Source organism: Aquabacterium parvum (assembly GCF_001447195.1).
Lineage (GTDB): Bacteria > Pseudomonadota > Gammaproteobacteria > Burkholderiales > Burkholderiaceae_C > Aquabacterium > Aquabacterium parvum.
In genome coordinates, this window is sequence record NZ_LFRI01000103.1 from 57672 (window position 1) to 99227 (window position 41556).

Sequence of the window (41556 nt, forward strand, 5' to 3'; positions counted from 1 at the left end):
CCCTTGTCGTTGACGTAGGTGCGCGAGAGGTTGTCGGTGTAGTAGCGCGCCAAGGAGGCCAGCACCTCGGGGTTGACGATCTGCTGAACGGCCGCAGGCTCCAGGTACCAGGCACCGAAGGACTTGGGCACCAGCTCCTCGAGTGAGGTTTCAGGCTTTTGCCCGGGTGCGTAGAGCTGCTTGGGCGTCAGGGCGATGGCGGTGGCGGCAGCCGCCACCATCACACCGGTCAGAACGAAGGCACGGATCCTCATGGGGCTCAACCTTGTTTGCTCAGGAAGTCCTGGTAGGCCAGGGCGATGCCGTCTTTCAGCGTGGTGCTGGCTCGCCAGCCCAGGCCGCTCAGGCGCGAAACGTCCATCAGCTTGCGGGGTGTGCCGTCAGGCTTGCTGGTGTCAAAGGTCAGGTCGCCAGCAAAGCCGACCACCTCGATCACGGTTTGTGCCAGCTCGCGGATGGTCACGTCGGTGCCGGTGCCGATGTTCACGAGCGGGCCGTCGTAGCCCTTTTCCATCAGGTGCACGCAGGCGTCGGCGAGGTCGTCTGCGTAGAGGAACTCGCGCATGGGCGTGCCAGTGCCCCAGACCACGAGTTCGCGGTCACCACGTTGCTTGGCTTCGTGGGCCTTGCGGATCAGGGCGGGCAGCACATGGCTGTTGTTGAGGTCGTAGTTGTCGTTGATGCCGTACAGGTTGGTGGGCATCACCGAGATGTACTGGCGACCGAACTGGTGGTTGTAGGCCTCGCAGAGCTTGATGCCAGCGATCTTGGCGATGGCATAGGGCTCGTTGGTGGGCTCCAGGGGGCCGGTCAGCAGGCAGTCTTCCTTCAGGGGCTGTGGGGCCAGCTTGGGGTAGATGCAGCTCGAGCCCAGGAACATCAGGGCTTGCGTGCCGGCCAGGTGAGCGCCATGGATCAGGTTGGCTTCGATGACCAGGTTCTGGTACAGGAAATCGGCGCGGTAGGTGTTGTTGGCGTGGATGCCGCCCACCTTGGCCGCTGCGATGAACAGGTAGTCGAACTTCTGCTCGGCCAGGAAGGCGTGCACGGCCGCCTGGTTCAGCAGGTCGAGTTCGCTGCGGCTGCGGGTGACCACCTGGGAGTAGCCGGCGGCTTGCAGGCGGCGCACGATGGCGCTGCCCACCATGCCGCGGTGGCCCGCGACGAAGATCTTGGCGTTCTTGTCCATGGCGCGCGGGCTCACTCGTGGTAGTCGTAGGCCTGGTAGCCGGCCGACTTGACCAGGCTGTCGCGCTTGGCCGAGGTGTAGTCGCTTTCGACCATTTCCTTGACCAGCTCGGGCAGGGAAATCTTGGGCGTCCAGCCCAGCTTTTCACGGGCCTTGGTCGGATCGCCCAGCAGGGTCTCGACTTCGGTCGGACGGTAGTAGCGCGGGTCGACGCGCACGATCACGTCACCGACCTTGCACTTGGCCAGCATCTCGCCATTGACCGGCTCGACCTTGGTCACGCGGCCGACTTCCTGTTCGGCTTCGCCTTCGAACGCGACGGTCACGCCCAGTTCCTTGGCCGCGAACTCGACGAATTGGCGCACGCTGAACTGCACGCCAGTGGCGATGACGAAGTCTTCGGCCTTGTCCTGCTGCAGCATCAGCCACTGCATTTCGACGTAGTCCTTGGCATGACCCCAGTCACGCAGGGCGCTCATGTTGCCCAGGTACAGGCAGTCCTGCAGACCCAGTGCAATGCGGGCGATCGCGCGGGTGATCTTGCGGGTCACGAAGGTCTCGCCACGCAGCGGGCTTTCGTGGTTGAACAGCACGCCGTTGCAGGCGTACATGCCATAAGCCTCGCGGTAGTTCACCGTGATCCAGTAGGCGTACATCTTGGCCACGGCGTACGGGCTGCGCGGGTAGAAGGGGGTGGTCTCCTTCTGGGGGATCTCTTGCACCAGGCCGTACAGCTCGGAGGTGGAAGCCTGGTAGAAGCGGGTCTTCTTTTCCAGGCCCAGGATGCGGATGGCTTCGAGCAGGCGCAGGGCGCCGATGCCGTCGCAGTTGGCCGTGTACTCGGGCTCTTCGAACGAGACGGCCACGTGCGATTGGGCCGCCAGGTTGTAGATCTCGTCAGGCTGCACCTTCTGAACGATGCGCACCAGCGAGGTGGAGTCGGTCAGGTCGCCGTAGTGCAGCACGAAGTTGCGGTTGTCGACGTGCGGGTCCTGGTAGAGGTGGTCGATGCGGTCGGTGTTGAACAGCGAGGAGCGGCGCTTGATGCCGTGCACCTCGTAGCCCTTCTTGAGCAGGAACTCGGCAAGGTAGGCGCCGTCCTGGCCGGTCACCCCTGTGATCAATGCGACTTTTTTACTCATGATGCTGCTGCTGGAAGGAATGGATCAAAACTCGTTGACGGCGACGCCAACAATGCTCACGGAAGATTTTTTGACCGACGTGATGAGCTTTTTCATGTCGTCGGTGCGGCTGGTGTCGCGACGGGCCACCACCACGGCGGCACCGCACGCGGCGGCGATCACGCGGGCGTCGGAGCCGGCCGAGGCGGCAGGGGTGTCCACGATCACGTAGTCGAATTTGTTGAGAAGCTCTTTCATGAAGAGCCCGAAAGCCGGGCGTTGGACCAGCTCGAGCGGGTTCGGCGGGGTCACGCCAACGGGCAACAGGAACAGGCTGGGCAGGTCGGGCACCGGGCGGATGACGTTGCTGGCCGATCGTCCCGAGAGGATGCCGCTGAGGCCGACCTTGCTCTTGATGTTGAAAAGCTCGTGCAGGCGAGGCGAGCGCATGTCGGCGTCGACCAGCAGCGTGCGTCCACCCAGCTGACTGAACGCCACCGCCAGGTTGGCCGCCAGGTAGGACTTTCCGTCGCCTGTGGCCGCGCTGATGATGGCTGCCGCCTTTTTCTTGCCTTCGCCAGAGAAAACGGTGGAGATGAGCTGGCTGCGCAGGTCGCGGAAGGCTTCGGCCGACTCGCTGAATGGGTGGGACGCGGCCACCAGTTCTTCGCTGATCTTCTGCTCAGCCGTGGATGGTGAATACGGATAATGAAACTGTTGCGACAGGGCCCACAGCACGTCTTCGCGCTTGACGAGGCCCAGGGCCACAGCGGCTTCGCCGAACTTGACGCCGTGTTCGCGCTGGTAGACGAGGACTTCCTCGACCTGCTCGGGGCTCAGGTTGTTGGCATCACGGATGATGTCGCCGATGGACTTCTCGGCAGGGCGTTGGGGTGCTGCGCCCGGATTGGGGGTCGGAATCATGTCGTGAACGGCCTTTAGCTGCGGGGGGCGGTCAGTTCGGGCAGGGTGCGCGATTCGGTGTCGGTGGCGGTCTTCTTGCGCCACGGCAGGGCCCGGGGTTCAGGCTTGTTGCGCGTGGGGATCGAGCCCAGCACCGGCAGCTCCAGCAGCTCCGTGACGTCAAAGTCGGTGCGCAGGCGGCGATCGCGGATTTCCAGCAACAGGCCCACGATCACGGACAGCATGCCGCCAGCCAACACGGCCAGGACCATGTTGATCATGATGCGAGGCGAGGAGGGCTCGGAGGGCGGCATGGCCTGCTTGATGACCGAGACGTTCGTCTGGTTGCTCTGGCCCTCAATGGCCACTTGGCTCAAACGTGCGTTGATGGTCTCGTAAGAACGCTGGGCGCTTTCGACATCGCGCAGCAGCACCGATGCCTCGTCGCGTTGCTCTTTGAGCTTGAGGATCTTTTCGCGCTGTTGCTCCAGGGCCTCGCGGATCTGGGCTTCACGCTGTTGGCTCACAGCGCTGTTGATGGCCACGCTGGTGTTCACGCGGCTGGCTTCGGCGGCGATGCGGTCGCGCAATTCGTTGATGCTCGCCTGTGCTTCGATGACCTGGGGGTGAGCCGATCCGAGGCGAGAGTTCAGCTCCTTCAGGCGTGCCTCCTGCCGGGACATCTCGGCTTTGAGCGTCGAGACCACGGGGTTGTTGAGCACTTCCTGGCTGCTGCTGCTGGCCTTTGCCTTGCGGCTGCTGGCTTCGGCGCTCATGGTCTGCACTGCAACGAGTTGTGAAGACAGCTCATTGAGGCGGGCGTTTTCGACGTCCAGGCGCTCGTCGGTTGCGATGAGGCCCTTTTCCTTTTGATAAGCGGACAAGCGGCCTTGGGCTGCCTCCAGGCGCTCACGCGCCAACTTGGCTTGAGATTCGAACAGCGCGCCAAACTGGCGAGCCGGCTCGATGCGCAACTCCAGCGTGGTGTTGATGTAGCTCTGCACGAAAGCGTTCGCGATCGCTGCCGCAAAGGCGGGATCTGCGGCTTCGTAGGAGAACGAAATCACGCTGGACTCGCGAGACGGGCGCACTTCCAGACCGGCCTGGAGCAAACCAGCCAACCAGGCCTCGAAGGAGCCGACCCCTGAGGTCTTCTCTTGCCACTGAGCGCGCATTTCCGTGCTCTCGGTCAGGCGCAGGGCGCGCACCGCACCTCGCGCCACCCGTTCGCTCTGGATCAGGTCCATCTGGGTGGCCATGTAGCCGGGGGTCAACATCGCAGGCAGCACCATGCCGGCGATCGGGTCGGGTGACTTGACGTCAACGAGCACCGAGGCCGAAGCCGTGTACTTCTTGGGCAGCAGCAGGACGCCGGCCAGGACGGTGAGGACCACCGCCAGGAAGACGGCCAGCATGATGCGCCAGCGGGCTTTGAAGATGATCAGGAGCTGACTAGGTGACATGTTCTGTCAATCGTTGGGTGTACAACCTCACGCCTTTTGGGCGGTGAGCTGGGCTTCTTCTTCCTTGTTGCCAGGGATGAAGCGGCCGATCAGGGTGTCCGTGGCCACGGTCAACATCGTCGCGATCATGAAAAGCATGATCCCGGCGAACCCGTGGACAAAACCCTGGCCAGCCTCGTCGCCGAAATAGTAAGTGACCAGCACCAGGGTGATGACGCGGATCACGTTGGAGGCAAAGGAAATCGGCAGGATCAGCAGCGCAATCAAGATGTTTCGCTTCGGGTTGGTGTAGCCCATCATGCTCATGTAGAACACGCCGATGGCTTCCAGGGCGAAGATCGAGTTCAGGCCGGCGCAGGCATCGGCGACCAGGAGTTGGTACTGTCCGATGCTCAGGGTTACGCCCGTGCGGCCCATGGGGTAGCCGGCGGCGTGCAGGGCGGCCTCGGCCACAACAGAGACGCCCATTTTCAGGGGCGCGGTCACCACCATGACCAGGATCTGGGGCAGGGGGATCAGGAAAATGAGGAAGAAAATGGGAAAGGCCATGATCTTGACCCCGCGCCAACCCTTGAGGCTGAGCAAGATGGCGATCACCAGGGGGATCTGGGAGGAGGCCTCAAATTCCGGAAAGTCCTGTGAGCGGCCGATGACGTAAAAAAACACCGCCACGAGCATGAACAGGCTGGCCGGAATGAATTTGTTTTGATCCGGGGCCGCCATGAGGTCTGGCCAACGCTTCCAGACCAGCCAGATGGTCAGGGCCAGCATGACGGGGCCGTGCCCCTGACCTTCCTGCGACCAGACTTGGGCGTCCAGTTTCATGTACGTCGGGACGTACATCGCCAGCAGGCCGATGGCCAGGGCGATCAGCTCCATGAGCGGGATGGCGTTGCCTGCTGGCGCGCTGGCGGGCTGCGCGGGGGCTTGGAGCGAAGACGAAGACGTACTCATGGGTGCACGGGTCGATCGACAGGAGGCTCGCCTGCTCACCCTGTTCTGCCAAACCGACGAGGGGTCGGGTTGAGGCGGTTGGGCGGTCAGGCAAGAGCTGGTTGGTTGGGGTGGCGCGGGTTGCGAGAGGTGGGTAGACTGCGTTTCCTCCCGCAAGTTCCTTGGCACACCCCCCTGACTGAGCGTTCCGCGCCCCGTTTCATGGCGGGCCAAGTGTAAAGGGACTGCGTGACAGCTTGACATGGGAAGCACCCCTGGGTACCGCTCAAGTGAGGTGGGTGCTGGTCTGGTCGGCACGCCTGTCGCACTCGGCCAAGACAGGGCGTGGTGGCATACTCCGCGCCCATGATCCTGATCACTGGCGGCGCCGGCTTCATCGGCGGAAATTTCGTCCATCACTGGCTGGCGCGCCACGGCGAACAGGCCGAGCCGGTGGTGGTGTTCGACAAGCTGACCTACGCCGGCAACCCCCACACCATCGCCAACCCATTGAAGTCTGGGCAGGCCACCTTGGTGCAGGCGGACATCGCCGACCGCGATGCCGTGCGCGCTGCCTTGGCGCAACACAAGCCGCGAGCCATCCTGCACTTTGCGGCCGAGAGCCACGTCGATCGCTCCATCCACGGCCCCGGCGAGTTCATCCACACCAACATGGTGGGCACGTTCTGCCTGCTGGAAGAGGTGCGCGCCTACTGGGGCGCCATGAACGAGGCCGACAAGGCCGCCTTCCGATTCCTGCACGTCAGCACCGACGAGGTCTACGGCTCGCTGGGTGACGCCGATCCGGCTTTCTCGGAAACCACACCCTACGCCCCCAACAGCCCGTACTCGGCCAGCAAGGCCGGCAGCGACCACCTGGTGCGGGCTTACCACCACACCTACGGCCTGCCCACGCTGACGACCAACTGCAGCAACAACTACGGGCCGTATCACTTCCCGGAAAAGCTCATCCCGCTGATGATCCTCAACGCGCTGGAGGGCAAGCCCCTGCCGGTGTACGGCGACGGGCTGAACATCCGCGACTGGCTGTACGTGCGCGACCACTGTGAGGCCATCTGCCAGGTGCTGGAAAAGGGCACGCTGGGCGAGACCTACAACGTGGGCGGCATCAACGAGATCCGCAACATCGACGTGGTGCACACGGTTTGCCGCATCCTCGACGAGCTGCGCCCGCGCGCCGATGGTTCGAAATACGAAAGCCTGATCACCTATGTGAAGGACCGCCCCGGCCACGACCGCCGTTACGCGATCGACCCGACCAAGATCCAGCGCGACATCGGCTGGCAGCCGGCCGAGACCTTCGCCTCGGGCATCCGCAAGACGGTGCAATGGTTCCTGGACAACGGCGAGTGGATCGACACCGTGCGCTCGGGTGCCTACCGCGACTGGATCGCGCAGAACTACGCGGAGCGTGCATGAAGATCCTGCTGCTGGGCTGTGGTGGCCAGGTCGGGTGGGAGCTGCGACGCTCGCTGGCGCCCTTGGGTGAGCTGGTGGCACTCGACTTCAACACCCCTGGCCCAGCCGAGGCGCCCGAGCTGAAGCCCGATTTCACCGACCCGGCACAGGTGGCCGAGATCGTGCGACGCGTGCGGCCTGATGTGATCGTCAACTCGGCGGCCCACACGGCCGTCGACAAGGCAGAGGCCGAGCCCGATGTGGCGCGCCTGATCAACGCGACGACGCCGGGCCTGGTGGCGCAAGCCGCAGCCGAGAACGGTGCCTTGCTGGTGCACTACAGCACCGACTATGTGTTCGATGGCTCGGGCGACGCGCCGCGCGACGAATCGGCACCCACCGCGCCCCTGAACGTGTATGGCCAGACCAAGCTCGAAGGCGAGCAGTTGGTGCAAGCCAGCGGCTGCCGACACCTGATTTTTCGCACCAGCTGGGTGTATGCGGCGCGCGGTGGCAATTTTGCCAAAACCATGCTCAAGCTCGCGGCCGAGCGCGACGCGCTGAAGGTGATCGCCGACCAGCATGGCGCACCCACTGGCGCAGATCTGCTGGCCGACGTCACGGCGCATGCCATCCGCAGCGTGAGCCAGCCTGGCGGCGACGCTCGCCTGGGTCTGTACCACCTGGTGGCATCGGGCGAGACCACCTGGCATGCCTATGCCAGCCACGTCATCGAATGGGCGCGTGCCAACGGCCTGCCGGTGAAGGTGGCCGCCGACGCGATCGAAGCCGTGCCGACCACGGCTTACCCCACGCCCGCGAAGCGTCCACACAACTCCCGCCTGGACACCTGCCGGATCCAGGCGGCTTTTGGCTTGAGCCTGCCGCATTGGCAGGTCGGGGTCGATCGCATGCTCACCGAGATTTCAGGGAAGTGATCTCCACCATGAAGCGCAAAGGCATCATCCTGGCCGGGGGCTCCGGCACCCGGCTGCACCCGGCCACGCTGGCCATCAGCAAGCAACTGCTGCCGGTGTACGACAAGCCGATGGTCTATTACCCGCTGAGCACGCTGATGCTGGCCGGCATCCGTGACATCCTGCTGATCAGCACCCCGCAGGACACGCCGCGCTTTCAGGCGCTGCTGGGCGACGGCAGCCAGTGGGGCGTGAACATCAGCTATTGCGTGCAACCCAGCCCGGACGGGCTGGCGCAGGCCTTCGTGCTGGGCCGCGATTTCGTGGGCAACGACCCCAGCGCGCTGGTGCTGGGCGACAACATCTATTACGGCCACAACCTGCAGGGCCTGTTGCACAACGCTGCCAACCGCGATGTCGGCGCCAGCGTGTTCGCCTACCACGTGCAGGATCCGGAGCGCTACGGCGTGGTGGCCTTCGATGCCGACAAGCGTGCTCTGTCGATCGAAGAAAAGCCGGCTTCGCCCAAGAGCAACTACGCGGTCACGGGCCTGTACTTCTACGACAACCAGGTGTGCGACATCGCTGCGTCGATCAAGCCGAGCGCCCGGGGCGAATACGAGATCACCGATGTCAACGCGATCTACCTGCAGCAAGGTCAGCTCAGCGTCGAGATCATGGGCCGGGGCTATGCCTGGCTCGACACCGGCACCCACGACAGCCTGCTTGAAGCCAGTCAGTTCATCGCCACGCTGGAAAAGCGCCAGGGCCTGAAGGTGGCCTGCATCGAAGAGATCGCTTACCGCTCGGGCTGGATCACCGCCGAGCAGGTCGAAAAACTCGCTCAACCCATGCTCAAGAACGGCTACGGCCAGTACCTGCGCAAGGTGCTGCAAGACCAGGTCTGGTGACCCCATGAAATTCATCCCCACCGCCATCCCCGACGTCGTCGTCATCGAGCCTGCTGTTTTCGGTGACGACCGGGGCTGGTTCATGGAGAGCTTCAACGAAGCCAAGTTCCACCATGGGCTGGCCGAGCTCGGCCTGCCCAAACCGCGCCCATTCGTGCAGGACAACCACTCCTGCAGCAAGGCAGGTGTGTTGCGTGGCCTGCATTACCAGCTACCGCCGCATCCGCAGGGCAAGCTGGTGCGCGTGAGCAAAGGCGCGGCCTTTGACGTGGCGGTGGACATCCGGCGGGGCTCGCCGACGTTCGGCAAGTGGGTGGGCGTCGAGTTGACCGCGGCCAATCACCGTCAACTCTGGATCCCCGAAGGTTTTGCCCACGGCTTCATGTCTTTGGAAGACGACACCCACTTCCTCTACAAGACGACGGATGTCTACGCTCGCGACTGCGAACGCAGCATCCGCTGGGACGACGCCGACATCGGCATCCAATGGCCGGCGGTGGCGGGCGCGAGCCCTGGGTTGGCGCCCAAGGATGCGCAGGCCCCGTGGATGCGCGACGCCGACCTGTTCACATTCGGCGCCACACTCAGCGCCAGCTGAACGCCAGCCCTGCGAGTTCAGCGGCCGAGTTGGCAGGCTGTCTCCAGGGCATAGACGATGTGATAAAGGCTGCTGGCCCGGGTGTCCTGGGTTTGCCAGTGGCCCTGTGCGTCCAGTGATTCGTGCCAGGCACCTGGCACAGGGTGCGCCAGGTAGCGCAGCAGGGTGCGGGTCGCCGCCGTGGCTCGGGACAGGGCATTCGCGGCCTCGACGTGATCCAAGGCCTGATTGGCCAACTCCGCGCGGGTGACCCAGGCTTTGATGCGCTCGGTCTGCGGCCAGAGCTTGGCGTGGGCATCGCGCCAGCGGCCGTCGGTGCCCAAGGTGTTGATGGCCACGCCGCGCTGCGGGTCCACGCCGAGTTGCTCGCCCAGGTCGATCATCCGCCCGGCGGCTGCCATGGCTTCGTTCCTGCGGCGGTGCTCGGGGCGGGCCATGGCCCATTGCATCAGCAGCCAGCCCCATTCAAATTGGTGACCTGGTTCGGCTTCCGTGCCGCGCTCGCCTGGCAAGGGGCGCCAGTCCAGGTCGAACCACTCGGTGACCAGCCCGCTGGGGGCATCCAGCAGGTGATCCAGCGCCAGCGTCGTCACCTCGTCGGCCAGCATTGCCCAGGTCTGCGTGTTGCCCTCGCAGGCCCGGTGCCAGGCCAGCGCCGCTTCGAGCAGGTGCATGTGGGGGTTGGCGCGCAGCGGAGCTTGCGGTGGCTGGCTTTCATGGAAGCCGCCCAGGGCATGCTGCCACCCCTCCCGCATGCGCTGCAGGGTGGACAGCGCGATGTCGGGCAGGTGAGCGAAGGCCGCGCGATCGCTTTCGTGCACGGCGGCGAGTGCGAACAGTGCGAAGGCCTGCTCGTAGAGGTCGAAGTGGGCGTCGCGTTCGCCGCAGTGGACGTCGAACGACGTCGCAAAGGTGCCGTCCGGGTTGCGCAGCCGGTTCAGCAGGAAGTCCAGGCCGTGCGCCAACAGGTCCTGGGTGTCAGCTTCCCAGCCCAGCCGTTTGGCGGTGGCGCAGACGTAGAGCTGGCGTGCCACCACGCGCGTGCGGCGTGGTTCTTCGACCGGGTGTCCCTGGGCGTCGAGCTTTTCGAAGAAACCGCCGCGCTGGCGGTCCACGCCTTGGGTGCGCCACAAGGGGAAGGCTTGGGTCAGGAACCAGTCCTGCCAGGTGGCTCGCGTTCGCTCCCAGTCGGCGTCTCTGGGCAGGGTGGGGGGCGCGTGAACATCCATGGGGCATGCCCGGTCAGGTCGATGAGGCGAGAGTCTATCGGGCGCTGGTACGCCAAGAGGCGGGGCGTTGCAAACAAAAACGGCCGCAGGGTGTGCGGCCGGACAAACAGCGGGTGTTGACGATGCAGGCGGTGTCAGCGCGGGTCGTCGTGGCGCGAGGGCGGTGCACCCAGCAGCATGCTGTGCAACACCCGCGCGAAGAAAACCGCTTGGGTCGCCAAGCGCAGACGCAGCCCATTCAGGGACGAAGGGCGTGCGAAGGTCTGCTGTGCTGTCCCGAAGCCGGGCCCCAGGCCGACCATCACGGCGCGCACTTGCGATCGATGGGCTTGCATCCAATTCGCCTGCTCGGTGTGAGCCAGGCCAACGAAAACAACCGTTGCGCCCGTGGACGCGATCTGGTGTGCCAGGGCCAGGTCCTGTGCTGGCGTGAGGGCTTGGGTCGCGCCAGGCGTGCCTGTGATCTGGAGCTTGGGAAAGGCCGATTGAGCGCTGCTGATCAGTTGATCGAGCGATGCCTGCGTGCCGCCGTGCAAGTGAACGGCCTGGCCTGCCTGCTCGGCCAGGCGCATGTGGTGCCACATGAGCTCGCGGGCAGGCAGGGCTCGCTGTCGCCGCTGGCCTTCTCTGCGCATGCCCCAGGCCACGCTGGCATCGCCAGGCAAGGTCAGGTCTGCCTGGGCAAGCGCGTTGTGCAGCGCGGGGTCCCGTGTTGCTTGCACCAGGTGGGCCATGTCGCACAGGGTCACGATGCGCGACTGGTGGCGACTCCCCCAGGTGAGGATGCGTTGTGCAGCACCGTCCAGGTCCATGGCGTCCATGTAGGTGTCGAGCAGCAGTGTTCCCTGGCGCAGGAAGCGGTGGCGGGGCGGCGTCGTCGCCTGTGGAGCGGGCCGTTGCTCATTCGCTCTCCAGGACACCGCGGGGTAGCCAAAATGGGGATCGGGGTGACGCATGCTGCTTCCTTGTCGGGGCGGGCTGCGGGTTCGGCCATGGCGGCCGTGCTCCGTTGCCTGAAATTCTAGGAAGCGCGTGGTGGGTGGCCGGTTGAGGGAAACCCTCCGCCAGGCGTCGGATCACCCGGTGCTTGTGATGGATGTCTCGTCTGGGCGCAAGCCAGCTTGCTGGTTTGCCCGAACGCAGCGGGACCTCCCAAAAAAAAGCGCCCGCATGGGCGCTTGTGTGGGAGCGGCTGTGCCAAGTCCGAGCACAGCCGCCGAACCCAAGGTGGGCGAGCCCGGTCGGCGACCGTCGGGCTCACAGCGGGTTCACTTCAGGCCGGACAGGCCCTTGGACAGGGCTTCTGCGTCAACGCTGGTGCTGGCTGCAGCGTCAGCGGGAGGTGCTGCCACGGAGGGCGTAGAGGCCACGCCACCGTCGGCGCTCGATGCTGCTGCGGCGCCCGAGGCCGGCTTCTCGGCGAACTTGCCCAGGTATTCGATCTTGGCCGCTTCGCGCATGGCCTTGACTTCCTTTTGAGCGAACTGACGGCGGCGTTCGGCGGTCAGGAACTGCTCGATGGCTGGCTTGGCTTGCTCGAACGACACCGGTTGAGCACGGCTGGCCATGACCAGGATGGCCTTGAAGCCGTCCTTGGCGGTGATGAAAAGCGACTCGCCATCGTTGACCTTGGCGAGCTGATCCACGATGGCCAGGGGCAGGCCTTCGGCAGCTTGGGTGACTTGCTGGGTCGTGAACTTCAGGCCGGAGACCTTGAGCACCTCGCCGTACTCGGCCGGGGTGCGTGCCTTTTTCAGCAGCTCGATGGTGGCCTTGGTTTGCTCGGGCGTGGCGGGGATGGTGAACTCTTGCAGGGCGTAGAGCTTGCGCTGCGAGAACAGGGCTGGCTTTTCGTCGAAGTACTTGCGGATTTCATCGCCGCCCGGGGTGCCTGCGCCAGCAACGGCGGCGCGCTCGATGTAGGTGCGAGCCAGGATGTTGCGACGGGTGGCTTCGAGCAGCTGCATGACCTGCGGGTCGCGGTCGAGCTTTTGCTCTTCGGCCTTGGACACGGCCAATTGCTGGTCGATCAGGCCTTCAAGGATGTTGCGACCAGCGGCGTCGGCTTGCTCGGGACGAAGGCCTTGCTGGCGCTCCAGCACCTGGTTGATCTGGTGGACGGTGATCTCCGAGCCGTTCACGCGGGCAGCGGCCTGGGTGGCCTTGCCTTCGGACGAGCCCTTGTCGCCGCAGCCGGTGGCCAGGACGGCGGCCAGGACGACGGGCAGCAGGGCCATCATGCGGATGGCGCGCGGTTGAGCGGAAGCGTGCAGGCGGTGTTGCATGGTCTGAAGGTTGGGTTGTGTGGTTCTCGGGCCTGGCCATGGAAGTGTGCGCAGGCGTCAGTGCAAGATCGGGTACAGACAGCGAAGTTCCCTGGTCGGTGGTGCAAACCGCTCAAACAGGTGGGTCAACCGTGAGGTTTGTCACCTTCTGTCATGTCGGTCGGTGCGGTCGCAGGTGCTTGGCGTGTACCGCAGACCACGCCAGCACCCCGGCCAGCGCGCCACTCAAATGCGCCCAGGGGGCCACGTTTATAGCCGACGCTTCTGACAGAACGAGGTGATGAGCCCAGGGGTTTTCCATGAAGAGCTTGCCGACCAGCCAGCCCAGCAACACGATGCCCACCACCCGATGTGCGGGGCGGCAGGGGTGGTGGAGGTTGGCCATCGCCACGATGGCAACGCCCGCGTGCAGCACCCCGGAAAGCCCCACGTAGGACGTGAGTGATGGCTCCAGCAGCATGCCGACGTGCGCCAGCGGCCAGGCGAGGAACCAGGCGAGGGTGTCGCGCGGCGTGACATCGGAGAGCGCACCCATCAGCAGGATCAGGCCGGCACCGAACAGGTTGCGCCAGAGGTGGGCCTCGCTGCCATGCAGCCAGGCAGTCGCCCACCAACTCCACAAGGGCTGGTGGCCTGCCTGGTCCGGTCGCAACACCAGCCTGGCCGGCAGCTCGGGCCAGAACTCGGGCGGCAGGGCCAGGGGCACAGGGTTGAACGCCAGGCTGGGCAGGGCCAGCAGCAGGCCCAGCGCACACCACCAGATCGCGTGGGCGCTGACCGCTGGACGAGGGCGTTGCGTGCTCAAGGCAGGGGGCGGGGTTCGGGGGCCCCGGTGCCAGCAGGCGAGAGGTGTCCGAACACCGATTGCCACAAGGCCAGCACAGCGTCGCGGTGGTGGGCCACGGCGGCCAGCCGCTCACCTTCGAGCTCGGTCGGCGCTTCATCCAGGCGTGCGCGGTGCTGGATGCGGCGCAGCTCGCGGTAGGCCTGGCTGGCGGCCTCGGCCAAAGGGGGCGGCACCAGGCCGGCGTCGCCTGCGCGCAGCAACAGGGCGATGTTGCCGAGGTTGTCCATCAGGCCCGGGTGCACGCGGCTGTGCGTGAGCACCAGGAACTGCACCACGAACTCGACGTCGATCATGCCGCCGGCGCTGTGCTTGATGTCGAAGCGCTCGGGTGGGCAAGGGTGGGCCTCCCGCATGCGCTCGCGCATGGCCACGACCTCCTGCGCCAGGCTGTTGGCGCAGCGCTCGGAGGACAACACGGCGCGACGGGTGCTCTCGAAGCGTTCGGCCAGGGCAGGCTCGCCCGCGCACCAGCGTGCCCGCGTGAGGGCCTGGTGCTCCCAGGTCCAGGCGGTGTTGCTGCCGCGCTGGCGCTGGTAGTCGTCGTAGGAGTGGTACGAGGTCACCAGCAGGCCCGAGTTGCCGTTGGGGCGCAGGGCGGTGTCGATGTCGAAGAGCTCGCCCACCGAGGTGCGCAGCGTCAGCCAGGTGATGAGCTTGCGCGCGAACAGCAGGTAGGCGTCGATGGGGCTGGGGGTGTCGGGGCCGGCGTCCTGCTCCGGGGCGTCCTGCTTGTCGTCGTAGACGAAGACGACGTCGAGGTCGGAGCCATAGCCCAGTTCCTTGCCGCCCAGCTTACCGTAGGCGATGACGGCGAAGTGCGGCTCGCGGCCGACGGCGTAGCGGGCCTGTTTGCCGGGGCGCTGTTGCAACTCGCGCCAGGCCCATCGCAGGGTGATGTCGAGCGTGGTGTCGGCCAGCAGGGACAGGTCATCGGCCACCTGCTCGACGCTGAGCGTGCCTTCGACGTCGCGCACCAGGGTGCGAAACACCTCGGCGTGGTGGGCGCGGCGCAGCGTGTCCATCAGGGCTTCTTCGTCGGCCTGGCCGGCGCGCACCCAGGCGTTGTGGCGCTCTTCGAGCTCGGCGCGGTAGCCCTTTGCGTCGAAGCGGCCGTCCATCAGGCGCGGATCGGCCAGCTCGTCGATCACGCCGGGGTGGCGCAGCAGGTAGCGCATCGACCAGCGCGCCAGGCCCAGCAGGCGCAGCAGGCGCTTGAGCACTTCGGTGCGCTCGGCCAGCAGGGACAGGTAGCTGTCGCGGCGCAGCAGCGGGTTGAGCCACTCGACGAAGCGCAGCACGGCTTCGATGCCCAGGGGCTCTTGGCCATCCGGCCCTTCGGTCAGCGCGATCTGGGTTGCCCGACCGATGAGCTTGGCCAAGCGCAACTTGGCAGCGTCCGACAGCATCGTGACCTTGGGCTGGCGCGCGAACGCAAGCACGTGGGGCGCGATGGCTTCGGGCAGCTTGGCTGCGAACTCTTCGCTGTCGACCGGCAAGGGCGGGCCGCCGCAGCCTTTGCAGCCGCCTTGGTTGCCGCCCCCCTGGCCGTCGTGCAGCAGGGCGTCGAACTCGGTGGCGACCAGCTCGCGCACCTGGCAAAGGGCGTTGAGCAACTGGCAGGTGGGCGAGAGGCAGTCGGGGTGAGAGGACAGGTCGGCGCTGCGCTGGCTCAAGCCCATGCTGCGCGCGATCCAGTCTAGGTCGGCGTCCTGCGTGGGCAGCATGTGGGTCTGCTGGTCGTCGAGGAACTGGATGCGGTGCTCGACGCGGCGCAGGAAGGTGTAGGCGTGGGCGAGTTGCTCGGCCTTGTCGGGTGCGATGAGGCCGCGCGCGACCAGGCGGGGCAGGGCCTTGAGCGTGGATCGGGTGCGGATCTCGGGGAACTGGCCGCCGCGCACCACCTGCAGCAGCTGCACGGTGAACTCGATTTCGCGGATGCCGCCGCGCGCCAGCTTGACGTCGTTGGCACGGTCGGGGCGGCCGGCGGCGCGGCGGGTGGCCTCGTCGCGGATCTTGCGGTGCAACTGGCGCAGGCCCTCGAACACGCCGTAATCGAGGTAGCGGCGGTAGACGAAGGGCATGACCAGGTTGCGCAGCGCCAGGGCGCGGGCGTGGTGCTCGCCCTTGGGCATGCAGCGGCGCGGTGCCACGATGCGGCTTTTCAGCCAGGCAAAGCGCTCCCATTCGCGGCCTTGCACCAGGAAGTACTCCTCCAGCATCGCCATGCTGACCACGGGCGGGCCGGAGTTGCCGTTGGGGCGCAGCGCCAGGTCGACGCGGAAGACGAAGCCGTCTTCGGTGGTGTCGGCGATCAGGGTGCTGAGCTTGCGGGCCACGAAGGCGAAGTACTCGTGCACCGAGACCTGGCCCGAGACCCGTCCGGTGACATCGGTCACGCCGGTGGTCTGGCCGTCGTCTTCATAGACGTAGATGAGGTCGATGTCGGACGAGACGTTGAGCTCGCGCCCGCCGAGCTTGCCCATGCCGATGACCCAGAAATCGACGCGCTGGCCTTGCTCGTTGAGCGGTTGACCGTGCTTGAGGTCGGCTTCGGCCTCGGCCGCTTTCAGGGCAACGTCCAGCGTGACCTCGGCCAGCTCGGTCATGGCCAGGGTGATGGCCTGCATGGGGGCGCTGGTTTCGACGTCCTGCACCGCCAGGCGCTCCATCACCAACTGGCGGGCCACGCGCAGCGACGACGGCAGATCGCGGCCATCGGCCTGCAGCCGCTCGATGAGGTCGGCGATGTCGGCGCTGCGGGGCACCCCCGGGCAGGCCTGCGCGAACGCCTGGACTTCGGCCACATAGCGGCGCCGGATGCGCTGAACGTAGCGGGAGTGGTCGGCTGGGGCCGAAGACGCAGCGGCGTCGGATGGGATGTCAATCATGGAGCCGGGTCAGGGTGCAACGGGTCTGTGCTAGGGTGCTCGCCTTGGGTCGAACCAGCAGACCTGCACGCGATGGTAGGGCACAAGCCCTCCCCGGTGGGATGGTGGTTCGACGGATGTGCGCCGATTTCATGCCCCAGATGCCCGATTCGAAGGTCGATGCGACCGACGATGCGACCGACGATCAACCTGCCGACCCCGTTGGCGCCGCTCAAGCCACTCGCGGGCCGGGGCGCTTGCTGCGCCTGCCTGCGCGCTGGCTGGGGCGAACCGGGCTGAAAACCCTTCGTTGGCTGGGGTGGGGGCTGTTGGGGCTGGCATGCGTCGCGGTGGCGGCTTGGGCCTTTGTCCTGATCCAGATTCTGCCAAGGGTCAACGAATGGCGTGATGAGCTCGCGCAACAAGCCACTCAGGCCGTGGGGGCGACCGTGCGGGTGGGCGAGGTCGTGGGGCGCGCCGAGGGCATCTGGCCGGTGCTGTCGCTGCGCGAAGTGAGCATCCTGGACGGTCAGGGGCGACCGGCCTTGCGCCTGCCCGAGGTCGAAGCCCGGCTGTCCATGGCGACCCTGGCCCCCACGGCCTTGCTCGATCGGGAGTTGCGCCTGGATCGCCTGGTGATCGTGGCACCCGAGTTGGATGTGCGCCGCGACCGGGACGGCGTGCTGCACGTGGCCGGTTTGAGCCTGCCCAGTGGGGCGTCGTCGTCGGGGCAGGGCAGCGCTGCGGGTGACTGGGTTTTGTCGCAGTCGCGCATCCAGATCCGTCAGGGCACGGTGCGTTGGCGCGATGACTACCTCGGTGCCCCCGAGCTGGCCTTGCAGCAGGTGGACCTGACGCTGAAAAACCGGCCGTCCTGGCGAGGACGGGTGCATGAACTCAGCCTCTCGGCGACGCCGCCCGCCGAGTTTGGCCAGCGTTTCCGCGTCGAGGCGCACATGAGCCAGCCGGTGTGGTTGGTCGGGCAGGCAGGCTGGTCACCGAAGCTGGACATCGAGACGACCCGTCCGGCGGACTGGCGCACCTGGTCGGGCGAGGTCAAGGCGCGTTTCGAGCACGTCGATGTGCGCCGATTGCGTCAACACGTTCGGCTGCCAGTCGAGGTGGCCAGCGGACAAGGCGGCGTGTCCGCTTCGGTGGGTTTGACGCGGGGACGCCTGAGCCGCGTCAGCCTGCAAGCCGATGTGCGCGACATCCAGGTGAGACTGGCGCCTGATTTGCCGCGTCTGGCTTTCAAGCGCCTGAGTGGCGAGGTCGTGGTCGGCAACGATCGCTCGAGCGCATCGATGGCCTACCGCGACCTGGCCTTCACCTTGGACGATGGCCTCCATTGGCCTGCCAGCTCAGGGCGACTGACCTGGCAGCACGCGCCCTGGCCCCATGGCTGGCCATCGACAGGGTGGGGCGACAGCCTGGGCGGAGAGGCCGAGGCCGACCGACTGGACCTGGCGCAACTGGCCTTGCTGGCCGATCGCCTGCCCTTGCCGGCACGGGCACGCCAAGCCTTGTCGGACCTGGCGCCCAAGGGCGTCATCGAGGGGCTGTCTTGGCGCTGGGAGGGCGGCGCCATTGACCCTCGGCGTTACCAGCTCAAGGCCCGGGTGCGCGGCCTGGGGCTGTCGGAATCCCGCGAGCCGGGGCAGGGCCGGCCGGGTCTGGCGGGGGCCGATGTCGCGGTCCAGGCCACCGAGTCAGGCGGCAGCGCCGACCTGGCCTTGCGCAGGGGCTGGTTGGGTTTCCCGGGGGTGTTTGAAGAGCCCCGCATCGAGCTGGACAGCCTCGATGCCCAGGTCCAGTGGTCGCGCAAGTCGCCCGCGACCCAAGGGGCGCCTGCGGGCTGGCAGGTCGACGTTCGCCAGGCCCGGTTCGCCAATGCCGAGGCCGCCGGACAGCTCGAGGGCACCTGGCGCACTGGCGAGACGGCCAATGATCGACTGCCGGGACACCTCGATTTGAGCGGCAGCTTGAGCCGTGCCCGGGCCACGGCCGTTTGGCGCTACCTGCCACTGACCGTCGGTGACGCCGCGCGGCAGTACGTGCGGCACGCCATCCGTGGCGGCGTCGGCCAGGACGTCACCTTCGAGGTCAAGGGCCAGCTCGACGGGTTCCCCTTCCCGAACGACCAAGGCGGGCGTTTCCGGGTCAAGGTGCCGATTCGCGAGGCATCGCTCGACTACGCGCCGGCTGCCATCACCGGCGATGCCCCCGATGTGCGCTGGACCCCTTTCACCGACATGGCCGGCGAGCTGGCCTTTGAAGGCCAGGCCATGGCCATCCGCGAGGCCCGCGGACGCCTGGGCGGCATCGGGCAGGGCACCTTCGTGCTCAGCAAGGTGGAGGGACGCATCGACGACCTGGCTGCAGATGACCCGGTGTTGCGCATCGGCGGCCAGGGCGATGGCCCGCTCAACGACGCACTGGCCTTCCTCGCGGCTTCGCCCCTGTCTGCGTACTTGGGCACGGTGCTCACACGCGCCCAGGGCCAGGGGCACAGCGCCTTGCGCATCGACCTGGCCATCCCGCTCAACCGCAGCATCGACACCCAGCTCAAGGGCGAGGTCACGCTCAAGGACAAGGACCGCGCCGGCATCCGACTGGGCGCCCTGGCGCCCGCGATGACCCAGGTGCGGGGGCGCATTGCCTTCACCGAATCACAGCTGCAGGTGCAGGCGCGCACCAAGGTCTGGGGGCAGGAGATGGTGGTCGAGGGCCAGCGAAGCGCCGACGGAGCTTTGAAGTTCACCGCCCACGGCCAGGTCTCGGCCGAGGCCCTGCGCCAGGCCGAGGAGTACCCCTTCCTGATGCGACTGGCGCCGCGTTTGAGTGGTGATGCACCCTTGTCGGTGCTGGTCAGCATGCCGGCGCGAGCTGCACACGATGCGCCGCCCGCATTGCCCGAGGTCGTGGTCACCAGCGGCCTCAAGGGCATCGCCAGCAGCTTGCCCGCCCCGCTGGACAAGGGGGGCAGCCAAGTCTGGCCGCTCAAGGTCAGCTACCGGATCGAAGACGAAGCGGGCCACCACGATGCCATCCAGGTCGATTTGGGCAACCCAGCGCAGGCGCAGATGACCTCGGCGACGATGCCCTGGTTGCGCGTGGACCTGCGGCGTGACGTGCGCGGCGAGTGGGCGCGCGTGCAGCGCGGTCTGATGCAGCTGAGCTTGCCTGCGCAGGGGCCGGGCGTCACGCCGATGCCCATGCCCACCAGGGGCGTTGCGGCGCAGGTCAATGCCCCGTCGCTGGACCTCAAGGCCTGGCAGGGGGTGCTCGACGCCATGACGGCACCCAGTGTGCCGGCGCGCCCGGTCACGGCCGAGTCCCAGGCCGCGGACGAAAGCCTGATCCCGGAAGTCATCCAGGTGCAGACAGCGGCCCTCAGTTGGCAGCAGCGCACCCTGCGCAACGTCAACGCCACCGTTCAGCATCCTGCGCCCAACGTCTGGAAGGTGCAGCTCGAGTCGGTGCAAGCCGCGGGGCAGGTCGATTGGTTGCCTGAGCGCATCCCCGCAGCGGGTGGCAGCCATGGCAGGGTGGTGGCCCGTCTGACACGCCTGCTCGTGCCCGAAGCCGAGGCCAAAGCCATCGCCGACCAGGCCGCCGACCGCCTCGTGGCCAACGATGCCGCGGCCAGCCTGCCGGCCCTGGACGTCGTCATCGACCGATTCCAGTGGCGAGGCCTGGAGATCGGCCGCTTCGAGGTGGAGGCGGTCAACCGGCTCATTCCCGTGACGGGCGGCCCGGGCTTGCCGGAGTGGCGCGTCACCCGCATGAAACTGGCCAACGCGGACGCCGAACTCGACGCCGTGGGCAACTGGACGGCCCTGGGGGCGCAAAACAACGTGCGCCGCCCGGGCGATGGCCGCGTCCGTCCCCGCTCTGCCTTCAGCTTCACGCTCGATTTGCGCAACAGCGGCGCCCTCATGAATCGCCTGGGCTTGCCGCCCGCCATCAAGGGTGGCAAAGGCAAGCTCACCGGCCAGGTCAGCTGGCTGGGTTCGCCACTCGAGCTCGACGTGCCCAGCTTGAACGGCGACTTGAAGGCGGCGCTCAGCGAGGGGCAGTTCCTCAAGGCCGATGCGGGCATGGCTCGGTTGCTGGGCGTGCTCAGCCTGCAGGCCTTGCCGCGGCGCTTTCTGCTCGACTTCCGCGACATCTTTCAGCAGGGCTTCGCCTTTGACAGCGTGGAAGGCGACATCAAGGTCAGCCAGGGCCAGGCCACCACGCGCAACCTGCGCATGCGGGGTGTGCAGGCCGTGGTGCTGATCGAGGGGCAGGCTGACCTGTTGCGCGAAACCCAGGACCTCACCGTTTACGTGGTGCCCGAGATCAACGCCGGCACGGCCTCGCTGGCTTACGCTGCCATCAACCCGGTCATCGGCCTGGGCACCTTCGTCGCACAGATGCTGCTGCGCAAGCAGGTTTCGGAGGCCGCCACCACGGTGTTTCGCATCGGCGGCACCTGGGCCGATCCGCTGGTGGAAAAGGGCCTGCCGCCTCGCGCCGACAGCGCTGCTCAGGCTGTCCCTGCTGCACAAACGCCCCCCCCCGGCAACGCCGCGAAGTGAGGCGGGTCTTGCCGACAGATACAAAGTGAGCGCAACGCCTTCGCGCACAATGCCCGCTTCCCTGACGCTTGCCGAGAAGACATGAGCCTGTCCCGCCGTTCGATGCTGCTGAGCCTGCCGGTCCTCACGGGCCTGATGTGCGGATGCTCAGGCGATGCGGTCACCCGCATGCCCGATTTGCCCTACACCGAGATCAATGGCCAGGCGCGCCAACTTGGTCAATTGCAGGGCAAGGTGGTGGTGATCAACTTCTGGGCCACCAGTTGCTCGACCTGCGTCAAGGAAATGCCCCGCCTGATCGAGACCCACAACCGTTTCAAGGCCCAGGGCCTGGAGACGCTGGCCGTGGCCATGTCCTACGACCCGCCGGCCTACGTCATGCAGTTCGCCGAGTCCCGCAAACTGCCGTTTCGCGTGGTGATGGACCACGACGGCAGCCTCGCGCGGGCTTTTGGCGATGTCCAGCTGACCCCCACCACCCTGGTCATCGACAAGCGTGGGCAGGTGGTCAAGCGCTACATCGGGGAGCCCGATTTCGCGGCGCTCGATGACCTGTTGACCCGCTTGCTGGCGCAGCCGGCGGCCTGACGTGACGGTCTGACGTGGCGGCAACCGGGCCATCGCAGGCATGAAGCGTCCTGCTTTCTTGACGGCGTGGCGCTCAGGGCGCCCGCATCACCCTGGCAAGGCCTTGGCGCTGCTGCTGTCCAGCCTGCCGCTGCTGGCTTGTTCGCCCGCCTTGAACTGGCGGCAAATGGACCTGGCTGAAGCCGACGGCCTGCGCATGCGTTGGCCTTGCAAGCCCGATCGCGTCGAGCGTTCGCTGAGGCTGGATGGCGTGGAGTCTCCCCTGCGCATGGTGATGTGGTCCTGCGAGGCGGCTGGCGCCACCTGGGTGCTGAGCACCGCCCGCCTGGGCAGCGCCACCGACGTGTCGCCTGCGCTGCGGGCCTTGTCGGCGGCCACGGCGGGCAACCTGGCCTGGGCGGACCAGCAGGCCCGCCAGCAGGCACCGGTGGACACCCCGCCTCAGCCCTCGTCCGAATGGCGGCACACCGACACGGGGGAGGTCAAGGTCCCCGGCATGACCCCCAACCCCGATGCCCGGGGCTGGCGTGCCCAGGGCTTCAAACCCGAAGGCAACTCGGGCGCGGCGCCCTTGACCGTGGACGCGTGGCATTTTCCCACGGATTGACGGTCTTTCAGGCAGCGATCTGGCAGGGCAGCAGCCCCTTGCCGCGTGAAAACGGTGAGGATGCCGTGGAGGTCTTCCATCGCTCGCTCCACTTTCCCGGGTGAGGGTCGATAATCCCCAAGGTATGCCCGGACTTTTCCTCATCGCGCACGAGCCGTTGGCGTCCGCACTGAAGTGCGCGGCGCAGCACTGCTTTCCGGAAGCGATCTCCAGCCTGCAGGCCCTGGACGTCAGCGCCCGCCAGACGCCCGAGGAAATCGAAGCCCAGGCACGCATCCTCCTGCAAATGGCACAAGACAGTGACGAGCGAGGCGAGGTCCTCATCCTCACCGATGTCTTCGGCGCCACCCCTTGCAACACCGTCCAGCGCCTGGCAGACGGCCAACGCGTGAAAGTCATCACCGGCGTCAACCTGCCGATGCTCTGGCGTGCCCTGAACTATTCACGCGAGAGCCTGGACACGCTGATCACCCGCGCGGTGGCTGGCGGCTCGCAAGGCATCATGCAGATCGCCACCAGCCGCCCGCAGAACCAGGCCACCCCACCCAGCAGCCATGATCAAGACCACCGTCACCATCAGCAATAAGCTGGGCCTGCACGCCCGCGCCTCGGCCAAGCTCACCAAACTGGCCAGCGCCTACCCGTGCAACGTGCACATGAGCCGCAACGACCGCCGCGTCAACGCCAAGAGCATCATGGGTGTGATGATGTTGGCCGCCGGCATCGGCACCACGGTCGAGGTCGAGTGCGAAGGCGAACGCGAAGAAGAGGCCCTTCAAGCCCTCGTCAACCTGATCAACGACAAGTTCGGCGAAGGCGAGTGACCTCGGGGTTTCACTGACCGCTGATCGGGCGGTAAACCCGTGATTTAGGCCCACGGTGTGACAGATTTTGTCGTCACGCCACCACACTCATGTCCCCGCAGGCGGGCCGTCACGGCACAGTCTGTTGCATCTGGGTCGGCGCTCGTTTCGAATGGCGCCAGTCCTGTTCGGTCGGTGAAACAAACGGCCGTCGTTTCCAGCATTCAAGGAGTCCCCATGGTCCGCTCTACCCGCCAGTCGGTCTGGCTGTCTGCCGTTTCATTCGCTGTCCTGGCCTGCGTGGGCCAACAGGCGGTGGCCGCCGAAAACGGCTTGCAGCGTTACTCGCCCGGCATCGGGGGCAGCGACATGACCGCGCCGCTGACGCCAGGGCTGTATTTCCAGATGCCGCTGGTGCATTACCACGCGCGCAAGCTCAAGGGCGGGGACCACGATCAGGCGACATCTGCCACGCCGGCGGCTGCTCAGACGGTTCCCGTGCTGGGGCCTGTGCCCGCGATCCCGGGCTTGCGCTCGAAGATCGGCATCAACGCAGACACCTACGCGGCGCTGCCCCGCCTGACCTACCTGAGCACCACGCGTGTGTTCGGTGCCAACCTGGGCTTCACCGTGATGCTGCCCCTGGTCAAGCGCAAGGCCAGCTTCTCTGCGTCGCCCATTTATGACGGCACCGTGTTGGCGAACTTTCCGTACTCCGCGCTGCAATCGAATTACACCGCGACCATCAACGGTCGCGTTTCGGCCAGCCAGGACGGCAACGAAACCGGCCTGGGCGACATGGAACTCTCGCCCGTCTTCCACTGGGAAATCGGTGACAACCAGGCCCTGAACATCGCCCCGACCATCGTGCTGCCCACCGGCAAGTACGACGTCAAGCAGCGCGTGAACCCTGGTTACGGCAAGTTCTACACCTTCCGCCCCTCCATCCAGTACAGCTACATCGGCGATGGCTGGGACTTCGGCGCCCGCACCATCTTCTCGTTCAACACCCGCAACAAGGACAACGGCTACTACTCGGGCAACATGTTCAACGTCGACTGGCAGCTCATGCGCTTTGTCAGCGACGACGTGCGCGTGGGCCTGCAAGGCTACTTCGTGCGTCAGATCAGCAAGGACACCCAGGACCTGAGCAAGTTCTCCGCCCAGGAGATCGCCGACAAGAACCTGCAAAAGGAAATCATCAACGGCAACCGCTCCAGCGTCACGGCCGTGGGCCCCGCCGTGGGTTGGGTTGTCAACGGTGGCGAAGCCCTGGTCGAAGGCAAGTTCCTGCAGGAATTCGGCGCGCGCAACCGCACCGAAGGCTCCGCCTTCTGGTTGTCGATCTCCAAGCCGCTGTGATCGCGGCCTGAGCGCGCCAACCTGAGCAGGAGCATTCGTGATGAAGGATCAATCCTTGCGGGCGTTCATCGATGGTTTGCCGACGCCCGACGAGCGGCGTCGCGCCATGTTGATCGCCGCCGCTGCGTCGGCTCTGCTGCCGTTTGCGGCGCCTGCCCATGCGGCGGTCGAGATCGAAGGCGTTGACCTGCCCGAGACCGTCACGGCCTATGGCAAGAAGCTGATCCTCAACGGTGCAGGGGTGCGCAAGCGCGGCTACTTCAAGGCCGACGTCACGGCCCTGTACCTGCCGGAAAAGCGCACCACGGCCGAGGCCATCTACAAGCTCGATGGCATCCGCCGCATCCAGCTCAACATCCTGCGCGAGTTCACCTCGTCGACCATCTCGCGCATCTTCCTGTCCGACTTCAAGCAGTCGGCCACCGAAGAAGAGTTCAAGAAGCTGATCGGCCCCATCGGTCAGATCGGCATGGCGTACTCCAACGTCAAGCGCGTGGTCAAGGGCGACGTGGTCAACCTGGACTGGGTGCCGGGCATGGGCTGGATGGCCACGCACAACGGCAAGCAGCTGTCCATCGACGGTGGGCAGTCGCTGGCCATCAACGACGAACTGGCCTTCCAGATCTACCTGCGCATGTACATCGGCCCTGCCGCCCCCGAAGACCTTCGCAACGGCTTGTTGGGGCTCACCAAGCTCAACCGAGTGCCCGACTGAGCTGTTGCTGCACCCGCCCAAGCCCCGCCCGCGAGCGGGGTTTGTTCTTTCTGGCCCGCGTCGCTCGGGCTCAATCGCCCTTGTAATGCGCTTCGAGCATCGGTGGCATGGGCGCGTCGAGCAGGCCCGCCATCAGCCGCAGCGCGTCGGCGGTCTCGTGGCTCATCAGGCCTTGTGGACTGTGGTTCATCGCTTCTTCGACCCAGGCTTTGACCAGCTGTGGGCGAAGCACCCACGACAGCTCCTGCAGGCCAGCCAGGGCGTGTGCCAGGGCGTCGGCATCGGTGCCAACGGCGGGGTCTTCGGTTTGGCTGGTCCAGCCGGCGTTCAGCCGGCGGTTGACGGCTTCCAGCCAGGCGCGGTTGGCAGAAGGCAAACCTGACTTGGTTTGCTCCGCAGGGATGAAGCGAGCCAGGTAAGTCGACATCGTGCGCACGTGGTACAGGTCCGAGGGGCTCAATGAGCTCAGGTCCTGCCCTTGGCCCGTGACAGGGCGCATGAAGGCCTGGCCGCTGCGCTGGTGCATGCCCATGCGGTGCCTCAGGGCCAGCCACCACAGGCGGTCGCGCGGGCTGACGCGGCCATCGGCGCGAAGCAGGTCGCGCGCCTGCTCGACCAGTGCCCTGCGCTGCGGCAGGGGTGACTGCGCGATGCTGGCGGTCAGGCGTTCGAACTCGGTCACGCGCCGCTTGGGCTGAAGCTTGGACACGTCCTGGAGGATCTGTTCCGGCTGGTGAACGCCTTCGCCCACTTTGCGCCAGAGTTTGACTTCGCGTGGGTTCTCGAGGTTCATCATCAAGGCCAGCACGATCAAGCGCTCCTCCGTGGGGCCCACGCGGCCTTGCAGCCTTTGCCGGGCCTCGCGGTCGGCTTGTTGGCGCTCCTGCCTGGCCTGTTGTTCCTGGCGCCCCGCCTGGCTGCTGGCTTGGGCGGTGCTGCCGCCAACGCTGCGGTCGGCTCTGGCCTGGCCTGCACCCATTGGCAGCGTGGCACCAGCCGCCAGCAGAGCACCTGGCGAGGTCGCGGCGTGCCGCGGCTCCACCGCATCCAGGCGCAGCAGGGGCGCTGGCAAGGGCGCCAACACCGAGCCGCAGATGCGCAGGATGCGCGACTCGATTGGGGGGTGCGACGCCAGCCAGCTCACGTGCCCGGACTCCTGCAGCAGCAGCGAAGCGATCATGTCTGACGCCGGGTGGCGCATGCGCCCGGCCAGCACCTGCTGGTCGTGCCAGATCTTGCGCAGCACGTTGCCCAGGCCGTCACGCGTGCGGGTGTACTGGATGGCGCAGGCATCGGCCAGGTGCTCGCGCTCGCGCGAGACGGCCGCTTGCAGCACGCGCCCGGCCAGCCAGCCCATCCAGCCGACGATGGCAAACACCACCCCCAGCAGCCAGGCCAGCGGGTTGACCCGACCGTCGTCGTCGCTGGCCATGAGGTTGCGACCGTAACCGTGCACCAGCGACAGCCCCCAAACCAGGGCCAACAGCCGCATGGTCAGCGGCAGGTCGTCTTTCTCGATGTGACCGAACTCGTGCGCCACCAGGCCTTGCAGCTCGGCGCGGGTGAGCCGCTCCAGCGCGCCACGTGTGACGCACAGGGCCAGGTCTTGTGCGCCCCAGCCGGCCACGAAGGCGTTGATGGCGTCCTCGCGCGGCAGCACGAACACCCGCGGCACAGGCTGCCCGCTGGCGATGGCCATCTCGTCGACCACGTTGAGCAGGCGGCGGTGCAGGCCATCGCCGTTGTCGCTGACCTCGACGCCGCCCAGCCAGTGCGCCACCCGGACGCCGCCGCCGCTGCGCAGCCGGTCCAGCTCGACCAGCGCACCGCCAATGACGAAGAACATCACCAGCGCCGTGTTGGTCTCGAAAAACAGCGCCGGAAAGCCATGCGTGAAGGGCATCAGCAAGCGCCAGCCCAGCGCCAGCACCAGGTTCACGAAACCGGCCAATGACAGCAGCAGCGCGAAAAAGCACAGCAGCAACCAGGCGGTTCGGCGGTGGGATTGAAGCTGGAATTGCCGGAACTGCATGGCGTCAAGAACGGGGTGGGCGCAGGGCGGTCAGCCAGGGCTCAGAACTGCACGCGAACGGGGTCGCGTTCGACTTGCGACGAGGTCGAGGCCAGCATGGCGCCTGGCACGAAACCAAAGACGCCGGCCACCGCGTTGGTGGGGAACTGCTGCACGGCGTTGTTGTAGTTCAGGGTGACGTCGTTGAAGAACTGCCGCGCGAAGGCGACCTTGTTCTCGGTGTGGCGCAGCTCTTCGTTGAGCTCGTTGAGCTGACCGTCGGCCTTGAGTTCCGGGTAGGCCTCGACCACCGCCTGAAAGCGCGCCAGCGCACCCGCCAGCGAGGACTCGGCCATCGACAGGCTTTGCAGGCGCCCGGCGTCGTTGGGCTTGCTGCGCACCAGGTCACAGGCGGCCATGGCTTGTGCGCGCGCGGCCGTGACGCGCTCGAGTGTTTCGCGCTCGTGTTCGAGGTACTTGCGGGCCACCTCGACCAGGTTGGGGATGAGGTCGTGACGTCGCTTGAGTTGCACGTCGATCATGGCGAAGGCGTTGGCGATTTCATTGCGCAGACGCACCAGGCGGTTGAAAGCGCCCACGCCCCACAAAAAGACCAGCACACCGACTGCGATGATCACCAGGCTGCTCACGTTCACGGTCAGGTTCCTTCCTTGGTTTGTTCTGGGTGTTGTGTCGTTTGCCAGGCTTGCCAGCCCGAGCGGCGCAGCTCGCAGGCCGGGCACTGGCCGCAGCCGTGTCCCCAGTCGTGCCGTTGGCTGCGGTCGCCCAGGTAGCAAGTGTGCGTGTGCTCGACGATGAGCTCGTTGAGTGCGTCGCCACCGAGTTCGTGGCTCAGCGCCCAGGTCTGCGCCTTGGTCAGCCACATCAGCGGGGTTTCGATCACCATCGGGCCGTCCAGGCCCAGGCTGATGGCCACTTGCAGCGCCTTGAGCGTGTTGTCGCGGCAGTCGGGGTAGCCCGAGAAGTCGGTCTCGCACATGCCGCCGACCAGCACCGTGGCGCCACGGCGGTAGGCCAGGGCGGCGGCGAAGGTCAGGAACAGCAGGTTGCGCCCGGGCACGAAGGTGTTGGGCAGCCCGTTGGCCTGCATCTCGATGGCCCGCGACTCGGTCAGCGCGGTGTCGGAGATCTGGCCCAACAGACCGAGGTCAAGCAGGTGGTCGTCGCCCAGCTTCGCGCCCCAGTCCGGGAAGCGCTGGCGGATTTCCTCGCGCACGCGCAGGCGGCAGTCAAGCTCGACCTTGTGGCGCTGGCCGTAGTCGAAGCCGATGGTCTCGACGCGGGCGTAGCGGGCCAAGGCCCAGGCCAGGCAGGCGGTCGAGTCCTGGCCGCCCGAGAACACCACCAGGGCGGTGCGCGGGTCGTGGTGGATGAGGGCGATGTCGGACAGCATGGCGGGAGCATAGACGATCACCGCCGGGCCGACGCTGGGCCAGGCGGTGCCGATGCGCCAGCGTCGGGCAGGGGCGTTCGATCTGGGCGACAATAGAGGGTTTTCCGACTCTGGATCCACTGGCTTCGACAGGCAACCACACCATGGCCGCGTTCAACCAAGAAACCGTCACCCACGTTCACCACTGGAACGACACGCTGTTCAGCTTCAAGACCACGCGCGATCCGGCCCTGCGTTTCGCCAGCGGCCACTTCGTGATGATCGGCCTGGAGGTCAACGGCAAGCCCCTGATGCGCGCCTACTCCATCGCCAGTGCCAACTACGAAGAGCACCTGGAGTTCCTGTCGATCAAGGTGCCGGACGGCCCGCTGACCTCGCGCCTGCAGCACCTGAAGGTCGGCGACAAGATCCTGGTCAGCCGCAAGGCCGTGGGCACGTTGGTGGTCGATGACCTCAAGCCCGCGCCCAACCTGTACCTGTTCGGCACTGGCACCGGCCTGGCGCCCTTCATGAGCATCATCCAGGACCCCTACACCTACGAGAAGTTCGACAAGGTGGTGCTGGTCCACGGCGTGCGCACCGTCTCCGAGCTGGCCTACCACGACTTCATCTCCGAAGAGCTGCCCAACCACGAGCTGCTGGGCGAGCTGGTGCGCGACAAGCTGCTGTACTACCCGCTGGTCACGCGCGAGGCCTTCCGCAACCAGGGCCGCCTGACCGACCTGATCGTCAATGGCAAGATGGCCGCCGACCTCGGCATGCAGCCCATCAACCCGCACACCGATCGCGCCATGATGTGCGGCAGCCCCTCCATGCTGACCGACCTGTGCAAGATCCTCGACGACCGTGGCTTCAAGATCTCGCCGTCGCAGGGCGAGCCCGGCGACTACGTGATCGAGCGCGCTTTCGTCGAGAAGTGATCGCTTGACGTTCAGCGGGGGGCCTGCGTCCCTGGGATGAGCGAAAAAGGCAGCCGGTCTGGCTGCCTTTTTGTTTGCCTGGGTGAGGTCGGCAGGGGTTGTTTTTTGGGTGGGGATGCGCACGGTTGAGCAACGTTCAGGGGGCAAGGGGTGCCTGCTCAGGCCGCGTCCACCTGCTACCTGATCACCCGAGGCGCCATGCTGGGCACCGCCCTGGCGATGCGCTCACGCCAGGCCTGCACGCGTGGGTGGTCCCAGTGCTTGTCGAAGAAGTAGTGCATCACGGTGTTGACCAGCGGCTCGACGAAGGTGACGACACCGGCCACCGTGACGCTGCCCGTCATGGCATAGGTCACGCTGAAGGCCGTGATCACGTGCATCACGCCGAATGTTGCGGTCTTGGCCATGGTGAGCTCCTTTGCTGGGTGAAACGTCGAGATGTTCTTGAGAATGGTTCTCATTGTCTGGGGTGGGGTGCAAAAGATCCAGGCAATTACTCAAATTGTTCCGATAGGTTTCATCGATGGATGGGGCGTGGAGGCCACAACGCGTGGCGTCCCAGGGCAGCCCCCCTCGGCGCACCCCGGGCTTTGTTGAATACTCCACGGATTGCCTGGAGCCCGACCATGACCCTGTCTCGCCCGACCTCCCCCGCCTCTCGCCAGCGTGGCCGCATGGCCTGGATCGCTTCCTGGGCCACGCCCCTGGTGGCCGCTGCGGCCTACCTGCTGTTCTGGCCCATCCCTGTCTCGCCGGTGCCCTGGGAGGCCCCCAAGGACGCGGGCTACACCGGTGCCCACCAGCCCAACGAGCGACTCAAAGGCCTGCAGCGCATCGCCCTGGGCGAGGGGCAGAGCGGGCCGGAGCACATGGTGGCCCACCAGGGCTGGCTCTACACCGGTCTGAGCAATGGCGAGGTCATCCGGGTCGACACCGCCACCACCGGCAAGCGCGAGACGGTGCTCAACACCGGCGGCCGGCCACTGGGCCTGGATGTGGACGAGCAGGGGCGCCTGCTGATCGCCGACGCCTACAAGGGCCTGTTGCGTGTGAGCGGCCAGGGCGCTCAGGCAAAGGTTGAGCCCATCCTCACGAAGGTGTCGCACCCCGTGCCCGATGACCCGGTTCGTTATGCCGACGCCGTCAAGGTGGGCCCGGGCGGCACGCTGTGGCTGACGGACGCCTCGCGGCGCTTCGGGGCCCAGGAAAGCGGCGGCACCTTCGAAGCCAGCGTGCTCGACATCCTCGAGCACAGCTGCACCGGCCGCCTGATCGCGCAGGATCCGGCCACCCTGCAGGCCCGCGTGGCCCTGACCGGCCTGTGCTTCCCCAATGGCATTGCCTTCTCGGCCGATGGCAAGCAGATGTTCTTGTCCGAGACCGCCACCTATCGCGTGCTCGCCATCGACCTGGCCAAGCTCTCGCTGGTGCGCACCTTCGACGGCCACGTCGGCGTGCCCACCATCCAGCAGGCCATGCAACAAGGCGCCGCCAAGGTGCTGATCGACAACCTGCCCGGCTACCCCGACAACCTCATGCGTGGCGAGGGCGGGCGCATCTGGGTGGGCCTGACCAAGCCGCGCAGCCCGGTCATCGATGCCGCAGCCCCGCACCCCATCATGCGCTCCATCACGCTGCGCCTGCCGCGCGCGCTTTGGCCCGTGCCCAAGGCCTATGGCCACGTGATCGCGTTCGACGACACGGGCCGGATCGTCGTCGACTTGCAGGACGCGACGGGTGCCTACCCCGAGACCACTGCCGTCACCGAGGCCGATGGCAAGTGGTTCGTGCAGAGCCTGCACGCGCACGACATCGGGTGGATGCCGGCTCAGCCTGGGCCAGCCACTCAGCCCTGAAGCAGCCGCCAGGCGTCCCAGCCGGTCTTGCCGACCAGTGCAGCGACCACGATCAAAAAGACGATGCGCACGAAGCCCGCGCCGTGGCGCAGCGCCAGCTTCGTGCCCACGCTGCTGCCCAGCACGTTGGCCACGGCCATGGGCAAAGCCAGCGCCCACACCACGTGCCCGGCCGGGATGAACCATGCCAGTGCCGCCACGTTGGTGGCGAAGTTCAGGCGCTTGGCCGCCGCGCTGGCGTGAAGGAAGTCCCAGCCCAGACAGCGCACCAGCGCGAACACCAAGAAGCTGCCCGTGCCCGGGCCGAACACGCCATCGTAAAAGCCGATGAGGCCGCCCAAGCCGGTGGCCGTGAGCGCTTCGGCTCGGGGTGAGAGGTGCGGGGCATGCGCGTGCCCCAGGTCCTTGCGGCACAAGGTGTAGGCCCACACGGCGGTGAGCACCATGGGCAGCGCCAGCCTGAATCGGTCAGCGGGCACGCGCGTGGCCAGCCAGGCCCCGATGAGCCCGCCCAGCATCGCCGCCACGATGGCACCCAGCAGCCGCCCAGAAGGCAGCTTCACGCGTTTGGCAAATTGCCAGGCCGACCAGCCTGTGCCCCAGATGGACGCGGCCTTGTTCGTGCCCAGCAGCGTGGCCGGCACCGCTTGCGGGAACAGCGCGAACAGCGAGGGCACGATGATCAGCCCGCCACCGCCCACGATGGCGTCGACCAGCCCGGCGCCGGCCGACGCCAGCAGCATCAGGCCGAGGTTCGTGGCATCCAGTTCAAGCATGTGGGCGTGCCTGCAAGAAAAAGCCCGGCGCCAGGCCGGGCTGTGATGGCCGAGTCACGCCTGCGATCAGGTGCGGATCTCGCCTTGGCCCAGCACCACGAACTTCATCGAGGTCAGGCCTTCGAGGCCCACCGGGCCGCGCGCGTGGAACTTGTCCGTGCTGATGCCGATCTCGGCGCCCAGGCCGTACTCGAAGCCGTCGGCAAAGCGCGTCGAGGCGTTGATCATCACGCTGGCCGAATCGACCTCGCGGATGAAGCGCATGCTGTTGGGCTGGTTCGTGGTCAGGATCGAATCGGTGTGGTGCGAGCCGTACTTGTTGATGTGGGCGATGGCTTCGTCCAGCGAGTCGACGACCTTCACGGCGATGACGGGGGCGAGGTACTCCTCGTACCAGTCCTGCTCGGTCGCGTCGACCACCTTGGCGCCGGGCACGTCGGCCAGGATGGCCTTGGCGCGGGCGTCTGCGCGCATCTCCACGCCCTTGTCAGCGAACACCTTGCCGATCAAAGGCAGGAAGGCGGCGGCTTGCGCGGCATGCACCAGCAGCGACTCGGTGGCGTTGCAGGGGCTGTACTTCTGGGTCTTGGCGTTGTCCGTCACCTTCACGGCCAGGGCCAGGTCCACCACCTCGTCGACGTAGGTGTGGCAGTTGCCGTCCAGGTGCTTGATCACGGGCACCTTGGCTTCTGCGCTGATGCGCTCGATCAGGCCCTTGCCGCCGCGCGGGATGATGACGTCCACGAACTGCGGCATGGCGATGAGCTGGCCCACGGCGGCGCGGTCGGTGGTCTGCACCAGTTGCACGGCGTGGGTGGGCAGGCCCGATTCGGCCAGCGCGGCCTGCACCAGCTTCCACAGCGCCAGGTTGGAGTGGATGGCTTCGGAGCCACCGCGCAGCACGCAGGCGTTGCCGCTCTTGATGGCCAGCGAGGCGGCTTCGATGGTCACGTTCGGGCGCGACTCGTAGATCATGCCGAACACGCCGATGGGCACGCGCATCTGGCCCACGCTGATGCCGGTGGGGCGGCGGCGCACGTTGGTGATCTCGCCAACCGGGTCGGGCAGGGCGGCGACCTGCTCGCAGCTCTCGGCCATGGTCTCGATGACCTTGTCGGTCAGGCGCAGGCGGTCGACCATGGGGGCGGCCAAGCCGTTTTTCTCGGCGTTGGCGATGTCGGAGGCGTTGCGCGCCTTGAGTTCGCCGGCGTGCTGACGGATCTGGCGCGCCAGGGCCAGCAGGGCGCCATTCTTGGCGGCGGTGCTGGCGGCGGCCATCAGCGTGGCGGCGGCGCGGGCGGCCTGGCCGACGGCGTTCATGTAGTCGGGCACGCCCTGGCCTTCGGCCCAGGTGACGGTGGATGCGGCGGTGTTCATCCCGCGATTGTCTCAAACCCGGCGAGACCCTGCACCCGCTATGCTGCGGGGGCTCCCCTGCCGTCCCCCTTGCCCCCGAGCCCGCGCCTGTGGCCAGCGGGGCATGGTTGTTCTGCTGGCGCGGCGCTCCCTCATGCCCCACCCTCATCAGGTCATCCACATCCATCCCGAGGCGCCACCCAAGCCGCCCGAGGGCGCGCCCTGCAACGGCTGCGGGGTGTGCTGCCTGGCCGAGCCTTGCCCGGTGGGCATGCTGGTCAGCCGCAAGCGGCGTGGGGCCTGCGATTTGCTGCGCTGGTCAGATGCGCAGGGGCGCTATGTGTGCGGTTTGCTGGCCGATGGCGATGCCAGCGCAGGCGCGCAGGCGGGCGGCGCGCGTTCCAGGTCGCTTTGGCGCCGCCTGTGGCAGGCCTGGGCGCGCCGGCTGATCTCGGCCGGCAGTGGTTGCGATGCGAGCATCGAAGTGGGTGCCGCAGGCGAGTCTTGCCAGAAATGACCCTTTGCAGCCCGGCTACTCCGCGCGCTGCACCAGGCCCCTCCTGCCTACGATGCCTCCATCGACCCTCAACGGGCCCGCATCACCCACAGGAGACCACACCATGCGCCAGAAACTGCTGCAACACCTGCTGTTCGCCGCCATCGCCGCATGGGGCTTGTACCTGACCCAGGGCGTGATGGACGATGTCCCGCTGCGCGTGCAGGCCGAGCCCGTGAGCACCGCCATGCTGGCGCTGCGTTGACGGCCCCTGGCGCCCTCAGCGCCAGCCGAACATGAAACTGCGCGCCAACAGCCGCTTGACGGGCGGCAACTGCTGCACCGCGCCCAGCCCCAGCCCCCGCATCGTCGCCAGGATCGGCGCCGGCCACGTGAAGCTGCGCGCCAGGAAGTCGGTCGCGCCCATGAGCGCCAATCGGTCGGGCTGACGGCGCCGCTCGAACTGCCGCAGCGCGCGGCGCACCTTCATCTCGCGCGTGCCGGCGTCGTCTTCGCCTGCCCAGCCCTGTGTCTTCAGGGCGGCCAGCAGCTCGTGCACGTCGCGCATGGCCAGGTTGAAGCCCTGGCCGGCCACCGGGTGCAACGTCTGCGCCGCGTTGCCGATGCGCACCACCGCTTCGTCGCTGACCAGCCGCGTGTGGGCGTTGAGCCCCAGCGGAAAAGCCTTGAGCGGCGACACCTCCAGGATGCGGCCCACGCGGTCGGGGAAGATGCTGCCCAGCACGGTCAGCCGCTGGGCCTCGTCCAGGCCAGCCACCGGGTCGTCGTGGCGCTGCACGCACCACACCAGGGCCGCACGCCGACCGCTTTCGCCCCCGGCACGCACCGGGCCGGGCGGCAGGGGCAGCAGGGCGGCTGGGCCCGAGGGCGTGAAGCGCTCGTAGGCCGTGCCGTCCGGCGCGCTCGCATCCAGTCGGACCTGTCCCACCCACGCGGTCTGTTCGTAATCGCGGCTCAGGCCCTCGGGCCATTGCAGCTTGGGTTGGTCGGCAAAGACGCCGCCTTCGGCCACCACCACCAGGTCGAAGGCCTCGGCGATGTCGGCATCGACCTCGATGCGCGAGCCCACGCGCTTGAGCCCACGCACCGGCGTGCCAAAGCGCATGGCCATGCGGTGTTCATCGTTCGTGACGGCGTCCAGCCAGGCGGCCTGCAGCGGCGCCACCAGCGTGCCGTAGCTGACCACGGCGCCCAACTGCGACACGCCCTGCTCGCGCGCGGTGATGCTGACTTCAGGTTGACCGGTGCCGGGCCACAACACGGTGGGCTGCTGCTGCGAAACGTGAACTTCGAGGATGGGGGCTTGCTTGCCCGAACGCGCGATGGCGTCCCACACGCCGATGCGGCCGAGCTCCTGCACGGTGCCCAGCGACAGGGCCAGGGTGCGCGCGTCCTTGGCGATGTCGAGGTCGGCCGGGCGGGCATCGAACACGGTGACGCGGGCTTCGGGCAGGGCCCGTGCGGCCTGCAGGGCCAGGCTCAGGCCGGCTGGCCCGGCGCCGACGATGGCCAGGCTCAGTGTGGGGGCGATGGTGTCGAGGTGATCCATGGGGCCGCGGGTGGGGTGGTGCGCGCTGAGGCGCCATTGTGCGGCGAATCCGAAAGGGCCTTCCTATAATCCCCCGCGTCGGGCTGCAATTCGGCCCCCCATGTGCCTGCACGGGCGCCCCCAACCGCTTCCTTCGCGTGACCTCTTTTTCATCTCCCGCCAGCTACCGAGCCCTCGCCGCCGCCGACATGGCGGAGGTCGATCAGGTCATCCACCGTCGGCTTTCCTCGAAGGTCGCGCTGGTCAACCAGATCTCGCACTACATCGTCAGCGCCGGTGGCAAGCGCGTGCGCCCCATGCTGCTGTTGCTGATCGCCGGTGCCCTGGGCAACCGATCGAGCGAGCGCCATGAACTGGCCGCCGTGGTCGAGTTCATCCACACCGCCACGCTGCTGCACGACGACGTGGTCGACGAGTCCGACCTGCGCCGCGGCCGCAAGACGGCCAACGCCCTGTTCGGCAACGCCGCCAGCGTGCTGGTGGGCGACTTCCTGTACTCGCGCGCCTTCCAGATGATGGTCTCGACCAACCGCCTGCGCGTGATGGAGGTGCTGGCCGACGCGACCAACGTCATCGCCGAAGGCGAGGTGCTGCAGCTGATGAACATGCACGACCCCGACATCTCGGTGGACGACTACCTGCGTGTCATCGAATACAAAACGGCCAAGCTGTTCGAGGCCTCGGCCCGCCTGGGCGCGCTGATCAGCGACGCCTCGCCCGAGGTCGAGGAAGCCTGCGCCGAATATGGCCGCACCTTGGGCACCGCCTTCCAGCTCATCGATGACCTGCTCGACTACGAAGGCAGCACGGCCGAGCTGGGCAAGAACATCGGCGACGACCTGCGCGAAGGCAAGCCCACGCTGCCGCTGCTGGTGGCGATGCAGCGCGGCACGCCGCAAGAGGCTGCGCTGATTCGCCAGGCCATCGAGCAGGGCGAGGTCGAGCGCATGGCGCAGATCGTCGAGATCGTCAAACGCACCGGCGCGCTGGACGCCACGCGCGAGGCTGCGCAGCAGCAGGCCGAGCGTTCCAAGCGCTGCCTGGAGCGGCTGCCTGCCAACGAGTGGCGCGAATCTCTGCTAGAATTATCGTTTGACTCGATACACAGGTCGTCTTGAAGACGGTGAGTGATCGTCGTTGAGATCGGGGTGTAGCTTAGCCTGGTAGAGCGCTACGTTCGGGACGTAGAGGCCGGAGGTTCGAATCCTCTCACCCCGACCAGGATTTTCCGAGGCACAACCCTCTGTGCCCGATGAACAAAGGGTTCTCTCCCTTTGACCTTCCCACAATTCTTCCCACATGCGGCACTCTCTAGCGGCTGCATGGGACAATCTGGGCGTGTCAAAGTTGCCAAAGAAAACCCGCTACCTCGTCCCCAAGGGCGGACGCTTCTACTTCCGCATTCCCATTCCCGGCGACCTTCGCGAGACCTTCGGGAAGAAGGAGCACAGCGAGGCCCTCGGCGACATCAATAGGGCGCAAGCTGAAGTCCGCGTGGCCCAGCTAGGGGCGCACTGGAAGGCCCGCTTCCTGGAGGAGCGGCACCGGCAGGGGAAGGCCCTGAGCCCACCGGCCCCGGCCCCTGAGTCCGAGCGCGTGTTTCGCGTGGCGACCCTTGAGGAGGTCAAGGCGGTAGCAGCCCAAGCAGCGCGGGCCGTGTTGATCCACGACGAGGAGGCCCGCATTGATGGGTGGACATGGCCGGGCGGTGACAGCGCGGACTTCGGCACAGGCATGCCCTTGGATGAGGCCACGCGGGAGGCCGTCTCAGGGCGCAACCTTGCGGGACTGAAGGAGCGGGCTGAAGACTGGCTAGGCACCCATGGCCTGGACTTGCCGCCTGACGGCATTGAGCAGCGCCGTGCCCTGTACGCCTGGGCTCAGGCCACCGCGCAGGTCATCGAGGGGCGCAAGCAGCGGGACAGGGGCGAGGTTTTCGATACGCCCCCTGAGCCCGTCATGCCCGAGTCAATCTCAGCCAGCGAGGCAGCCCACTTCAGTCCGGCAGACAAGCCCGCCCACTTGCTGACGCTCCGCGATGTGCTGCACTTGTGGAGCAATAAGGGCAAGCGCCCCACGCTTAAGACCATCGGCACTGCTGAGCGCATCGTGGCCCAGTTTGAGACGGTCCTGGGCAATCCGCCGCTGGCTAAGCTCACCCGCCAGCAGGGGCTGAAGTTTCGGGATTGGCTCCTCGCACAGGGCTTGGCGCCGCGCACTGCGGCTGACCGCCTGGGCTACGTCTCGCGGCTGATCCGCTTTGAGATGCAGGAGCAACAGCGCATCGCGGCCAACCCGTGGGCCACCATCAAAATTGAGGGCTCAAGGGAACGGGTCACGGTGCGCAAGCCCATCAAGGGGGATAAGCTGGCTGCCCTGTTTGCTGCCCCGCTGTTCCAGGCGTACGAACTGCCCGAGGTGCGGACGGCGGGCCGGGATGCTGCCTACTGGATACCCATCCTCGGGGCGTACACGGGCGCCCGTGTGACTGAGCTGGCGCAGCTCCTGACCACCGACATTCGGCAGGAGGGGGCGCTCTGGTGCATCTCGATCATGGACGAGCAGGCGTGGCAGTCCGTCAAGAACACGTCATCCAAGCGCGTCATCCCGATGCACCCCGAGCTGATTCGGCTGGGGCTGCCTGAGTACGCTGCCAGCCTGAGGCAGGCGGGGCATGAGCGGCTGTTCCCTATGGCGCCGGTCTCAGACCTCAACAACGCGGGCGGGCCGTTCGCCACTTGGTTCTCAAAGCTCAAGGCTCGTCATGGGTGGGGGCCTGAGAACACCTTCCACTCCTTCCGGCACACCATCGAGACCATGCTGAAGCGGAAGCAGGTCTACCCGTTCAACATCAACGCGTACACGGGGCACAAGCAGAAGGGCGGGGACGCGGACACGACCTACAGCCACCCCGAGCCTGCCGACCTCGTGGACGTGGCCGTGGCGGTTGTGCATGAGGATGTGAGCCTGCCGAAGGTGTTCCCGCCTGAGGGATGGGAGCCGCCCCCGCTGCTGCCTGGACTGCTGACCACCAAGCCGCGCCGCGAGGGGTGAGCAAGGGGCGCTATCCTGCGTGCATTACAAATCAAGGAGACCTCATGCACCGCCTGCTGTTCGCCCTGGCTGCCCTCGGGCTGGCCTCGTGTGGTGCCAAAGCCCCCGAGAACTACACGACCACATCAACCGATGTGCTTGCAGCCAAAAAGGCCTATGACGAGTGCGCCCTCAACACAGGGGCCCTACTTGCCAACAACAGAACGGAGCCGCTGGAGACCCTTGTCTCGCTTGTCATTCGCACATGCGAGCCCAAGCTGCTTGAATTGAGGATTGCAATCATGGAGGAGAACCTCGGTTACTCGGACCCGAACGCGTTCGCCAATACCTACGGGGATAACTACAGAGCTTCTACGCGGGCGCTCGTGGCGGATGCTCTCGTGGTGGTTCGCTCGGTCAACCCGCGATAAAACGCGAGGAATTTCCGAGCCCTCTCCCTAACTGCGCCTGGGGCGAGTTCCCCCCGTGCCCCCTCCCGCTGTCCACACGGAGCAACAGCAGGGATTGCGCTATATGTGACACTGGAGGCTGGCGGTTCTCAAACCCCGGGTGTGCTCCGAGCACATCAGACCTTGCTACGGATTAATCGTCCGCCTTGGTAAACCTTCCGCTTCGGTGTACTGACTGGGACGCAGGGACATTACCTTTGGCCCCTCTTTGCTCCGCCAGCATTGGCCCCGCGTCGATGTTGACGCGACCAAAGCAAAGAGAACATGAGCCAAGCACAAGCAGCCCGCGACAGCGCCGTCCACGCCCTCCGCTGCATCTATCACCGCTTCATGTGGCGGGTTGAGTCCGTCCTGGACATGACCGCGCAGGTGCTCGTGTGGATGCTGAAGAAGCACACCCGCATCACCGGGGCCGGGGTCTTCTGGTATCCCGACCATCCAATCTTCTGGGATGCGTGGACTGAACCGAGCAACCTGCCCAGTGGGGGCGGGTCGTTCACCCTCCGCGCGGGGCGCATGGAGTTCATCGTGGATTGGCGGGGCCGTAGGCACGCCTGAGGCCTGTGCCCATTTCGGCCTGTTACCTACGGTGGCGCGAGACATAGGCGACCAGGGCAAAGGCCGAAAGGGCGAGCAGCGTCACGGCCCCCACCGGGTTCTCCTGAAGGGCCTGGAGCGTAGAACGAACGGCGGAGAGCAGGTCGAGCAGAGCGCGCATCACAGTGTCCAAAACAGTGGCTGTGCGGGAATGCTCCTCCATGGTTTCGGATATTCGTTCACGGCGCGCGGGGAAACGTTTCCCGGCTTGACTGAGCAGGCGGGGCCCTGGACAGGCGCCCCAATCTGCGCGCGATGGCAGGGCTGCACTGTCGGAAAACGAAGGATTCCGACACCCTCCGCAGGCGGCATCCTGGGGTGTTGGTAATGTAGGCCTTGACAGTTTCCAACACATGCGGAATACTGACAGCCTTTTCCAACACCAGGGAGCAAGCGAATGACCGCCCGCATTTACGGCTATGGCCGAGTGAGCACCGCCGAGCAGACCACCGAGAACCAGCGCCAAGAACTGGAAGCCCTGGGGCACAGCCTGCCCGCCCAACGATGGTTCGCTGACACCATCTCAGGCAAGGTGCCCGCCCTCCAGCGCCCCCAGTTCGCCAAGATGCTGGACCGCATGGAGGCAGGCGACATGCTGTTGGTCTCCAAGCTGGACCGCCTGGGCCGGGACATGATCGACGTCATGCAGACGCTGAAGATGCTGGCAGAGCGAGGGGTCCGCGTGAAGGTGCAAGCCCTCGGGGATACCGACCTGACCAGCACCGCAGGGAAGGCCGTGGTGGGCATCCTGGCAGCCGTGGCAGAGATGGAGCGGGACATGCTGGTGGAGCGGACCCAGGCGGGCCTAGCTCGGGCCAAATCCGAGGGCAAGCAACTGGGGCGCCCCTCCAAGACCTCGGAGGAAGACAAGCAGGCCATCCGGGAACAACTGGAGGCAGGCGCCACGGTCAGCCAGATGGCGCGGGACTACGACATCTCCCGCGCTTCGGTCATCGCCATCCGGGACGCTGCCCCTGGTTAGGGCGGGGCGGGCGGCCCAATCTAGCACTGGCGCGCTGTTCCTTGATGGGCCGGGAACATCGGTAATCAGCGCAAGCACTTGCGGTCCTCGGGGCGTGGATTCGCTTGCCATGCCACCACCTTTAGCCCCCATCCAGCGTTCCGCCCGGACGCCACGCAAATCGCCCTCTAAGTCGTTGACCTGAAAAGGCAGTGGCCCGCAGGCGCGACCAGAAGCCGCCCCTAGCCCCTGGCTATAGCCCCCAGCATCCGCCCGCCTGGACGCGATGGCCCGAGGGGCGCACCTCAACTAACCCCAACCGGATAAAGCATCACATGCAATACCAGCACCCCGGCCCCGAGCAGGGCCAGCGGGAGAAGGCCGTCTTCAGAACGGTCCCCATCCCCGTCTCCGCCTTCGACCACATCAAGGACACCCAGCGGGCCATCCAGGCACGCACCGGGCGGGCCGTGACCTTCAATGAGGTCTTCGCCACCATCGTCTACGAACACAAGCAGCACACGCAGAACACGAACAACGGAGAACATGCCCATGCACCCCAACAAGGCCCCCGCGCAGCCTCAGTCCCCCGCTGACGCAATCGAGTGGCAGGAAGAGTGGCTAGGGCCTGTTAACACAAACTGCGAAGCCCATCGACCACGAGCACGAAGCTGAGAAAGCCGAGAAACATCGCATCAAGCTTTTCGAACCGGGAGAAGATTCGGCGGTAGCCCTTGAGCCGCCGGAACAACCTCT

40 protein-coding genes, 1 tRNA gene and 1 pseudogene (1 of these 42 cut by a window edge) are annotated in these 41556 nt (G+C 66.5%); 22 read left to right on the plus strand and 20 right to left on the minus strand.

Annotated elements, in window-relative coordinates:
• The 6 genes in view from epsI to xrtB are tightly spaced (at most 27 nt apart) and all read right to left on the minus strand, a layout consistent with a single transcriptional unit that may run on beyond the window.
• A protein-coding gene (epsI, locus tag ABG80_RS04105; protein ID WP_058086503.1) for an exosortase-associated protein EpsI, B-type crosses the window boundary here: on the minus strand, window positions 1-254 show its 5' portion. It extends 448 nt beyond the left edge of the window; the window shows 254 of its 702 coding nt (coding positions 1-254); it begins with the start codon at window positions 252-254; its stop codon lies beyond the left edge, outside the window.
• A gap of 5 nt (window positions 255-259) precedes the next feature.
• Complete coding sequence (gene fcl / locus ABG80_RS04110; RefSeq protein ID WP_058086540.1) at window positions 260-1189, minus strand: GDP-L-fucose synthase; 930 nt, start codon at window positions 1187-1189, stop codon at window positions 260-262.
• An 11-nt stretch (window positions 1190-1200) separates the two neighbouring features.
• Window positions 1201-2331 carry a GDP-mannose 4,6-dehydratase gene (gmd, locus tag ABG80_RS04115; protein WP_058086504.1) on the minus strand — a complete coding sequence of 377 codons (1131 nt, stop codon included), beginning with the start codon at window positions 2329-2331 and terminating at the stop codon, window positions 1201-1203.
• A 24-nt stretch (window positions 2332-2355) separates the two neighbouring features.
• Entirely contained in the window at window positions 2356-3234 is an 879-nt protein-coding gene (locus tag ABG80_RS04120; protein ID WP_058086505.1) for a polysaccharide biosynthesis tyrosine autokinase, read from the minus strand.
• A gap of 14 nt (window positions 3235-3248) precedes the next feature.
• Entirely contained in the window at window positions 3249-4676 is a 1428-nt protein-coding gene (epsF, locus tag ABG80_RS04125; RefSeq protein WP_058086506.1) for a chain length determinant protein EpsF, read from the minus strand.
• 27 nt (window positions 4677-4703) lie between these two features.
• Window positions 4704-5630, minus strand: coding sequence for an exosortase B (gene xrtB / locus ABG80_RS04130; protein ID WP_058086507.1), 927 nt, complete (start codon window positions 5628-5630; stop codon window positions 4704-4706).
• 345 nt (window positions 5631-5975) lie between these two features.
• On the opposite strand from xrtB, the gene rfbB reads away from it, so the two are divergent.
• Genes rfbB through rfbC form a run of 4 tightly spaced genes read left to right on the plus strand, consistent with a single transcriptional unit; the run spans window position 5976 to window position 9454 of the window.
• Window positions 5976-7049 (plus strand): dTDP-glucose 4,6-dehydratase, encoded by a 1074-nt coding sequence (gene rfbB, locus ABG80_RS04135; protein ID WP_058086508.1) that lies wholly within the window; start codon window positions 5976-5978, stop codon window positions 7047-7049.
• Window positions 7046-7966, plus strand: a complete 921-nt coding sequence (gene rfbD / locus ABG80_RS04140) for a dTDP-4-dehydrorhamnose reductase (RefSeq protein WP_058086509.1) — start codon at window positions 7046-7048, stop codon at window positions 7964-7966. The genes rfbB and rfbD overlap by 4 nt, the downstream gene beginning before the upstream one ends.
• A gap of 8 nt (window positions 7967-7974) precedes the next feature.
• Window positions 7975-8856: a glucose-1-phosphate thymidylyltransferase RfbA gene (gene rfbA / locus ABG80_RS04145; protein WP_058086541.1), complete on the plus strand. Its 882-nt coding sequence runs from the start codon at window positions 7975-7977 to the stop codon at window positions 8854-8856.
• Window positions 8857-8860: 4 nt separating this feature from the next.
• Window positions 8861-9454 (plus strand): dTDP-4-dehydrorhamnose 3,5-epimerase, encoded by a 594-nt coding sequence (gene rfbC, locus ABG80_RS04150; protein ID WP_058086510.1) that lies wholly within the window; start codon window positions 8861-8863, stop codon window positions 9452-9454.
• A 17-nt stretch (window positions 9455-9471) separates the two neighbouring features.
• Here rfbC and ABG80_RS04155 read toward each other — a convergent pair whose 3' ends face one another.
• The 5 genes from ABG80_RS04155 to glnE all read right to left on the minus strand — a co-directional run bounded on the left by ABG80_RS04155 (window position 9472) and on the right by glnE (window position 16703).
• Window positions 9472-10683, minus strand: coding sequence for an AGE family epimerase/isomerase (locus ABG80_RS04155; protein WP_058086511.1), 1212 nt, complete (start codon window positions 10681-10683; stop codon window positions 9472-9474).
• 134 nt (window positions 10684-10817) lie between these two features.
• Window positions 10818-11639, minus strand: coding sequence for a WecB/TagA/CpsF family glycosyltransferase (locus tag ABG80_RS04160; RefSeq protein WP_083505796.1), 822 nt, complete (start codon window positions 11637-11639; stop codon window positions 10818-10820).
• Window positions 11640-11951: 312 nt separating this feature from the next.
• Window positions 11952-12968: an EpsD family peptidyl-prolyl cis-trans isomerase gene (locus ABG80_RS04165; protein WP_058086513.1), complete on the minus strand. Its 1017-nt coding sequence runs from the start codon at window positions 12966-12968 to the stop codon at window positions 11952-11954.
• A gap of 151 nt (window positions 12969-13119) precedes the next feature.
• Window positions 13120-13773: a rhomboid family intramembrane serine protease gene (locus ABG80_RS04170; RefSeq protein ID WP_058086514.1), complete on the minus strand. Its 654-nt coding sequence runs from the start codon at window positions 13771-13773 to the stop codon at window positions 13120-13122.
• A complete protein-coding gene (gene glnE, locus ABG80_RS04175) occupies window positions 13770-16703 on the minus strand; it encodes a bifunctional [glutamate--ammonia ligase]-adenylyl-L-tyrosine phosphorylase/[glutamate--ammonia-ligase] adenylyltransferase (protein ID WP_152987449.1) in 2934 nt (977 codons plus the stop codon). Before glnE ends, ABG80_RS04170 begins: the two co-directional genes overlap by 4 nt.
• A gap of 140 nt (window positions 16704-16843) precedes the next feature.
• Between glnE and ABG80_RS04180 the strand changes: the two genes are divergently transcribed.
• The 7 genes from ABG80_RS04180 to ABG80_RS04210 all read left to right on the plus strand — a co-directional run bounded on the left by ABG80_RS04180 (window position 16844) and on the right by ABG80_RS04210 (window position 25340).
• Window positions 16844-21265 carry a YhdP family protein gene (locus ABG80_RS04180; protein ID WP_235513741.1) on the plus strand — a complete coding sequence of 1474 codons (4422 nt, stop codon included), beginning with the start codon at window positions 16844-16846 and terminating at the stop codon, window positions 21263-21265.
• Between the two features lie 81 nt (window positions 21266-21346).
• Window positions 21347-21853, plus strand: a complete 507-nt coding sequence (locus ABG80_RS04185) for a peroxiredoxin family protein (protein ID WP_058086516.1) — start codon at window positions 21347-21349, stop codon at window positions 21851-21853.
• Window positions 21854-21893: 40 nt separating this feature from the next.
• Window positions 21894-22460, plus strand: coding sequence for a hypothetical protein (locus tag ABG80_RS04190; protein WP_058086517.1), 567 nt, complete (start codon window positions 21894-21896; stop codon window positions 22458-22460).
• 124 nt (window positions 22461-22584) lie between these two features.
• A complete protein-coding gene (locus ABG80_RS04195; protein WP_058086518.1) occupies window positions 22585-23046 on the plus strand; it encodes a PTS sugar transporter subunit IIA in 462 nt (153 codons plus the stop codon).
• Entirely contained in the window at window positions 23015-23284 is a 270-nt protein-coding gene (locus ABG80_RS04200; protein WP_058086519.1) for an HPr family phosphocarrier protein, read from the plus strand. The genes ABG80_RS04195 and ABG80_RS04200 overlap by 32 nt, the downstream gene beginning before the upstream one ends.
• A 216-nt stretch (window positions 23285-23500) precedes the next feature.
• Window positions 23501-24625 carry a SphA family protein gene (locus ABG80_RS04205; protein ID WP_058086520.1) on the plus strand — a complete coding sequence of 375 codons (1125 nt, stop codon included), beginning with the start codon at window positions 23501-23503 and terminating at the stop codon, window positions 24623-24625.
• 40 nt (window positions 24626-24665) lie between these two features.
• A complete protein-coding gene (locus ABG80_RS04210; protein ID WP_058086521.1) occupies window positions 24666-25340 on the plus strand; it encodes a chalcone isomerase family protein in 675 nt (224 codons plus the stop codon).
• Between the two features lie 70 nt (window positions 25341-25410).
• On the opposite strand, the gene ABG80_RS04215 is transcribed toward ABG80_RS04210, so the two are convergent.
• Genes ABG80_RS04215 through queC form a run of 3 tightly spaced genes read right to left on the minus strand, consistent with a single transcriptional unit; the run spans window position 25411 to window position 28765 of the window.
• Window positions 25411-27372, minus strand: a complete 1962-nt coding sequence (locus tag ABG80_RS04215) for a M48 family metalloprotease (RefSeq protein ID WP_058086522.1) — start codon at window positions 27370-27372, stop codon at window positions 25411-25413.
• 41 nt (window positions 27373-27413) lie between these two features.
• On the minus strand, window positions 27414-28007 hold the full coding sequence (locus ABG80_RS04220; protein WP_058086523.1) for a LemA family protein: 594 nt from the start codon (window positions 28005-28007) through the stop codon (window positions 27414-27416).
• Window positions 28008-28009: 2 nt separating this feature from the next.
• Window positions 28010-28765, minus strand: a complete 756-nt coding sequence (gene queC / locus ABG80_RS04225) for a 7-cyano-7-deazaguanine synthase QueC (RefSeq protein WP_152987452.1) — start codon at window positions 28763-28765, stop codon at window positions 28010-28012.
• A gap of 143 nt (window positions 28766-28908) precedes the next feature.
• On the opposite strand from queC, the gene ABG80_RS04230 reads away from it, so the two are divergent.
• Window positions 28909-29685, plus strand: a complete 777-nt coding sequence (locus ABG80_RS04230) for a ferredoxin--NADP reductase (RefSeq protein ID WP_058086524.1) — start codon at window positions 28909-28911, stop codon at window positions 29683-29685.
• A 176-nt stretch (window positions 29686-29861) separates the two neighbouring features.
• On the opposite strand, the gene ABG80_RS04235 is transcribed toward ABG80_RS04230, so the two are convergent.
• On the minus strand, window positions 29862-30092 hold the full coding sequence (locus ABG80_RS04235; RefSeq protein WP_058086525.1) for a DUF2061 domain-containing protein: 231 nt from the start codon (window positions 30090-30092) through the stop codon (window positions 29862-29864).
• 219 nt (window positions 30093-30311) lie between these two features.
• Here ABG80_RS04235 and ABG80_RS04240 point away from each other — a divergent pair, with 219 nt between their 5' ends.
• On the plus strand, window positions 30312-31541 hold the full coding sequence (locus ABG80_RS04240) for an SMP-30/gluconolactonase/LRE family protein (protein WP_235513742.1): 1230 nt from the start codon (window positions 30312-30314) through the stop codon (window positions 31539-31541).
• Here ABG80_RS04240 and ABG80_RS04245 read toward each other — a convergent pair.
• Together ABG80_RS04245 and ABG80_RS04250 are read right to left on the minus strand one after the other, a co-directional pair.
• A complete protein-coding gene (locus ABG80_RS04245) occupies window positions 31532-32317 on the minus strand; it encodes a sulfite exporter TauE/SafE family protein (protein ID WP_058086526.1) in 786 nt (261 codons plus the stop codon). The two genes, ABG80_RS04240 and ABG80_RS04245, sit on opposite strands and share 10 nt — an antisense overlap.
• Window positions 32318-32383: 66 nt before the next feature.
• Window positions 32384-33637: a glutamate-5-semialdehyde dehydrogenase gene (locus tag ABG80_RS04250; RefSeq protein ID WP_235513744.1), complete on the minus strand. Its 1254-nt coding sequence runs from the start codon at window positions 33635-33637 to the stop codon at window positions 32384-32386.
• A gap of 190 nt (window positions 33638-33827) precedes the next feature.
• On the opposite strand from ABG80_RS04250, the gene ABG80_RS04255 reads away from it, so the two are divergent.
• Both ABG80_RS04255 and ABG80_RS22405 read left to right on the plus strand, forming a co-directional pair.
• Window positions 33828-34190 (plus strand): hypothetical protein, encoded by a 363-nt coding sequence (locus ABG80_RS04255; RefSeq protein ID WP_058086545.1) that lies wholly within the window; start codon window positions 33828-33830, stop codon window positions 34188-34190.
• A 103-nt stretch (window positions 34191-34293) separates the two neighbouring features.
• Window positions 34294-34434 carry a hypothetical protein gene (locus ABG80_RS22405; RefSeq protein ID WP_160322427.1) on the plus strand — a complete coding sequence of 47 codons (141 nt, stop codon included), beginning with the start codon at window positions 34294-34296 and terminating at the stop codon, window positions 34432-34434.
• 15 nt (window positions 34435-34449) lie between these two features.
• On the opposite strand, the gene ABG80_RS04260 is transcribed toward ABG80_RS22405, so the two are convergent.
• Window positions 34450-35739, minus strand: a complete 1290-nt coding sequence (locus tag ABG80_RS04260) for an FAD-dependent monooxygenase (protein ID WP_058086528.1) — start codon at window positions 35737-35739, stop codon at window positions 34450-34452.
• A 188-nt stretch (window positions 35740-35927) separates the two neighbouring features.
• On the opposite strand from ABG80_RS04260, the gene ispB reads away from it, so the two are divergent.
• From ispB to ABG80_RS04285, 5 genes are all read left to right on the plus strand, one after another.
• Window positions 35928-36857: an octaprenyl diphosphate synthase gene (ispB, locus tag ABG80_RS04265; RefSeq protein ID WP_058086529.1), complete on the plus strand. Its 930-nt coding sequence runs from the start codon at window positions 35928-35930 to the stop codon at window positions 36855-36857.
• A 26-nt stretch (window positions 36858-36883) separates the two neighbouring features.
• Window positions 36884-36960, plus strand: a tRNA-Pro gene (locus tag ABG80_RS04270).
• Between the two features lie 117 nt (window positions 36961-37077).
• Window positions 37078-38793 carry a DUF6538 domain-containing protein gene (locus ABG80_RS04275; RefSeq protein WP_160322428.1) on the plus strand — a complete coding sequence of 572 codons (1716 nt, stop codon included), beginning with the start codon at window positions 37078-37080 and terminating at the stop codon, window positions 38791-38793.
• A gap of 44 nt (window positions 38794-38837) precedes the next feature.
• Entirely contained in the window at window positions 38838-39203 is a 366-nt protein-coding gene (locus tag ABG80_RS04280; protein WP_058086531.1) for a hypothetical protein, read from the plus strand.
• Between the two features lie 303 nt (window positions 39204-39506).
• Window positions 39507-39800 (plus strand): hypothetical protein, encoded by a 294-nt coding sequence (locus ABG80_RS04285; protein ID WP_058086532.1) that lies wholly within the window; start codon window positions 39507-39509, stop codon window positions 39798-39800.
• A gap of 22 nt (window positions 39801-39822) precedes the next feature.
• On the opposite strand, the gene ABG80_RS22410 is transcribed toward ABG80_RS04285, so the two are convergent.
• Window positions 39823-39960, minus strand: coding sequence for a hypothetical protein (locus ABG80_RS22410; protein WP_160322429.1), 138 nt, complete (start codon window positions 39958-39960; stop codon window positions 39823-39825).
• 276 nt (window positions 39961-40236) lie between these two features.
• Between ABG80_RS22410 and ABG80_RS04295 the strand changes: the two genes are divergently transcribed.
• Both ABG80_RS04295 and ABG80_RS04300 read left to right on the plus strand, forming a co-directional pair.
• Window positions 40237-40821, plus strand: coding sequence for a recombinase family protein (locus ABG80_RS04295; protein WP_058086534.1), 585 nt, complete (start codon window positions 40237-40239; stop codon window positions 40819-40821).
• A gap of 314 nt (window positions 40822-41135) precedes the next feature.
• The gene (locus ABG80_RS04300) at window positions 41136-41396 is read left to right on the plus strand and encodes a hypothetical protein (protein ID WP_058086535.1); all 261 of its coding nucleotides are present in this window, start codon (window positions 41136-41138) and stop codon (window positions 41394-41396) included.
• Between the two features lie 35 nt (window positions 41397-41431).
• On the opposite strand, the pseudogene ABG80_RS04305 reads toward ABG80_RS04300, so the two are convergent.
• Window positions 41432-41556, minus strand: a pseudogene (locus tag ABG80_RS04305) (IS5-like element ISCARN85 family transposase); the annotation flags it as partial.

Excerpts from the sequence above, each read along its gene's own strand:
- rfbA (WP_058086541.1), top strand. The coding sequence starts at position 7,975 with ATGAAGCGCAAAGGCATCATCCTGGCCGGGGGCTCCGGCACCCGGCTG.
- ABG80_RS04210 (WP_058086521.1), top strand. The coding sequence starts at position 24,666 with ATGAAGGATCAATCCTTGCGGGCGTTCATCGATGGTTTGCCGACGCCC.
- ABG80_RS22410 (WP_160322429.1), bottom strand. The coding sequence starts at position 39,960 with ATGCGCGCTCTGCTCGACCTGCTCTCCGCCGTTCGTTCTACGCTCCAG.
- xrtB (WP_058086507.1), bottom strand. The coding sequence starts at position 5,630 with ATGAGTACGTCTTCGTCTTCGCTCCAAGCCCCCGCGCAGCCCGCCAGC.
- ABG80_RS04195 (WP_058086518.1), top strand. The coding sequence starts at position 22,585 with ATGCCCGGACTTTTCCTCATCGCGCACGAGCCGTTGGCGTCCGCACTG.
- ABG80_RS04180 (WP_235513741.1), top strand. The coding sequence starts at position 16,844 with ATGCCCGATTCGAAGGTCGATGCGACCGACGATGCGACCGACGATCAA.
- ABG80_RS04165 (WP_058086513.1), bottom strand. The coding sequence starts at position 12,968 with ATGCAACACCGCCTGCACGCTTCCGCTCAACCGCGCGCCATCCGCATG.
- ABG80_RS04285 (WP_058086532.1), top strand. The coding sequence starts at position 39,507 with ATGAGCCAAGCACAAGCAGCCCGCGACAGCGCCGTCCACGCCCTCCGC.
- rfbC (WP_058086510.1), top strand. The coding sequence starts at position 8,861 with ATGAAATTCATCCCCACCGCCATCCCCGACGTCGTCGTCATCGAGCCT.
- ABG80_RS04120 (WP_058086505.1), bottom strand. The coding sequence starts at position 3,234 with ATGATTCCGACCCCCAATCCGGGCGCAGCACCCCAACGCCCTGCCGAG.
- epsF (WP_058086506.1), bottom strand. The coding sequence starts at position 4,676 with ATGTCACCTAGTCAGCTCCTGATCATCTTCAAAGCCCGCTGGCGCATC.
- ABG80_RS04160 (WP_083505796.1), bottom strand. The coding sequence starts at position 11,639 with ATGCGTCACCCCGATCCCCATTTTGGCTACCCCGCGGTGTCCTGGAGA.
- ABG80_RS04185 (WP_058086516.1), top strand. The coding sequence starts at position 21,347 with ATGAGCCTGTCCCGCCGTTCGATGCTGCTGAGCCTGCCGGTCCTCACG.
- rfbD (WP_058086509.1), top strand. The coding sequence starts at position 7,046 with ATGAAGATCCTGCTGCTGGGCTGTGGTGGCCAGGTCGGGTGGGAGCTG.
- fcl (WP_058086540.1), bottom strand. The coding sequence starts at position 1,189 with ATGGACAAGAACGCCAAGATCTTCGTCGCGGGCCACCGCGGCATGGTG.
- rfbB (WP_058086508.1), top strand. The coding sequence starts at position 5,976 with ATGATCCTGATCACTGGCGGCGCCGGCTTCATCGGCGGAAATTTCGTC.
- ABG80_RS04215 (WP_058086522.1), bottom strand. The coding sequence starts at position 27,372 with ATGCAGTTCCGGCAATTCCAGCTTCAATCCCACCGCCGAACCGCCTGG.
- ispB (WP_058086529.1), top strand. The coding sequence starts at position 35,928 with ATGGCGGAGGTCGATCAGGTCATCCACCGTCGGCTTTCCTCGAAGGTC.
- ABG80_RS04200 (WP_058086519.1), top strand. The coding sequence starts at position 23,015 with ATGATCAAGACCACCGTCACCATCAGCAATAAGCTGGGCCTGCACGCC.
- ABG80_RS04245 (WP_058086526.1), bottom strand. The coding sequence starts at position 32,317 with ATGCTTGAACTGGATGCCACGAACCTCGGCCTGATGCTGCTGGCGTCG.
- ABG80_RS04295 (WP_058086534.1), top strand. The coding sequence starts at position 40,237 with ATGACCGCCCGCATTTACGGCTATGGCCGAGTGAGCACCGCCGAGCAG.
- gmd (WP_058086504.1), bottom strand. The coding sequence starts at position 2,331 with ATGAGTAAAAAAGTCGCATTGATCACAGGGGTGACCGGCCAGGACGGC.
- ABG80_RS04230 (WP_058086524.1), top strand. The coding sequence starts at position 28,909 with ATGGCCGCGTTCAACCAAGAAACCGTCACCCACGTTCACCACTGGAAC.
- ABG80_RS22405 (WP_160322427.1), top strand. The coding sequence starts at position 34,294 with ATGCGCCAGAAACTGCTGCAACACCTGCTGTTCGCCGCCATCGCCGCA.
- glnE (WP_152987449.1), bottom strand. The coding sequence starts at position 16,703 with ATGATTGACATCCCATCCGACGCCGCTGCGTCTTCGGCCCCAGCCGAC.
- ABG80_RS04250 (WP_235513744.1), bottom strand. The coding sequence starts at position 33,637 with ATGAACGCCGTCGGCCAGGCCGCCCGCGCCGCCGCCACGCTGATGGCC.
- ABG80_RS04155 (WP_058086511.1), bottom strand. The coding sequence starts at position 10,683 with ATGGATGTTCACGCGCCCCCCACCCTGCCCAGAGACGCCGACTGGGAG.
- ABG80_RS04280 (WP_058086531.1), top strand. The coding sequence starts at position 38,838 with ATGCACCGCCTGCTGTTCGCCCTGGCTGCCCTCGGGCTGGCCTCGTGT.
- ABG80_RS04235 (WP_058086525.1), bottom strand. The coding sequence starts at position 30,092 with ATGGCCAAGACCGCAACATTCGGCGTGATGCACGTGATCACGGCCTTC.
- ABG80_RS04190 (WP_058086517.1), top strand. The coding sequence starts at position 21,894 with ATGAAGCGTCCTGCTTTCTTGACGGCGTGGCGCTCAGGGCGCCCGCAT.
- ABG80_RS04260 (WP_058086528.1), bottom strand. The coding sequence starts at position 35,739 with ATGGATCACCTCGACACCATCGCCCCCACACTGAGCCTGGCCATCGTC.
- ABG80_RS04205 (WP_058086520.1), top strand. The coding sequence starts at position 23,501 with ATGGTCCGCTCTACCCGCCAGTCGGTCTGGCTGTCTGCCGTTTCATTC.
- ABG80_RS04240 (WP_235513742.1), top strand. The coding sequence starts at position 30,312 with ATGACCCTGTCTCGCCCGACCTCCCCCGCCTCTCGCCAGCGTGGCCGC.
- ABG80_RS04300 (WP_058086535.1), top strand. The coding sequence starts at position 41,136 with ATGCAATACCAGCACCCCGGCCCCGAGCAGGGCCAGCGGGAGAAGGCC.
- queC (WP_152987452.1), bottom strand. The coding sequence starts at position 28,765 with ATGCTGTCCGACATCGCCCTCATCCACCACGACCCGCGCACCGCCCTG.
- ABG80_RS04255 (WP_058086545.1), top strand. The coding sequence starts at position 33,828 with ATGCCCCACCCTCATCAGGTCATCCACATCCATCCCGAGGCGCCACCC.